The sequence below is a fragment of the Bradyrhizobium sp. UFLA01-814 genome (assembly GCF_046718885.1).
GTDB classification, from domain to species: domain Bacteria; phylum Pseudomonadota; class Alphaproteobacteria; order Rhizobiales; family Xanthobacteraceae; genus Bradyrhizobium; species Bradyrhizobium elkanii.
Genome location: NZ_JAQOSR010000026.1, coordinates 1 through 57,671 on the forward strand (window position 1 = coordinate 1; position 57,671 = coordinate 57,671).

53 protein-coding genes (1 of these 53 running past the window's edge) are annotated in these 57,671 nt (G+C 63.4%); 27 read left to right on the top strand and 26 right to left on the bottom strand.

What is annotated here, in order from left to right; all coding sequences use genetic code 11:
• From PMN64_RS10690 to PMN64_RS10710, 5 genes are all read left to right on the top strand, one after another.
• The coding region (locus PMN64_RS10690) for an Ig-like domain-containing protein (protein WP_411780653.1) at positions 1-1,803 on the top strand (1,803 nt) is incomplete at its 5' end.
• Between the two features lie 220 nt (positions 1,804-2,023).
• Positions 2,024-3,736, top strand: coding sequence for a type I secretion system permease/ATPase (locus PMN64_RS10695; protein WP_411780654.1), 1,713 nt, complete (start codon positions 2,024-2,026; stop codon positions 3,734-3,736).
• A gap of 8 nt (positions 3,737-3,744) precedes the next feature.
• A complete protein-coding gene (locus PMN64_RS10700) occupies positions 3,745-5,115 on the top strand; it encodes an HlyD family type I secretion periplasmic adaptor subunit (RefSeq protein ID WP_411780655.1) in 1,371 nt (456 codons plus the stop codon).
• A gap of 133 nt (positions 5,116-5,248) precedes the next feature.
• On the top strand, positions 5,249-5,437 hold the full coding sequence (locus PMN64_RS10705) for a hypothetical protein (RefSeq protein WP_411780656.1): 189 nt from the start codon (positions 5,249-5,251) through the stop codon (positions 5,435-5,437).
• 1,038 nt (positions 5,438-6,475) lie between these two features.
• Positions 6,476-6,733 carry a hypothetical protein gene (locus tag PMN64_RS10710; RefSeq protein ID WP_411780657.1) on the top strand — a complete coding sequence of 86 codons (258 nt, stop codon included), beginning with the start codon at positions 6,476-6,478 and terminating at the stop codon, positions 6,731-6,733.
• Positions 6,734-7,087: 354 nt separating this feature from the next.
• On the opposite strand, the gene PMN64_RS10715 is transcribed toward PMN64_RS10710, so the two are convergent.
• On the bottom strand, positions 7,088-8,662 hold the full coding sequence (locus PMN64_RS10715) for a hypothetical protein (RefSeq protein WP_411780658.1): 1,575 nt from the start codon (positions 8,660-8,662) through the stop codon (positions 7,088-7,090).
• Positions 8,663-9,019: 357 nt separating this feature from the next.
• On the opposite strand from PMN64_RS10715, the gene PMN64_RS10720 reads away from it, so the two are divergent.
• The 16 genes from PMN64_RS10720 to PMN64_RS10795 all read left to right on the top strand — a co-directional run bounded on the left by PMN64_RS10720 (position 9,020) and on the right by PMN64_RS10795 (position 22,411).
• Positions 9,020-9,538, top strand: a complete 519-nt coding sequence (locus PMN64_RS10720; RefSeq protein WP_411780659.1) for a hypothetical protein — start codon at positions 9,020-9,022, stop codon at positions 9,536-9,538.
• Positions 9,539-9,806: 268 nt separating this feature from the next.
• Positions 9,807-10,022, top strand: coding sequence for a hypothetical protein (locus tag PMN64_RS10725; RefSeq protein ID WP_411780660.1), 216 nt, complete (start codon positions 9,807-9,809; stop codon positions 10,020-10,022).
• Positions 10,023-10,113: 91 nt separating this feature from the next.
• The gene (locus PMN64_RS10730) at positions 10,114-10,329 is read left to right on the top strand and encodes a Flp family type IVb pilin (protein WP_411780661.1); all 216 of its coding nucleotides are present in this window, start codon (positions 10,114-10,116) and stop codon (positions 10,327-10,329) included.
• Between the two features lie 72 nt (positions 10,330-10,401).
• The gene (locus tag PMN64_RS10735; protein WP_411780662.1) at positions 10,402-10,908 is read left to right on the top strand and encodes a prepilin peptidase; all 507 of its coding nucleotides are present in this window, start codon (positions 10,402-10,404) and stop codon (positions 10,906-10,908) included.
• Between the two features lies 1 nt (position 10,909).
• A complete protein-coding gene (cpaB, locus tag PMN64_RS10740; RefSeq protein ID WP_411780663.1) occupies positions 10,910-11,881 on the top strand; it encodes a Flp pilus assembly protein CpaB in 972 nt (323 codons plus the stop codon).
• 170 nt (positions 11,882-12,051) lie between these two features.
• Complete coding sequence (locus PMN64_RS10745; RefSeq protein ID WP_259239313.1) at positions 12,052-13,083, top strand: CpaE family protein; 1,032 nt, start codon at positions 12,052-12,054, stop codon at positions 13,081-13,083.
• The gene (locus PMN64_RS10750; protein WP_028345089.1) at positions 13,080-14,525 is read left to right on the top strand and encodes a CpaF family protein; all 1,446 of its coding nucleotides are present in this window, start codon (positions 13,080-13,082) and stop codon (positions 14,523-14,525) included. Before PMN64_RS10745 ends, PMN64_RS10750 begins: the two co-directional genes overlap by 4 nt.
• Positions 14,525-15,451 (top strand): type II secretion system F family protein, encoded by a 927-nt coding sequence (locus tag PMN64_RS10755; protein WP_411780664.1) that lies wholly within the window; start codon positions 14,525-14,527, stop codon positions 15,449-15,451. Before PMN64_RS10750 ends, PMN64_RS10755 begins: the two co-directional genes overlap by 1 nt.
• The gene (locus PMN64_RS10760; RefSeq protein WP_411780665.1) at positions 15,448-16,353 is read left to right on the top strand and encodes a type II secretion system F family protein; all 906 of its coding nucleotides are present in this window, start codon (positions 15,448-15,450) and stop codon (positions 16,351-16,353) included. Before PMN64_RS10755 ends, PMN64_RS10760 begins: the two co-directional genes overlap by 4 nt.
• Before the next feature lie 18 nt (positions 16,354-16,371).
• The gene (locus tag PMN64_RS10765) at positions 16,372-17,007 is read left to right on the top strand and encodes a methyltransferase family protein (RefSeq protein WP_411780666.1); all 636 of its coding nucleotides are present in this window, start codon (positions 16,372-16,374) and stop codon (positions 17,005-17,007) included.
• 27 nt (positions 17,008-17,034) lie between these two features.
• Entirely contained in the window at positions 17,035-17,487 is a 453-nt protein-coding gene (locus PMN64_RS10770; RefSeq protein ID WP_411780667.1) for a hypothetical protein, read from the top strand.
• Between the two features lie 8 nt (positions 17,488-17,495).
• Entirely contained in the window at positions 17,496-18,815 is a 1,320-nt protein-coding gene (locus PMN64_RS10775; RefSeq protein ID WP_411780668.1) for a pilus assembly protein TadG-related protein, read from the top strand.
• Complete coding sequence (locus PMN64_RS10780; protein ID WP_411780669.1) at positions 18,758-19,222, top strand: TadE/TadG family type IV pilus assembly protein; 465 nt, start codon at positions 18,758-18,760, stop codon at positions 19,220-19,222. Before PMN64_RS10775 ends, PMN64_RS10780 begins: the two co-directional genes overlap by 58 nt.
• 393 nt (positions 19,223-19,615) lie before the next feature.
• Positions 19,616-21,289 (top strand): type II and III secretion system protein family protein, encoded by a 1,674-nt coding sequence (locus PMN64_RS10785; RefSeq protein WP_411780670.1) that lies wholly within the window; start codon positions 19,616-19,618, stop codon positions 21,287-21,289.
• A 12-nt stretch (positions 21,290-21,301) separates the two neighbouring features.
• On the top strand, positions 21,302-21,703 hold the full coding sequence (locus PMN64_RS10790; protein ID WP_411780671.1) for a hypothetical protein: 402 nt from the start codon (positions 21,302-21,304) through the stop codon (positions 21,701-21,703).
• A 129-nt stretch (positions 21,704-21,832) separates the two neighbouring features.
• Entirely contained in the window at positions 21,833-22,411 is a 579-nt protein-coding gene (locus PMN64_RS10795; RefSeq protein WP_411780672.1) for a tetratricopeptide repeat protein, read from the top strand.
• Positions 22,412-22,566: 155 nt separating this feature from the next.
• On the opposite strand, the gene PMN64_RS10800 is transcribed toward PMN64_RS10795, so the two are convergent.
• Positions 22,567-23,604, bottom strand: coding sequence for a hypothetical protein (locus PMN64_RS10800; RefSeq protein WP_411780673.1), 1,038 nt, complete (start codon positions 23,602-23,604; stop codon positions 22,567-22,569).
• Positions 23,605-23,931: 327 nt separating this feature from the next.
• A complete protein-coding gene (locus tag PMN64_RS10805) occupies positions 23,932-24,363 on the bottom strand; it encodes a hypothetical protein (RefSeq protein WP_411780674.1) in 432 nt (143 codons plus the stop codon).
• 257 nt (positions 24,364-24,620) lie between these two features.
• On the opposite strand from PMN64_RS10805, the gene dinB reads away from it, so the two are divergent.
• Complete coding sequence (gene dinB, locus PMN64_RS10810; protein WP_411780675.1) at positions 24,621-25,868, top strand: DNA polymerase IV; 1,248 nt, start codon at positions 24,621-24,623, stop codon at positions 25,866-25,868.
• A gap of 114 nt (positions 25,869-25,982) precedes the next feature.
• Positions 25,983-26,192 carry a hypothetical protein gene (locus PMN64_RS10815; RefSeq protein WP_028345078.1) on the top strand — a complete coding sequence of 70 codons (210 nt, stop codon included), beginning with the start codon at positions 25,983-25,985 and terminating at the stop codon, positions 26,190-26,192.
• 81 nt (positions 26,193-26,273) lie between these two features.
• Here PMN64_RS10815 and pyk read toward each other — a convergent pair whose 3' ends face one another.
• From pyk to PMN64_RS10845, 6 genes are all read right to left on the bottom strand, one after another.
• Positions 26,274-27,689: a pyruvate kinase gene (gene pyk / locus PMN64_RS10820; RefSeq protein ID WP_411780676.1), complete on the bottom strand. Its 1,416-nt coding sequence runs from the start codon at positions 27,687-27,689 to the stop codon at positions 26,274-26,276.
• A gap of 3 nt (positions 27,690-27,692) precedes the next feature.
• Positions 27,693-29,000 (bottom strand): glycerate kinase, encoded by a 1,308-nt coding sequence (locus PMN64_RS10825; RefSeq protein WP_028345076.1) that lies wholly within the window; start codon positions 28,998-29,000, stop codon positions 27,693-27,695.
• 30 nt (positions 29,001-29,030) lie between these two features.
• Positions 29,031-30,389, bottom strand: coding sequence for an oxalate/formate MFS antiporter (gene oxlT / locus PMN64_RS10830; protein ID WP_028345075.1), 1,359 nt, complete (start codon positions 30,387-30,389; stop codon positions 29,031-29,033).
• Positions 30,390-30,450: 61 nt separating this feature from the next.
• The gene (locus PMN64_RS10835; RefSeq protein WP_028345074.1) at positions 30,451-31,233 is read right to left on the bottom strand and encodes a fumarylacetoacetate hydrolase family protein; all 783 of its coding nucleotides are present in this window, start codon (positions 31,231-31,233) and stop codon (positions 30,451-30,453) included.
• Positions 31,234-31,238: 5 nt separating this feature from the next.
• Positions 31,239-32,258, bottom strand: coding sequence for a 2-dehydropantoate 2-reductase (locus PMN64_RS10840; RefSeq protein WP_411780677.1), 1,020 nt, complete (start codon positions 32,256-32,258; stop codon positions 31,239-31,241).
• An 86-nt stretch (positions 32,259-32,344) separates the two neighbouring features.
• Complete coding sequence (locus PMN64_RS10845; protein WP_411780678.1) at positions 32,345-32,758, bottom strand: CBS domain-containing protein; 414 nt, start codon at positions 32,756-32,758, stop codon at positions 32,345-32,347.
• Between the two features lie 237 nt (positions 32,759-32,995).
• On the opposite strand from PMN64_RS10845, the gene PMN64_RS10850 reads away from it, so the two are divergent.
• From PMN64_RS10850 to PMN64_RS10865, 4 genes are all read left to right on the top strand, one after another.
• The gene (locus PMN64_RS10850) at positions 32,996-33,844 is read left to right on the top strand and encodes an IclR family transcriptional regulator (RefSeq protein ID WP_411780699.1); all 849 of its coding nucleotides are present in this window, start codon (positions 32,996-32,998) and stop codon (positions 33,842-33,844) included.
• A gap of 181 nt (positions 33,845-34,025) precedes the next feature.
• The gene (gcl, locus tag PMN64_RS10855; RefSeq protein ID WP_411780679.1) at positions 34,026-35,813 is read left to right on the top strand and encodes a glyoxylate carboligase; all 1,788 of its coding nucleotides are present in this window, start codon (positions 34,026-34,028) and stop codon (positions 35,811-35,813) included.
• 36 nt (positions 35,814-35,849) lie between these two features.
• Positions 35,850-36,635, top strand: coding sequence for a hydroxypyruvate isomerase (hyi, locus tag PMN64_RS10860; RefSeq protein WP_411780680.1), 786 nt, complete (start codon positions 35,850-35,852; stop codon positions 36,633-36,635).
• Positions 36,636-36,759: 124 nt separating this feature from the next.
• Positions 36,760-37,647 (top strand): 2-hydroxy-3-oxopropionate reductase, encoded by an 888-nt coding sequence (locus tag PMN64_RS10865; RefSeq protein WP_411780681.1) that lies wholly within the window; start codon positions 36,760-36,762, stop codon positions 37,645-37,647.
• A gap of 145 nt (positions 37,648-37,792) precedes the next feature.
• Here the strand turns inward: PMN64_RS10865 and PMN64_RS10870 are convergent, their stop codons facing one another.
• The 17 genes from PMN64_RS10870 to PMN64_RS10950 form a co-directional block, all read right to left on the bottom strand.
• Positions 37,793-40,153 (bottom strand): xanthine dehydrogenase family protein molybdopterin-binding subunit, encoded by a 2,361-nt coding sequence (locus tag PMN64_RS10870; protein WP_411780682.1) that lies wholly within the window; start codon positions 40,151-40,153, stop codon positions 37,793-37,795.
• Positions 40,154-40,168: 15 nt separating this feature from the next.
• Positions 40,169-40,627: a (2Fe-2S)-binding protein gene (locus tag PMN64_RS10875; RefSeq protein ID WP_411780683.1), complete on the bottom strand. Its 459-nt coding sequence runs from the start codon at positions 40,625-40,627 to the stop codon at positions 40,169-40,171.
• A gap of 16 nt (positions 40,628-40,643) precedes the next feature.
• Complete coding sequence (locus tag PMN64_RS10880; RefSeq protein ID WP_411780684.1) at positions 40,644-41,537, bottom strand: FAD binding domain-containing protein; 894 nt, start codon at positions 41,535-41,537, stop codon at positions 40,644-40,646.
• Positions 41,534-42,547 carry an ABC transporter permease gene (locus PMN64_RS10885; RefSeq protein WP_411780685.1) on the bottom strand — a complete coding sequence of 338 codons (1,014 nt, stop codon included), beginning with the start codon at positions 42,545-42,547 and terminating at the stop codon, positions 41,534-41,536. The genes PMN64_RS10880 and PMN64_RS10885 overlap by 4 nt, the downstream gene beginning before the upstream one ends.
• The gene (locus PMN64_RS10890) at positions 42,540-43,556 is read right to left on the bottom strand and encodes an ABC transporter permease (protein WP_411780686.1); all 1,017 of its coding nucleotides are present in this window, start codon (positions 43,554-43,556) and stop codon (positions 42,540-42,542) included. The genes PMN64_RS10885 and PMN64_RS10890 overlap by 8 nt, the downstream gene beginning before the upstream one ends.
• Positions 43,553-45,091, bottom strand: coding sequence for a sugar ABC transporter ATP-binding protein (locus PMN64_RS10895; protein WP_411780687.1), 1,539 nt, complete (start codon positions 45,089-45,091; stop codon positions 43,553-43,555). Before PMN64_RS10895 ends, PMN64_RS10890 begins: the two co-directional genes overlap by 4 nt.
• A 72-nt stretch (positions 45,092-45,163) precedes the next feature.
• The gene (gene torT / locus PMN64_RS10900; protein WP_411780688.1) at positions 45,164-46,264 is read right to left on the bottom strand and encodes a TMAO reductase system periplasmic protein TorT; all 1,101 of its coding nucleotides are present in this window, start codon (positions 46,262-46,264) and stop codon (positions 45,164-45,166) included.
• A gap of 102 nt (positions 46,265-46,366) precedes the next feature.
• Positions 46,367-48,328 (bottom strand): hydantoinase B/oxoprolinase family protein, encoded by a 1,962-nt coding sequence (locus tag PMN64_RS10905; RefSeq protein WP_411780689.1) that lies wholly within the window; start codon positions 48,326-48,328, stop codon positions 46,367-46,369.
• Between the two features lie 3 nt (positions 48,329-48,331).
• The gene (locus PMN64_RS10910; protein WP_411780690.1) at positions 48,332-50,359 is read right to left on the bottom strand and encodes a hydantoinase/oxoprolinase family protein; all 2,028 of its coding nucleotides are present in this window, start codon (positions 50,357-50,359) and stop codon (positions 48,332-48,334) included.
• A gap of 166 nt (positions 50,360-50,525) precedes the next feature.
• Entirely contained in the window at positions 50,526-51,485 is a 960-nt protein-coding gene (locus PMN64_RS10915) for a helix-turn-helix domain-containing protein (protein ID WP_411780691.1), read from the bottom strand.
• A 105-nt stretch (positions 51,486-51,590) separates the two neighbouring features.
• Positions 51,591-52,556 (bottom strand): LysR family transcriptional regulator, encoded by a 966-nt coding sequence (locus PMN64_RS10920; RefSeq protein WP_304499635.1) that lies wholly within the window; start codon positions 52,554-52,556, stop codon positions 51,591-51,593.
• 217 nt (positions 52,557-52,773) lie between these two features.
• Positions 52,774-53,751: a biotin-dependent carboxyltransferase family protein gene (locus PMN64_RS10925; RefSeq protein WP_411780692.1), complete on the bottom strand. Its 978-nt coding sequence runs from the start codon at positions 53,749-53,751 to the stop codon at positions 52,774-52,776.
• Complete coding sequence (locus tag PMN64_RS10930; RefSeq protein ID WP_411780693.1) at positions 53,741-54,616, bottom strand: 5-oxoprolinase subunit B family protein; 876 nt, start codon at positions 54,614-54,616, stop codon at positions 53,741-53,743. Before PMN64_RS10930 ends, PMN64_RS10925 begins: the two co-directional genes overlap by 11 nt.
• A 42-nt stretch (positions 54,617-54,658) precedes the next feature.
• Positions 54,659-56,059, bottom strand: a complete 1,401-nt coding sequence (locus PMN64_RS10935; RefSeq protein WP_411780694.1) for an acetyl-CoA carboxylase biotin carboxylase subunit — start codon at positions 56,057-56,059, stop codon at positions 54,659-54,661.
• A 16-nt stretch (positions 56,060-56,075) separates the two neighbouring features.
• Complete coding sequence (locus PMN64_RS10940; protein WP_018270951.1) at positions 56,076-56,318, bottom strand: acetyl-CoA carboxylase; 243 nt, start codon at positions 56,316-56,318, stop codon at positions 56,076-56,078.
• Between the two features lie 38 nt (positions 56,319-56,356).
• Positions 56,357-57,085: a 5-oxoprolinase subunit PxpA gene (gene pxpA, locus PMN64_RS10945; protein ID WP_028345053.1), complete on the bottom strand. Its 729-nt coding sequence runs from the start codon at positions 57,083-57,085 to the stop codon at positions 56,357-56,359.
• 89 nt (positions 57,086-57,174) lie between these two features.
• Positions 57,175-57,671: the end of an ABC transporter substrate-binding protein gene (locus tag PMN64_RS10950; RefSeq protein ID WP_028345052.1), read on the bottom strand. Its footprint extends 691 nt past the window's final position; the window shows 497 of its 1,188 coding nt (coding positions 692-1,188); the start codon falls outside the window, past its right edge; it ends in the stop codon at positions 57,175-57,177.

Genomic DNA, 57,671 nt, shown 5'->3' on the forward strand with positions numbered 1-57,671 from the left:
GGCACCTATCAATACCGTGCCCAGGTGACGGATGCGGCGGGCAACAGCTCGACCAGCAACGTGGTCACGGTTGTGGTAGATACCACGGCGCCAACGGTAACGGTGTCAAACCCCGGCACAGTGCCTAGCGGTCAGTCCGCGACTATTACATTCACATTCAGCGAGGCAGTGAGCGGCTTTAGCGCTTCCGACGTGACGTCAAATGGGACGATGACTGCGAGCAGCTTCACTCAGGTAAACGCAACTACATGGACGGAGACATTCACCCATGGCAGCGCACAAAACAACCAAGTGAGCGTTACGGCTGGTAGCTACACAGACCTTGCAGGTAACACGGGCTCTGGTGGCACTAGTGGTAACATTCCAAAGTCACCCGCGGGCGTCGCTGGAGAGCCGATCAATCTGGGGCTGGATGCTGCGCCGGATCACATCGTCGGTGCCATAAGCGTGACGGTCGCCGGGGTTCCGACGAATTGGACTTTGAGCGGAGGCACGAATAATGCCGACGGCTCCTGGACTATACAGGTCGACGATCCGTCGACACTGACGATCACGACGCCTGCTTCTTATACGGGAGCAAAGGTTCTCAATATTGCTGAGACATGGACCAATACCGACGGCAGCACCGGCAGTCTATTTGTTGCGGACAATGTTGAGGCTTATGCGGTAGGCAGCCCCATTTTCGCTTGGTCTGGCAACGACCACCTGACCGGCTCGAGCGGCCATGACACGTTCGTGTTCTCGCAGCCGATCGGCGATGACGTCGTGCATAACTTCGAGGTGTCATCGGACGTGATCGACCTGATCAGCTACGGCTGGCAGAGCTTCGCGGACGTCCAGGCCCACACCGCCGACGACGCCAACGGCAATGCCGTGGTCACGCTTGCTGATGGCCAGACGATCACATTGGACGGCGTGCATGCGGCGGACCTGACCGCGGCGAACTTTGAGTTCGACGTGACGCCGACAACCGAAAATCCAGGCCAGATGACCATCGGCGACGGCGCGATGCTGCCGCTCTCCGGGATCATCCACAACACCGGCGAGATCGACCTGCAGGCCTCCGGCGACGACACGCTGCTGCAACTGATCCAGACTGGCATCACGCTCAACGGCGGCGGTCATGTGACCCTATCCGACGATGACCACAACATCATCGCCGGCACCGTCTCGAACGTCACGCTCGACAACGTCGACAACGTGATCTCCGGCGCCGGCCAAATCGGGCAGGGTAGCCTGACCTTGAGCAACGAGGGCACCATCGACGCCACCGGCACCCATGCCCTGGTGATCGACACCGGCGCCAACGTGATCGCCAATGCCGGCACGCTGGAGGCGACCGGTTCGGGTGGGCTGGTGCTCGCCAGCGCGGTGGCCAACAGCGGCCTGATCTGGGCCAACGGCGGCACGGTCACAGCAGAGGGAGAGGTGACCGGCAATGGCAACGCTTTGATCAGCGGGGCCGGCACCATCGAGTTCGGGTCAGCCTCGGTGGCGGGCGTCACCTTCGACACGACCGCCGCTGGCCACCTGATCCTGGATGATGCGTTCCACTTCTCCGGCACGGTGAGCGGCCTCGACGGCAACGACGACATCGACATCAAGGGGATCAGCTTCGGTGTCGGCACCACGTTGAGCTTCACGGAGAACCAGGCGGGGACCGGCGGCACTCTGACGGTGTCGGATGGCGCTCACGCGGCGAACATCGTCCTGCTCGGTCAATACGATCCCAACGGGTTTGCCGAGAAAGCCGACGCAACAAATGGCACGCTGATCACCTATGACCCGCACCACATCGCCTGAGGGGCGTGAACTTCACCGGGGGGAAAGACCGATTGGGGGGGGAGAAGCCAAACCCCGTAAGTTTACCCTCCCGCCGTTTTTGCGCCGGCAGTGGCTTTGGCTCAGCCGCCGGCTATGCTAGTTAGGACAGATTGGAATGATTGATTTACCTGGACCTTTTGGCTGCCAACTGTTGGCTGCCGCTCATCATTTTTAGGGGATGGCTCCGGCCAGGTTCCGCGTGAGTACCCTTCGTAAAAGAGCGGACGAATTCCGGCAGGCGCTGCAAGCCTGCCAGGGCTATTTTGTGACTGCAGCCATATTCAGCCTGGCCATCAACCTGCTCTATCTGGCCGGCCCGCTGTACATGCTGCAGGTCTACGACCGCGTGATCTCGAGCGCCAGCCAGATCACGCTGCTGATGTTGACGCTGGCACTGTTGCTGGCATTCATGGCGCTCGCGGGTCTCGATGCGGTACGCGCTCGCGTGCTGACACGCACCAGCATCCGCCTCGATCGGGAGATCGCGCCGCGGGTGATGACCGCCATCATTGACCATTCGACAAGGATCGGCGGAGCCCGCAGCCAGCTGCTGCGCGATTTTGACACGTTCCGTCAGTTCATCACCGGATCGGGAATTCATGCGATCTTCGATCTGCCATGGGCGCCGATCTATATCGCCGTGATTTTCGCTCTGCACCCGCTGCTGGGGGCATTTGCGCTGGGGTGCTCGATCATCCTGGTGCTGATGGCCCTCCTCAATGAATGGATCGTCAAGCCTCCGCTCTCCGAATCCGGCGAGGCGGCAAATCGAAATTATGGTTTCACCGAGATGAGCCTGCGCAATACCGAAGTGGTCCGCGCCATGGGGATGACCGCAGGCCTTTTGAAGCGCTGGAGCAGGGACCGCGACCGGATGATCGAGCGCCAGGTCGCAGCGAGCGATCGCGCGGCCACGATGCAGAGCATGATCCGGTTCCTGCGGCTTTCGATGCAATCCTTGATCCTTGGCCTTGGCGCCTATCTCGTGATCGAGCGGCTCACCACGGCCGGTGCGATGTTCGCCGCCAGCATCCTGCTTGGCCGTGCGTTGCAACCGATCGAACAGATTGTCGGATCATGGCGCGGTCTCGTCTCGGCCCGGGGGTCATTCTTGCGGGTGCGCGAGCTGTTGGCGGCGAATCCGCAGCGTCAATCCGAACTGACGCTGCCGCGACCCGAAGGCCATCTTTCTGTCGAAGCGCTATCCTTTGCCGCGCCTGGCACATCGAAGCCTATTCTGCGGGGGGTTACATTCCAGATAGCCGCGGGGGAAGTACTTGGGATTATCGGCCCGTCAGGTGCCGGGAAATCCACGCTGGCGCGCCATATCGTGGGCGTTCAGGCGCCATCCGCAGGTGCCGTTCGGCTCGACGGCTCGGACGTTTCGACCTGGATTAGGTCGTCGCTCGGCCAGCATCTTGGTTATCTGCCGCAGGATATCGAGCTGTTTGCCGACAGCATCGCCGCCAATATCTGTCGGTTCGATCGGAAAGAGGACAGGGATATCATTTCTGCGGCGCAGACGGCCGGTGTGCATGACATGATTCTGCGGCTGCCAGACGGTTATGACACTCAAGTCGGGGAGGGTGGCGCGATCCTGTCCGGAGGCATTCGCCAGCGGATCGCGCTTGCGCGCGCGGCTTACGGCAACCCGAGCCTCGTTGTGCTCGATGAGCCAAGTTCGAATCTCGACTCCGAAGGCGACGCCGCGTTGGCCGACTGCATTACCGAATTGAAGAAGCGTGGAACAACCGTGGTGATCATTTCGCATCGGCCTGCCACCATCGGCGTGGTCGACAAGATATTGGTGTTGCGCGAGGGCGTGGCCGAGATGTTCGGGCCACGCAGCGAAATCCTGTCGCGCCTGACGCGGCCTGTGCCGGTACCGGCAGTTCGGGGAGCGGCTGGCTAGGAGAGATCATGGCGTTACTTGATGTTGCAAATCTGTCGATGCGCCCTGGAGCCGCACCGCGCGGCACAAAGCGCACGAACAAAGATGACGCGCCGAACGATTCCATTCGCAATGTCGCCATCGCGGGGTGGGTGATCATCGCCGTCTTCTTCGGCGGCATCGGCACCTGGGCGGTGACCGCGCCGCTCAACGGGGCGGTGGTCGCCAACGCCGTGGTGAAGGTCGATGGCAACCGCAAGAGCCTCCAGCACCTCGATGGCGGTATCGTCAAGGAATTGCACGTCAGGGAGGGCGATAGGGTGCGCGCGAGCGATCTGCTGATCGTCCTCGATGAGACTCAGGCGCGCGCCGAACATGAGGTGCTGACGCAGCAATATGCCGTGCTGCGCGCAACGGAAGTCCGGCTGCTGACCGAGCTTGACCATGGCACCCAGCTTGTCATGCCGCCAGATCTGAAAGCGCGCTCTGACGATCCCTATTTCAAGAGCGTCTGGAACGGGCAGCTCAGTCAGTTCGACACCCGCCGGGCGTCGCTCGAAGGCCAACGAAGCGTCGTTCGCGAGAAGATCAATCAGCTGGGATCCCAGATCGTCGGCTCGGAAGCGCAAGTAAAATCGTTCACCAATCAGATCGATTCAGTGCGCAAGGAGGCGAGGGACGTCGCTCCGCTCGTCGAGCGAGGGCTGATCGCCCGTCCGCGTATCCTGCAACTGGAGCGGACGGCGTATGGTCTCGAAGGCCAGATCGCCGATGCAAACGCCAGCATTGCCAAGGCGCGCCAGGCGATCGCGGAGCAAGAGCAGCAGATCGCCCAGTTCGACAACGACCGGATGACCGATGTCACAAAGGACTTGCGCGACACGCAAGCCAAGCTCCTGGAGGTCATCCCGAAAGCGATGAACGCCAAGGCCGTGCTGGGCCGGATGGAAATTCGCGCCCCCTATACCGGCCGCGTGGTCGGCCTCAACGTGTTTTCAGTGGGAGGCGTCATCCAGCGCGGCGACAAGATTCTGGACATCGTGCCCGATGAGGATTCGCTCACCATCGAAGCCCAAGTGGCCGTCGAGGATATCAGCGATGTGCACCCGAACACGCGCGCTGAGGTGCATCTGACCGCCTACAAACAGCGGATCGTTCCGATCATCCATGGCGACGTCATCCTGGTCTCGGCTGACCGTCTGACGGATCCGAAGACCAACAATCCCTACTATACGGCCTTCGTTCGGATCGACCAGGCCGAACTGGCGACCATGCCCAACATTCGTCTTTATCCGGGAATGCCGGCAACGGTGATGATCCCGACGGTTCAGCGAACCGCGTTTGATTACATCGTGGGACCGCTCGTGATGTCGTTCAACAGTTCGTTCCGGCAGAAGTGAAGCTTGGACACATCTTTCGAAATCCGTCCTGGTTCACTGGCGCTCACAGTGATGTTTTGAAATCGCTGTTGCGCCCGTGCCACCCACGATGCCCTGCGCAGGTCTATGCTGCTCGCCGCAACAGGGCGCTCTCATGTATGATGTATATTTGAGTGGTAAGAACGATCTGCTGGTTATCCGACGCGGACTTCCCATCCCTTCGAACCTGGGCGGAAATTGGCGCAAAAAGAAGCGCACCGTGCAATCGGTGAGCGAAAAAATCCGGGAGGACGTCGAAAAGCGTGGCTACCACCGGCGCAGGCTGGGCGGTCAGATTCGATGAGACAGGTAAGTTGAAGAGGACGTTCTACACCGCACCCGCCTTAATTAAGGCTCTGGTTACCGTTTTCGGCCAGCATGCCCTATTGTAGGTAGGTCGCGAGCAGCGACCGCCAAGTTTCGATCCAACGTCAAGCTCTGACAGCCCGGTTGGCGGTCTCTTTCGTAGGGGAGGCCCATTATGATCAAGGGCTTCGCGATAGCCATATTAGTGGTGCTCGGAGCATCGCAAGTAGATCAGTATCTCACGCATGGTCGGTACACCGACGCGACGCTGGCCATGCTGAGGCAGATGAGGCACTCATTTGGCATTTGAGACTTTGAGACGGTAGGCGCGCGCCAACACGCGATTTTCGCGCGATGCCCGACCGCGCTATAGCCCGCGCATGAAGCCTTAAGCGCTCTCTCTCGGCGCTTCTGCTGCACCCAATGTCCAATGCCAGGCATCATGGTGGGGCCACGGAAGTCAGCGCGGGTGATCCCTGAGTTGGCGTAAAGGTCTAGCCCAGGGATGAATGCGCGCACGGGAACACGCTCTCCAGCGATGAAGGTTCGAAGTCAATCTCCTGCGCGCGGTCCCGATTAGGGGGGCCGCGAAAGCCCATCCGACCTACCATGCTGTGCGCGCGCGACGGCCGCAGGCCAAACTTGTCCGCCACAGCGGCCGTTCTCGGGCCGCGGAAGGATAGTTCTGGTCAAACCCCGTATTTTTGCGGGGTCAATGTTAGCTCCTGTGCCGCCACAGCAGATCACCGCTTATGCGAGTGGACGCCCGGTGACTGCGGTCGTGCCAGAGCTCTTTCAGCCTCGGTTAGAGGACATGTTACCAACGCCATTTCCACCTGGCCCTGAGAAGCGGGAGGGAAATTTTCCCGCAAGCCGGCGGTGGAGGGCGAGCGGAGGGTTTTACGGGCTACAGCCGTCTGTCCAGACGCCCATTAACGCTCTTGCGCACCCAAGGGTAGGGCAGCTTGTCCGGTGCCGCTTTCATCGCTCTAATGGAGCGATTGCAGAACCTGAGTAATTTTCCTGAGTATTTCCGATGAAGGCCATAGAACAGATCATCGCTGGATACGTTTCGCTGAAGGATCGCCGGGCGCTTGAAGAGATCAGGGACCATCGCGAACGGCTATTGAATGAAACACGGATGCGCAGCGTGGCCGGCTTCAGCCCCTCAACCTTGATCGATATCCTGCGGGAAGAGATCGAGCTTATCGAAGCGGCACTGTCTGGATTTGAGAGCGCTTCGGAGTTGCCAGATGGACAATCGCTAAGACCTCGAAACGGTGAGGTTGATTAGGGCATTCTCAAAAATCGAAGATCCCGACGAGCGGAAGCGGATCCTTCGGTTTGTCGAATCCGCGGCGTCCGACGATGAGTCCAAGGACCGGAAAAATCCGCAAGACGGCCGCCCTCGGATGTGGATTCCGATCCAGAAGCTTCATTCGCAGCTCATCGATGAAAAGCGCAGGAGGCCCGGCAGGCGCGAGCAAGCCGTCGCTTTCGATCGCGCAGTGGCGACAATCTAACCCGGAGAGCTGCGGCCGGCTCGGAGGGGACTCTGCAAACTGCTTTTGAGACAGCGCGAATCCGCCAAGGTTCTCTTAGAACCGAGCGGTCGGATCTGGATCACCGTCGTCGTCGTCATACCAGACTAACGCAACGCGACAAATCGATCCCTGGCCTGCTGGATGCCACCGGCAAGCGCCTTTGCGTATAGCTCGCGCGCCTTCGTCACATCGCCGCGTGTTCCGTAGGTCTTCCACGTGGAAAGAATGAGGGGATCATAGGTCTCCGCAAGCATAAAGCTTGCCTGTGCGCTACCCGTCCCCACAGCGTGTTCGAGCACGATCCGAGCTGCACCGATATCCCCCTGGACGAGCAGAGCGCTGGCGCGCGCCAGCAACCTGACAACTTCCGGATCGCCTTGCGTCTCAGCAATCGTTGGCTGCTCTGTCGCAGCCGTCTTCGCGACTTGCATCAGCGCGGGCTCGTGGCCCGGTGCCGGCACCTCGGCCGTGTCGCGCTCCTTCTTCAGCGACTGTCGCAGCTCCGCCGTCGCGCCCTCGGCGGCCTTCTTCACCTGCAACGCTCCGCTACCGGCCTTGCTTGATAGCACCAGCTGGGTCTCCAGCTCCCCCCGTACCCTCGCAAGCTCGCCAGTCAGCGCCTCGGCCCTGTCGTGCTCCATCTTCAAAGACTGTCGCAGCTCCGCCGTGACGCTCTCGGCGGCCTTCTTCGCCCGGGTCGCCTCGTCACTAGCCTTGCTTGACAGCGCCAGCTGGGTCTCGAGATCCCGCCGCGTCTTCGCGAGCTCGCCCGTCAATGCCTCGGCCCTGTCTTGCTCCGTTTTCAAAGATTGTCGCAACTTGGCCGTCGCCTTCTCGGCGGCCTGATTGCGCTGCGCCGCCTGGTCGAGCGCCTTGTTTGCCTGCTCTGCCCGCATCTCGCTGATCTGCTGCGCGCTCGCCAGTTCATTTGCCAGGGCCTCTGCGCGGCGCCGCTCCTTTTCAGAAGACTGTTGTTCTTCCGGCTGCATTGCGTCCGCACCTTGCTTGCGCTGCGCGGTATCACGCGGTGTCTCTGATATCGTCCGGTCAGCTTGCTGATGAAATGCCGGATCCCGAGCCGATGAATTGGCTTTTTCTAGATCTCTTGGGATCTGGATCCCTTGCTTGACGGCCTTCACGCCAGCTGTGTCAGGTCTGATGTTATCCGGCTCACCAATGTATCGCGTCACATGGGCGACGAGCTCAGCGTGGAAATACCAGCCGATGAGCGACGCCCCGACCATCACCGCGGCGATCGAGGAGATGGCGCGCCGCGCGGTCGATCCGCGCTCCTGTTTGCTCTGCGCGGCCCGCGCTTCAACCAGGACGCCAGTGACCGGGTCCGCGTTCGTAACCAGCCGAGTTAATTCCGTCACCCTCGCACGTTCGGCCAGGCCCGAGGGGAAACAAAAGGAACGGGGCCCTGGCGACGCCGGGTGGGCGATTGATCCAGTTTCCTTTGGCGGAATAAACTCATCTTGCAGAATAAATTCATCACCTTCGTCTGGAAGATGCATTGTTTGCCAATGCGTCGGCGTGATCTCGCTTGGCTCGCCATTTTTCTTAACCCACCCACGCCCCTCAGCCGACCATTGAGCAGATTCGAAGCGTCCGCTTACGTCATCCTCAAGAATGACGAATGTTCCATCCTTTGGAGCGGTGTCGATCACGCGGCGCATGCAAAAGACGCCTATTCGATGCGGTTATCCAACTTTTTTAAAAGGACTTCGCCAATGCACAGATTCTACTCCACCCCACCAAAGGCCTCAAGAAATAGTCATTTAGGTTTTTGGCGGTAGTCCGGCCGCGCACGGCGGCGGGCACCTACCAGGTGCGCGCGTCATTGCCGCAGGCCGAACTTGTCTGCCACAGCAGCCGTTTTCAGGCGGCTGAAGGAGTCAAATCCGTATTTTTGCGGGTCAACGTTAACTCCCGTGCCAAAGCAGACCACGCGCTTATGCGCGTGGACGCCCAGTGACTGCGCCAGAGCTCTTTCGGCCTCGGTTATCGCCGCGTCCGTTGAGGGGAGCCAACTGTTGTCACTGCTGGCGCTGGTGCTAACCAGACAGGTTAATCCATCTGCAATTTGGCGATCCGAATACCAGCGTAGCGCCGGCTCCGACCTCTCGAACAACCGCGTGAAGCGCCGGTCAGAAGTCCCACCAATCGCGCGCATGGTCAAAAACCAGGCGGCCCGTTGGATCCGCACCTCGTGGCCAAAGGCGCGCGCCATCGCGCAGGCGGTGGAGCGGGCGTCCTGCGTTACTAAGGCGACGGAGCTGGTGCGCCCGCTGCTGCCGTTTCCCGAATTGCTCGATCGGGAAAACGCCCTGCGCAAGGCGTTGGCAGGGCAGGTCCAGGCAAGGACCATGTCTCTGCTCGAGCGAAACGTGCAGGTCCAGAAGCTTCATTCGCAGCTGCTCGAGGAAGAACGCAGCAGGCTATCGGGCTCGCCCGCGGACGCGAGCATGCCGCCGCTGGCGGTCACGCAGTGGCGGCAATCCAATGGGGAGAGTTGCGGCCGGCTCGGAGGGGATTCCGGGACCTGCTACTGAGAGTCCGACGCTGTCACCGTATTCGCACGGAGTAGCGAAGTTGAAGTGCCGCGAAATGTCGAAAGTCCTTCAATTTAAGGGGTTTCGTGCGTCGTCGTCGGAGCGCCTTGCCGAGGAGAAGGTGCGCGCCGCTACGCCAGTAGGGTTAATAAACGATTACCAATCGACAGGTTTCTCGCAACGGATTATAAGAAAATCCTAGTTGGCACCGGATTTTGCCCCCCGCCAACATATTGCGTAAATTTACTCGTAAAAGGGATATTTTCCTATGTTGAAACTCTACATCCAGACCACCGAAGCCTTCAAGCGCCTGCGTACGGATGCGGACGGCGTTGTGTCGTTCGAGTACGTGATCGTCGCCGCTTGCATCGTCGCCGCCGTCTCTGCTGCCTTCGGTACGGGTACCGCCAGCGGCATCGGCTCGGTTCTGAACGCCTCGATCACCACGATCGCGAGCAAGGTCGCCACCGCAGTCTCCGCTTAACTCCGGATGTTGAGTGCTGTTGGCAGATTCTTGCTGTCAACAGCGGTCAACCGGATTGCGATGTGCGCGAGCCTTAAGGAGGCTTTCTCCTATGTTGCAGTCATACATCAAGATCACAGAAGGATTGAAGCGTCTGCGCACGGACAAGGACGGCGTTGTGTCGTTCGAGTACGTGATCGTCGCCGCCTGCATCGTCGCCGCCGTTTCCGCGGCGTTCGGTACGGGTACTGCGAGCGGCATCGGTAGTGTTCTGACCACCGCGCTCACTTCGATCGGCACCGCGGTTGCCAACGCGGTTAGCGCTTAAGTCCAGAGGGACGGCGCTCCGGAGGGGGGCATTATTTTGTGCCCCCCGCCATTTTTCTAAGGCGATTATTTCATGAATTGGATTGCGTCCACGACCTTGTGTCTGGAAATCGCGTTGTTGTTGTATGTCGCAACGATCGATATCGCGACACGGTTGATCCGAAACGAAATTTGTCTGGCGCTGGCGTTCCTTGGGATCGTCGGCCAATTGGCCAGTCCGATGCAGATCGGCCAGTCGCTGATCGTTGCCGCAATCCTGTTCCTGGTGCTCTTCGTGATCTATCTGCGCGGAGCGATCGGCGGCGGCGACGTCAAGCTGCTGGTTGCCCTGGCGATCGGTCTGCCGCTGACCGGCGTGATTGAACTGTTGACGGCAACTGCACTGGCCGGTGGCGTTCTGGCCGCGGTGCATCTGATGATGCGCCGTCTGCCACAACCGAAGCTGGCGCCCGCCGGATCATCGCTGATGCGCCGGGTCTACGCGGTCGAGCGCTGGCGCCATTTGCGACATGCACCGCTGCCCTACGGGGTCGCCATCGCATGCGGCGGTATCTGGGCCATTTTGAGCAAAGGAATTTGACATGTCGTCCGCTCTCCGTGTCTCGATCATCATGGTGCTGCTGCTTGCGGCTACGGCGCTTGGAATGATCGCCTACAGCATGAACCGACCCGCAGACCCGGTCGTTGCGCAGGCAGTCGAAGAGAAGCCTGCGCCTGTGCCTGCGGCCGCGACGGTCGGCTTCTTTGTCGCGACACGCCCGCTTTCGAAGGGAACGCTGGCGCGGGAGGAAGACTTCGCGGTGCGCCAGACGGCACCGAACCGTGTCCCCGCGGGCGCGATCCTCGAAACGCCTGACTCCAAGGCCGGGCTGCCCGGTTCGCTGGTTCGCAAGTTCGTCGACGCCGGCAGCGCCATTACACTGGACGACATCCTGCGTCCGAAGGATCGCGGCTTCCTTGCCAGCGTCCTCGCGCCGGACAGCCGCGCCATCAGCATCAAGGTCGACGAGGAGACCGGTGTGTCCGGTCTGATCAGGCCGGGCGACAATGTCGACGTGGTGCTGACCCAGGTGTTCGAGAAGGCCGCTCCGGTGAAGCGTGCCGTCAGCGAAACCGTTCTGTCCAACGTGCGCGTGATCGCGATCGACCAGGAGATTGCGCAAGGCGGGCGTCCGATCACCAATGCCGTCCCGGGCAAGACGGCGCAGACCGTGTCCTTGGAGCTCAAGCCGGATCAGGTCAAGAAGGTGGCCGTCGCAAAGCAGCTCGGAACGCTGTCGCTCGTCATCCGCGCTGCGGCCGAGCAGTGGGACAAGGCCGACACAAGCGTAACGTCCAGCTGCGATGTATCGCCGGAGCTGGCGCGCCAGAGTGCAGTTGCCGGCCAGAGCACGATGGTCGCGATCTATACCGGCAGCGAGGTCAAGCAATACTCGGTCAGGAAGCAGGATTTGGACGACGACGCCCGCGCGGGCTGCGAGGTGCCGTCCGAGCTCGATCGTCAGACCACAGCGGCAGCGAGTGACGTCGGCAAGGCACCGGAGAAACGTTGATGAGTGCGAACATGGCAGTGGTGGAACAACCCGATGAGACGACGTCTCTTGTCGCGCGCAACCGCATCGTCTGCTTCGTCAACGACGAGCTGAGCGCGGCGGCCCTTCGCAAGGGTCTCGACGGCAGCAACCTGGTGATCCGGCGCGGCACCATCCGTCATGCGACACGCATGCTCGAGACCGACACCGATCTGTACGCGCTGGTGACCGACATCAGCGGGATCGATGATCCCTTCACCGAACTGGAACGCCTCGCCAGTGTCTGTCCGCCCGATGTGAAGGTGGCCCTGATTGGAGACAACAGGGAGATCGTCTTCTACCGCGAGCTGATGGAGATCGGCCTTACTGAATACCTGCCGACGCCGATCACCAGGGATATGGTGCTCGACCAGCTGCGTCCCAAGCTGATCGGCGACGCCGCGCCGGCCCAGAATGACCGCGGCGGGCACGTGGTGTCGATCTGTGGCGCGCAGGGCGGCGCCGGCGCGACCAGCGTCGCGATCAACCTCGCGCTGCAACTGGCTGAAACCACCAAGGCGAAGGTGGCGCTGCTCGACCTGCATCTGCAGGGCGGCGAGACCGCGGTGATGCTGGGCGTTCGCCCTGGACCCGGCCTCCGCATCGCTCTTGAAAACCCGATGCGGGCCGACACGCTGTTTCTCGAGCGGGCGGCGATCGAGGTGAATGATCGGGTTTGCCTGATTTCCGGCGACGAGGAGCTCGATGCGAAGCTCGACATCACCGAAGCTGGCGTGCGGCACGTGCTGGGCCTGCTCCGTCAGCGGTTCAACTACGTCGTTGTCGATGTGCCGGTGCCGTTCCCGGCATCGATCTATCCGGTCATTCAGATGTCCCGTCATGTGCTGGTGCTGTTGGAGGCCGAAGTAACCGGCCTGCGCAATGCCCACGCGCTGCGCAACGCCGTCACCAACATCGCGGGCAAGGATCGCGTGTTTACCCTGCTCAACCGTGCCGACCGCGCCGGCGGTCTGCCGAGGGCGACGATCGTCAAGGCGCTGGGCGCTGAGCCGGACATGATCATCCCGGATCTCGGCAAGGGAATGACCCAGGCGGTCAATCTCGGCGTTCCGGCTCTCAAGCACGTATCCGGGCTGCGGCGTCACCTCGCTCCGATCGTACGGGAAATCACCGGCGTTGGTGCCAAGAAAAAGGCCGGGTGGAAGAGGTGGCTCGGGCTATGAAAAAGTTCGGCAGGCGCGCAGACGAAATGCCAGTGCGGATGCCCGCAGCGGTGCCGGACGCCCCGGCGGCGGCACCAAGCGCGCGGCCGGTGCCGCCGCCGTTGCCGCCGGCGGAGCCGAGCGTGGCGTCACCGGCGTCCAGCCTGTTTGCATCGGCGCCGAAGCATGAAGAACCTGCGACCCACCATCCGGTGATGTCGGCATCCCTGCGCGAACGGGTCATCGAGCAGATCGAGCCGTCGGTGGCCGCGACCGTTCCCCGCGACGTCCTGCGGCGGCAGATCGAGGAAATCATCCACGGCATCGCCAACCAGGAGCGGCTGGAGCTGTCGGGCCGCGAGCAGCTCTTCCTGGCGGAGGAGATCGCGGACGACATGACCGGCTACGGGCCGCTGCGTCCGCTTCTGCTCGATGAGACGATCAACGACATCATGATCAACGGGCCGAGCAACGTCTATGTCGAGCGGGCCGGCAAGCTGGAGCGGGTTGCGGTCCGGTTTCGCGACAATGACCATATCGCCTCCGTCGCACAGAAAATCGCTTCGCAGGTCGGCCGGCGGGTGGATGAATCCAGCCCGATGGTCGACTGCCGTCTGCCGGACGGCAGCCGCGTCAACATCATCCTGCCGCCGCTGGCGATTCATAGCCCCTGCATCTCGATCCGAAAATTTCCGAACCGGCGTCTCAACATCGCCGGGATGATCGAAAACGGCTCGATGACCGCCGCGCTCGGACAGCTGCTGGAGATCGCCTCCCGCTGCCGGCTCAATGTCCTGGTCTCCGGAGGCACCGGTTCCGGCAAGACGACGCTGCTGAACGCCTTGAGTCAGTTCATCGACCATAGCGAGCGCATCGTCACGATCGAGGACGCGGCGGAGCTGCAGCTTCAGCAGCCGCACGTGATCAGCCTGGAGACCCGTCCGGCCAGCCTCGAGGGCACCGGCCAGGTGACGCAGCGCGACCTTCTGTGGAACGCACTTCGTATGCGTCCGGACCGCATCGTCGTCGGTGAGGTGCGCGGCGCCGAGGCGTTCGACATGCTGCAGGCGATGAACACCGGCCATGATGGATCGATCTCCACCGTGCACGCCAACAGCACCCGCGATGCTCTGACCCGCGTGGAGAACATGGTGCAGATGGGGCAGGTCAATCTGCCATCGCGCGCGATTCGCTCTCAGATCGTCGCCGCCCTGGATCTGATCGTGCAAGTCGAGCGCATGCGCGACGGCCAGCGCCGCATCGTGCAGATCAGCGAGGTGATCGGCCTCGAAGGCGAGGTGATCACCACCAACGACATCGCGTTGTTCGAGTACAAGGACGAGGATGTCCAGGGGCGGATATCCGGCACGTACCGCTCCACCAATGCGGTTCCGAAGTTCAAGAGCCGCCTCGTCTATTACGGGCTCGATCGGGCCTGGGCAGAAGCGATGAGGCACATCTGATGTCGACGCCCTTGATCATCGTTCTGGTGCTTCTGTTGTGTGCTGGGGCAAACACGCTTTGGCTCGACGCACGACAGCGACGAATGGAGCGCCAGCTTGAGATCGCTCTGCCGACGGCTGAAGCAGCAGCCTTGGTGTCCATCCGTCGCGCAGCCAAGACGTCGCGTTGGCGTGCGCTCCAGCGGTTCGCCAATTATCGCCCTGATATGGTGTACGTCGTACGGCCGGTCTATGTGCTGCTTGCAGGGGGAATGGCAGCGGCAGGAATTCTCTACGTCAATGGATTCCTGAGGTTCCCTGGCTCCTATGGAGCCATTGCGGCTGTCGGCGTCGCCATCCTGGTCGTGCGCGGTCTGTTCGGATGGCAGCAACAACGCTTTGCAAATCAGCTCTTCCAGCAGCTTCCCGATGCGGTCCAGCTGGTGACGAGCACTGTCCGGTCCGGACTGCCCGTCCACGAAGCATTTCGCACCATCGCCCGCGAGATGCCACAACCGACATCCGGGCAATTTGCCATCGTCTGTAGCGAACTGAACCTGGGCCGGTCGCCCGAGGAAGCCGTCGAGGAGATCTATCAGCGAACGCAGGTGTCGGAATATGCGATGTTTGCGGTAACCCTCGCGGTGCAATTGAAGACCGGCGGCAGCCTGGCCGAGACGCTGCAGACGTTGGGCGAGACCGTGAGTCAGCGGGTTGCGCTGGCGGCCCGTGCGAAGGCTTTGGCGGGAGAGGTCATCTTTTCATCGCGTGCGCTTACCTGTGCGCCGGTCGTGATCGGCGGGCTGCTTTATCTGATCAATCCGCAGTCGGTCGATCTGCTGTTGTTCGATCCGCAAGGAAACGTGCTTCTCGCTTATGCGGCGTGCTCGGTCCTGATCGGGCATTTCGTGATCCGTTGGATGGTCAGAAGGGAAACCACCCTATGACGGCTGTTCTCGGTTTTGCCACGCTTGCCGTCGCACTCGCGGCCGCGACCTTCCTGCTGGTCATTCGCGAGATACATCTCCGCACCTTGGACACGCGGGTCTCGAATGCCGTGCTGGGCATCTCCGATCGATCGAATTCGAGGGATCTGATCGGCTGGCTTTCATCGGTCGGCATGCGCTACAGGCGCTACTACGCCCAGGAGAATCTCGACCAGCTGAGGATGGTTCTTCAGTCGGCAGGGTTCAATCACTATCGAACCCTGCCGATCTGGATCGGCTTCAAGACGGTCAGCACATTTGCGTTGCCGTTCGCGGCTTTCTCTATTTCGCAGATTCTTGGGCGGCCGTTCACCGACGTGATGATCTTCACGCTGCTTGGCCTGGCGTTTGGAATCATGATCCCGCGCCTGATCTTGCTGGTCGTGAAGCGACGCTTCGATGCCGCGATCCGGCTCGGCACGCCCGACACCATCGATCTGCTTGTGGTTTGCAGCGAGGCCGGCATGGGCCTGGAGAGCGCGATCGAGCGTGTCGCAGAGGAGATGCGGGAGACCAATCCCGCCATCACCCACGTGCTGCGCGGTCTTCTCGATGATCTCCGGATCCTGCCGAACCGTGCCGACGCCTTCGAGAAGCTCGCTTCCACGTCGGAAGGTCTTCGTCGTTTCGGCACCATGGTCAGCCAGAGCCTGCAATATGGCACGCCGCTCAGTCAGGCGCTACGCAGCATCGCAGTCGACCTGCGCCGGGAACGCATCACCAAGCTCGAGGAGCGGGCGCACAAATTGGGCGCCAAGCTGACCGTTCCGATGGTGCTGTTCCTGCTTCCTGCGATGTTCGTCATTCTGGGCGGAAGCCCGTTCCTTCATTTGATCCGTACATTCTCCAACCTCGGCAATTGAGCCATGAGCGCAGCTGCAATGAGTCTTTCGACGAACCTGGCCTACGATCGGGCGACCCGATTCCTGGGCAGCGCATGGTTCCTTCTGTTGGGACTTGCCGTGACGACCAACCTCGCGAAGACGGGGGTGCCTTGGCCGTCGCTCGTCTCGAATTTCCTTGTCGCGGTGTTTTACCTGATGCTGGCGCTGCTGATCCTGATCCGCGGGCCCGCAAAGGCGCAGGCCGAAGGCCTGCTGCCGAGGGTTGCCGCGTTCGTCGGCACATACTGGCCATGGACGATCACGTTTTTCGAGAAGACCGAGGGCGCATTGCCGAACCTGTTGTCCGCGGTTTTCGTGCTGACCGGCATGATCATGATCCTCGTGACCGTTCGTCATCTCGGACGATCGTTCAGCCTGGTGCCGCAGGCGCGTTCGGTGGTGCAAACCGGGCCGTACCGGTGGATCAAGCATCCGCTCTATCTGTCGGAAGAGATCGTGTTCCTTGGCGTCGTGCTGCAGCATCTGAGCTGGATGACCGTGGGCCTGCTGATTCTGCACATCTGCATCCAGGTCTGGCGAATTCACTACGAGGAGGACGTGCTTCGGCGCACGCTTCCTGAATACTCCAGCTACGAAGCTTCGCGCTGGAGATTGGTTCCCTATGTCTGGTGAGCGGCCATGCAGAGCTGGAAAAGCCGTGTGAGCGGCAAGCGTTCCCTGATCGCGGATCGACGCGGCGCCGTCGCGTTCGAGATGCTGTTCGTTTTCGCTTTCCTGTTCCTGGTTATTCTGCTGCCGCTTGCCGATCTTGCGCTGGCGGGCTTCCAATACATCCAGGCGCTCGCGGCGCTGCGCGGGTTCGGACAGTCCATCCAGTACTCCCCGCCGGGCGACGTCACGAACGCGTCCAGCTGGGCGGCGGCCGCGCTCGCCAAGTCCGATTCCCGTTATCCGATTCCCAGCATCCAGCTGATCTGCGGCGAGAGCAATGCGGTCTGCGACTCGACAAATTCTGATGCTTCGCAGCCGAAGTACTACGTGTATTCAACGACGATCACGCTGGCGCCGATGGTGTTGAGGTCGGCGATTTGCACCAGCACCAATAGCAATCCTTGTTCGTTCACGCTGACCTATTCGGAACGGTTTCAATGAGGTGGTCCATGCGTAACATGCTTCATTGCCGTCGCGGCTCAGCCGCGTTCGCAACCGTGATTGCGTTGATCCCGTTGATCGGAATGATGGCGCTCGGCGGTGAGGCCGGATCCTGGTATGTCACCCAGCAACGCGCCCAGGGTGCGGCTGATGCGGCGGCCTACGCCGGTGCCTTGCGGCTCGCGTGCGACAGCGCTCCGCAGCCGGGCACGAGCTGCAACACCACCCAGACATATGATTACCGCGGCAAGCAGGCGGCGGCCCAGAATACGTTCTGCAATTCCGGCGACACGGCCTATCCCGGCTCCAGATGTGTGGCGACCAGCGGCGTCACGCGGACAGTCCAGGTCGCCTCGCTGACGTCGTGGAACGGGGTAGCGGGGACTTACGTTCAGGCCACCATCAGCCAGCAGCAGCCGGGATATTTGGCTCAGGTGCTGGGCTTGTCGACGGTCACTATCGCCGCAACGGCAGTTGCGCGAATTGATAGCTTGGCGAAACCTCCGTGCGTGCTGGCTCTGAAGGATCCGGTCACCTTTCAGGGTAGCCCCACCGTGTCGTCGGCGACGTGCGGTATTTCGTCGGACAGCAGCGCGTCGAACGCGATCGGCTTCGTCGGCAATTCCGGCATCCAGGTAAATGCGCCGAGCTACACGGTCGGCGGCTGCTCCCAGACGGGGGGAAGCCAATGCACGGGCGTGCTGACTTACCAGCAACCGATCCCCGATCCATTAAGTGCCGTGAACACGGCGCTGACCGCGTTGAAGACGTCTGATTTTCCGAGTGGTTCGTGCAGCGGCTCGACAGCCGTTTCGTATGAGACAGGTGCCTGTTACAACAAGGGCAGTCCCACGCTCCCGTCCGCGCTGAGCGGCACCTATTACATTACCGGAAACGTCAAGATCAACGGCAGTCCGACCATTACAGGAACTGCTACCCTGATCTTCTTCGGAGGCGGATCGCTCACGATCACCGGCAGCCCAACGATCCAGATTACGGCGGTGAAGTCGCCGGCAGGCCCATCGGTCTTGTCATCGACGGTGAAGGCGCTGATGACTGACCTTCTCATCTATGACAATGAGGCCTATTCGAAGCAGGGCGTCAACATCTCTGGCAGTTCCAGCAGCTACTTCAATGGCACGGTTTACGTACCAAATACGCCTGTCACTTACGGAGGCAACAGCTCGTCGAGTGCCCCGGCTACCGGTTGTTACCAGGTCATAGCCTACGCGGTGAATTTCCAAGGCAATACGACCCTGGACAACAGTAAGTGTACGTCGGATGGGGCAGCAAAGCCCAACGTTCAAAGCGTGCGCTTGGTGCAGTGATGAAAAGGCTCGATCAGCGCGGGGTGGCGGCTCTCGAGTTCTGTCTCATCGCCGTGCCCTTGTTCACCCTGATCTTCGCTATCTTTGATTTCGGACGATACGCGATCACGATGCAATCGTTGCGCCTGCTTGCGGATGCCGGCGCCCGGGCGAACATGATCAGCTGCTACACGCCCGCTGTGCTGGCGGCCAATTCACCATCCACTTGCACCGGTGACTATCTAACGCTTGCACAGAAGCAGGCCGTTGCTCCCTTCCTGTACGGCGCCAGTCTCACGCCGACGGTGACCACGACGGCGGGCGCCTCGGCGCTGACGGTGACGGCGTCGGTGTCTTTCTCGATGATCATGCCGATCTGGGGCACGTCCCTCAACTCGCCGAGCGTGTCGACCACAATTCCGTTCTGAGGAGAGTCCGATTCGGCGAGGCTGATCGGTGGCGCCGGCTTGGGCGGCCGCCAGGCCGGCTCGGCCCGTGGGCGGGCCGAGAAATAGCTCAACCGGACCACGGAAGTGGTGCGCGCTGGCAACATCGGGGAGTTTTCTCCGGGGTTGCCGCGGCCGGGCGGACCTCTTTCCTTGCAATCGAGGCGCGGGGCAGGGGATGATCCCAGAGCCGCCATTAGCGGCCTTGCGACCCGGGTGAGTGCCCGGTGCGCCGGGAATCGGAATTTTGCGAGTAACGATTTGTAGTCGGACAGACTGTAAGCTCTACGGCGTGGTGGACGAACGGGAGTGATCGGGACGCCGAGGTCGTAGGTTTACGGGGATCGTCGCGGAGATGCGGCGAAGGGGATTGGCATGATGGGAAGTCGCGTTTCGGTCGATGCGGGACTTGGGCTGGTTGCCTTGAGCGCGATGGCGTTTGGCGCTGCGATCGCCCTGTTCCATTTCACCGATCCTGCTGTCGCCGCGGACCGGCGGGCGCCGTCGTCCAGCGGCGTGTTCGTCAGCGAGATGAGCGACGTCCAGCGCGTCAAGGTCACGATCAACAAGTCGCGCACCTTCAGGGTCGATACGGCGTTCTCGTCGATCGTCGCGGGCTCGCCCGATATCGCCGACGTGAAGTCGCTGAGCGACCATCTCATCTACGTCCAGGGCAGGAAGACCGGCACCACCAACGTCATCCTGTTCGACAGTTCGATGAAGCAGATCGGCATCCTCGATGTCGAGGTGACGCTCGATATCGGCAATTTGCAGCAGAACATCCAGTCAGGCACCGGCACACGCGGCATTCGCGTGTCCTCCTCCGAAGGGCAGGTTGTGCTGAGCGGAATGGCCGCCGATGCCGTCGCCGCCGAGCGGGCGATGACGATTGCCCAGGGCAGCGTTCCCAAGGACGCCATCGTGGTCAATGCCATGAGCGTTGCGGCGCCGCAGCAGGTCATGCTCGAGGTGCGCTTCCTTGAGGTCAGCCGCGAGGCGGGACGCGATCTCGGTGTGAACCTTTATGCGGCGAACGCCAACGGTACTAATGTTGGCAATACCGGCCTCGGCGGATTTACCGGTATAGGTCGAGTGCCGATCGGCGGCGTCACTCACACCAATCCAACGGGCAATATCAACCGAATTGATCCCAACATTGCCGTAGGGTCGACGCCCACTGGCAGCCTTCCGGTGCTTCAGACGGTGGGATCGCTTATTGGTTCCGCCGGCGGCGTGGCTGCGCCCCCGTTCGGAAGCTTGTTGACGAGCATTCTTCGAACCAGCAACGGCAGTTCAGTAGACCTTCTGATTACCGCACTGGAAACCAAAGGGCTGGCCCGCCGGCTAGCGGAGCCGAATTTGACCACGCTTTCGGGCGATGCCGCGCGATTCCTGGCAGGAGGCGAGATCCCGGTGCCGGTCGCCTCGTCGCCGGTCCCGGGCGCACTGCCAACCGTGAGCATCGACTACAAGAAGTTCGGCGTCGAACTGGCCTTCGTGCCAACCGTGCTGTCGCGCGGAGTGATTAATCTCCGCGTCGAGCCCTCGGTCAGCGAGCTCGATTTTACCAACGCGGTGAGCATCGCCGGAACGACGATCCCGGCGCTGACCCGCCGTGACGCACGCACCACGGTCGAGTTGCGCGACGGCCAGAGCTTTGCCATCGCCGGCCTCTTGCAGACCCGCAACCGGCAGGACGTCTCGCAACTGCCCTGGATCGGCTCGGTACCTGTGATCGGAACCCTGTTCAGCAGCAAGTCGTACCAGCAGCAGGAGACCGACCTCGTCATCATCGTGACGCCGCGCCTGGTCGCGCCGGCGGCACCCGGTCAGCAGCTGGCATCGCCGCTCGATTCCCGCCTGCCGGCCAATGACGTCGACTTCTTCCTCAATGGCCAGATGGAAGTGCGCAAGCGTTACGACGACTACGTCAATTCCGGCGGCGACGTGAAGGGACCCTATGGTCACATCATCGCGCCAAACGCTGTTGTTCCGGCTCCGCCACCGGCTGTCAGTGCGAACCAGCCGGTCGTGAAGACCTTGAACTAGGGGAGGCGAGAGATGACCATCCGATATCTGGCTTTGCTCGCACCCTTCCTGCTCGGCGGCTGCTACGGCCTTTACGGACATGACGAGATGGACCGCTACGTGCAGCGTTCCGACACCATCACGATGAGCGCCGGCAACGCCAAAGAGGTCAACGCCGTTACGCACACGATCCATCCGTGGCCGGCCTATGTCGGCGATCGCAGGATCGCGTATGACGCGCGGCGTACAAACGGTGCCGTGCAGCGCTATGGCACCACGACCCGGCCGGTGGATCAGTTGCCTGATATACCCGAACCGACCAAGGCGATGGGCCAGCCGCCGCCCGTCACCACCATTCAGAACGTCAACACGACCGGATTGGGCGCAGGGACCGGAGGATCGGTGGCCGTCGGGGTCGGAGGCGGCGGCAGGTAATGTCCTTTTGGCGTCGGCCAAGTGCCGGGGCGGGGATTCGGAAGGGAAGTGCGACGTTAGGTTTCGGCGGACCTCGGTATTTCGGTCGTGCCGTCTGTTTTCGTAGGTAGTTTTGCGATGGATCTTCGAATGGTGCGGGGGATGCGCTGGACTTGGGGAACGGGGCGAGGATTGCATCGCCTCGCGCCGGCGTTGATCTGTTGCGGCTTGGCGACCGGCCTTGGGGCCTGTGACTACACGACGCGGGAAGCTGCGATCGTCGCGCCCGTGGATCCGCCGGGCGGTGACCCCGTGCAGGAGCCGACCGACGTCAAATACTATCCCTCCGACGAACCGGTGCGGATGGGACTCGAGCACTACAACCGCGGCAATTACGGAATCTCGCAGCGCTATTTCAAGGAGGCGGTCGAGAAGGCGCCGAAGGACGTGACGGCCTGGGTCGGCCTCGCGGCGAGCTATGACAAGTTGCGCCGCTTCGATCTTGCCGATCAGGCCTATGCGCAGGCGATCCGGCTTGGCGGCGAGACCGTCCAGATCCTCAACGATCAGGGCTACTCCCTCATGCTGCGCGGCAATCTGAGCGGCGCGCGGCGGAAGTTCGAGAAGGCGTATTCGCTCGATCCGGGCAACCCTGTCATCGCCAACAACCTCGAGCTTCTCAACGGCAGCCGGAAGTTCATCGAGCGTCCGCCGAATAATCAGCCGTAGGTTGACAGCGGTTCATGAGCCTCTGCACGATTTTAGAGGTATGATAATACCCAATTTTTCCCGACGCGTCGAGTTGCCGGGTCCGCCGGCTCCTTTGCATGGGGTTGTTTTCGATATTTTGGCAGCTCGCTCCTGCGACTTGACCTCGCCACGATCTAGTTCGGCATCAGCACGGCATCGACGCGGCGGCTGTTTCGTGTGCTGATGATGATGGCACCGTTGCGGGTCGCAAATCTCGCGCCGACAAGGCGCGGCAGCTTTTCCGTGAGCGATGAAGGCAGCGGAATCATTCCGCCGGTGATGGGATCGCCGACATTGATCGGCGCGACAGCTGCGCCGGCCGAAGGCGCTGCCTTGATGTACTCCCTTATCAACTGAATCTCTTCACGCGAGAGGCTGAGCGCGGCCTGCTCGCCTGCGCTGTCAGTCAGCTTCTTTTCCGCCTCGGCCTTGTTTTGCGCATCTTCCTGCTGGGCGGCATCGCGTTTTGCGACTTCGACCTGTTCGAGTCTGGCGAGGCGTTCCCTCAGCGGCGCGATTTCCCGCCGCAACGCGGCAATGTCCGACTTCAGCGAAGAGAGCTGACCAAGCGCGATCGCGGCGGCAACGCAAGCGACGACCGAGATCAGGCTGAGGCACGCCACCGCCAGCCCCGTCAATCCGCCTCGACGATCGGCACGACGATCCGGGACATCCTCCGCGGATCGCCGTCGCCGCGCGGCGGCGAATTTGGGCATGGTCGTGCCGAGCAAGCTGACCAGACCGGATAGCCGCGAAGCCGTTCGGTTCGTCGCTTGAAACGAGCCGAATGCAGGCGCAGGGATGATCGGAGAGTCCCCCGAGGGGATGTCGGGAGCAGTGGTCGAACGGCCCTCGCCGGATGGCTGGCGGTCGTCGCGGTCCTCGCGCGTCATGCCGGGGAGCTCGAGATCAACGTTGTCGGGACGGTCGATCGCGGTGTCCGCACCTGGATGGCGCGTGTCGGCTGCAACAGCGTCCAATTGTTCCGTTTCCTGTGGATCGAGTCTTTGCTCGATGCGGGCGGTTTCAAGCGAGCGCCACAGCGAGAGTCCCGAATCGGTGATCTGCAGGCCCGCATCGTTGATCGATGCCCATCCCGATTGGAAGACGTCGGCGTCGCCAAGCTCGGACGGCCGCTTCGACTGCGCGGCTTCATCGCCGGCCGCGATCATGCGCTTGACCTCGCGGCTGACCTCGTCGATCGCGATCCGCTCCCCGGGCCTTGCGGCCAGCACACTCAGGATCGCCAGATTGAACCTCATGCGGCGCCTCGCGATGCCCCATCAACCGGCCGTGCGGTCGTTCCTCTCCCGTCAGGCGACGTGCAAGCCTCAGCGGGGTCGAAGCGGATCAATCATGCCGGCATGGACGTCGGTCAGTCAGGGAGTCGAGCAAGTGTACCGGCTCCCCAAGGGGCAAACAATCCGGCACCAGACCTACGACAGATGGATAAGTCGGCCCGCAAACGCGACGCGTCGGGATCACGTTCGCTGCGCGCCTCAGAGAAACTCGCGAAGCCTGGAGAGCTCGATCACATGCTCGGGTGACAGCACGTCGGGGACGAGGGGAGGCTGCGACTTGGTCCGGATCTCGTAAAGATGTCGCGTCTTCTCGGGCTTGCCCATGAAATCTCGAATGCATTGGTCGAGCGTTCCGTTGACGACCATATAGGGCGCGCGATCCTCTCGCCTCGAGTTGTTGAGCGAAGGCCATTTGTAAAGGTGGGCCGCAGCTTGGAAGTCCACCTGATGAGATTGGTCGGTCATTGCAAAATATCTAGCCGAAAAAGCCCTGCGCGGCAAAGTCAGCCAGCTGATGGGTGAGCTGGTGCGGCAATACGCGCAAGCTGCGTGCGGTCGTCCATCGCAGAAGCCGCCGTCATGCATCTCGAACGATCCGCTGACGTGCGTCGCGTCAATGCCTCGCAGCAACTCCCACTTCGATCTCCCGCGGGCCGAGACCGGGGGCGATGTGGCGAAGGCGGCTGAAGGAAGTGCCGGCAGACCCCCTCGCGCGGCAAGCGCGCGCGGTGGCAACTCGCGTTGACGCCTAGCGTCGTTTGCGGCGCCAGCGGCCGCGGCGACGTGCTGGATTGACTCGATTCCAGAATGTTCCTATTTTGTTCTATTGTCAATTTCCACGTCCGGAGACGGGCGGCTTCGGTCAGGTCAGGGATGAACGGGTCGAGATGGCAGCCGCAGCCACCATCCTTCATGCGGACCTCGACGCATTCTACGCATCGGTCGAGCAACTGCTCGAGCCGTCGCTGCGCGGCAAGCCGATCGCAGTCGGGGGCGGGGTTGTGCTTGCGGCGTCCTATGAGGCCAAGGCCTTCGGGGTGCATGGCGGCATGTCGGGGCGGGAAGCCCGCCAACTGTGCCCGCAACTTGTTTTCGTCGGCGGCCATTTCAGCGACTACCAGCGGCTGGGTGACGCGGCCATCGAGGTGATCGGCGATTTCACGCCGCTGGTCGAGCGAATTTCGATCGACGAGGCGTTTGCGGATGTTGCCGGCTGCACGCACCTGTTCGGAACGCCTGCCGAGATAGCCGCGTCGATCCGGTGGCGCGTGCGCACCGAGCTCGGCCTTCCGATCTCGGTCGGCGTCGCCCGCACCAAGCATCTGGCGAAGATCGCCTCGCAGGTCGCAAAGCCCGACGGACTTGTCGTCGTTGATCCCACCGCCGAGCTAAGCTTTCTTCACGAACTGCCGGTTGAGTTGATGTGGGGGGTAGGGCCGGTCACCAGGACCCGGTTGGACGCGATCGGCGTTGCGACGATCGGTCAGCTCGCCAAACTGTCGGAACGGTCGCTGATGCACTTGCTCGGTCCGGCAGCGGGCGAGAAACTCGCCGCGCTGGCCTGGAATCGCGATCCGCGACAGCTCAAGCCACACCGGCGCGCGCGATCGGCAGGAGCACAATCGGCACTCGGCCGAAAGCCTGCGATCGAGCAAGTCATCCGGCCAACGTTGCTCCATCTCGCCGACCGCGTCGCCACGCGGCTTCGGGCGAAGTCACGGCCTGGACGAACCGTGACGGTGCGCGTCCGCTTCGCCGACCTGAAGTCGGTGACGCGCTCGATGACGCTCGATGCGCCGGTGTGCACGACCATCGTCCTGGCCCGGCTCGCCGAGAATCTGGTGCGCGCTGCCCTTGCCGACCATCCCGGCGAGAAGGTCATCTCGCTGTTGGCGATCTCGGTGTCGCATCTCGAGGAGCATTGGGATCTTGCGCTGGAGCTTCCACTCGGACTGGCGGATGAAGCGCTTCGCCCTGGAAGCCCGACAGGGATGGCCCGCTGGGCGGCGGACCGTGCGATCGACAAGATCCGCGAGCGCTTTGGCTGGGAGGCGATCGGATATGGTTCAGCCGCGCTGGAGGTGGTTCATTCGGTGCCCGATGCGTTTCGCAAGCTTGCCGAGAGAGAGCTCTAGCGCTCGCTGGTTCACGTACCTGTCACTGCATTAAGAAAAGGCAATTTGGAATCGCGCGCTTGTGAGTGGCGACCCCGCACCGCCGGCTTATTTTGAGCCTGCGGAGGGACAGCCATGAAGCACAGCGCCGAACTGATCCAGACGATGCGCGATGCGTTGGATGCGGTCATGACAAGCGTGCCGGCGGATCAATCCGTGTTCGGTCTCAAGGCCGCTGTTGCGGAATGCATCCTGCGAGCCGCAGCTCACGGCCAGACATCGTTCGACGGGCTCGTGACCTCAGCATCCGATCAGCTTCAGTCGATCATCTCGATGCTGACCTAGGCGATCGGGAGGCGTGCGACCATCGCTCGCACCATGCCGCGCGGAGCGCTGATGATGCAATCGCTCGGGCCGACGGTTCTCTCAGGGCAGCGATACGACCCGTAGATTGTTGGTCGTTCCCGCTTGTCCAAAGGGAATGCCGGCAACAACGACCAGCAGATCGCGGCTCGATGCAAACTGCTCTGCATGCGCGAATGCAGTTGCGCGCTCGACCATCTCCTCATGGCTCTGAACGTCGCCGGAAAGCACGCTGTGAGCGCCCCAAAGCAGGCACAGGCGACGCGACACTTCGCGGCTTGGGGTGATGGCGAGGATCGGGCGGCTCGGCCGCTTGCGCGCGACGCGTGCGGCCGTGGTGCCGCTCGAGGTGTAGGCCACGATGGCCGCGGCGTGAACGACGGAGGCGAGATCGGCCGCTGCCGTCGCCACGGCATGCGGTGGCGTCTGCTCTTCGCCGGGCTGGGTCGCCTCGACGATCGAGCGGTACATCTTGTGTTGCTCGGTGCTGCGGATGATGCGGTCCATCATCTCGACCGCCTCGCGCGGATATCGGCCTGTCGCGGACTCGGCCGACAGCATCACTGCGTCTGCGCCGTCATAGATGGCGGTCGCAACGTCGGAGACTTCCGCACGCGTCGGCGTAGGGGCGGCGACCATGGAGTCGAGCATTTGCGTGGCGACGATCACGGGCTTCACCGCGAGACGGCAGGCCCGCACCAGCTCCTTCTGGCGCCCCGGCACGTCCTCATGCGGGATTTCGACGCCGAGATCTCCCCGCGCAACCATGATGGCGTCGCACAACTGGATGATATCGTCGATCCGTTCGAGCGCTGCCGGCTTCTCGATCTTGGCCATCAGACCGGCGCGGTCCCCGATGAGGCCTCTCGCCTCGATGATGTCCGAGGGCTTCTGCACGAACGACAGCGCAACCCAATCCACGCCAAGTTTCAGGCCGAACTCCAGATCGAGGCGATCCTTCGCGGTCAGCGGTGAAAGATCGAGGACCGTCCCCGGCAGATTGACGCCCTTGTGATTCGAGATCGTGCCGCCGACGATCACCTTGGCTTCGATGAAATCGTCACCGAGCCCGGTAACGCGAACGCGGACCCTGCCGTCGTCGATCAGAAGGTCATGGCCAGGGGCAACGGCGGCAAAGATCTCCCGATGCGGGAGGGGAATTCCGGTTCGGTCGCCTTCCGATCCGGACAAAACGAACCGAATGGTCTCTCCGGCCACTGCGGCGATCTTTCCATCGCGCAAGGTGCCGACGCGGATCTTCGGACCCTGGAGGTCCATCAGGATGCCGATCGGTCGGCCGACTTCCTGTTCCAGCTTTCGGATCGCCGCGTGAATGCGTGCGTGGTCGCTCTGCGTTCCGTGACTGAAGTTCAGGCGGAATGTATCGACGCCCGCCAGCAGCAGCGCCTCGAGCATCTCGGGGGAACTGCTGGCGGGACCGACGGTTGCGACGATCTTGGCGCGTCGATGACGGCGCATGGGTCACCTCATTGCTGGCTTGATTCCCGGCTTGCCGGCTGCAATCAGCACGGCGCGGATATCGTTGACATTGGTAAGCGTTGGCCCGGTGCGTACGAGGTCTCCAAGGCGGTCGAAGAACGTATAGCTGTCATGGGCAGCCAGGTACGCCCGTGCGTCAAGCAGATTCGCGGCGGCGCGCCGCAGCGTATCCGGACCGATCAAAGCGCCAGCCGCATCTTCCGTTCCATCAATTCCATCGCTGTCGCCCGCAATGGCCCAGATATCGGACGCGCCGGACAGGGCGACGGCAAGCCCCAGCAGGAATTCGGTGTTGCGGCCGCCACGTCCCGCCGGCCCGCGCCCGATCGTAACCGTCGTTTCTCCTCCGGACAGCAGCACCGTGGGGGCGGGGCCTGGCTGCGCGCGCCTCGCGACTGATAGGGCGATGCCGGCCATCACGGTTCCGAGTTCCCGTGCCTCGCCCTCGATCGCGTCGCCAAGGATGATCGGCGTCAGGCCTTCGTCTCTGGCGGCGCTGGCCGCAGCGTCAAGCGCATGGAATGGAGCGGCAAGGATGCGGACATCGGCATCGATCTCGCCGGGTTTGGGCGTCTCGTCCGCCCGTTCAAGCACAAGCCGCGCCGCTTCCGGCAGGTCGATGGCAAACCGGCCAACGATCTCCAGCGCATCGGCTTTTGTGCTGCTGTCCGGCAGCGAGGGACCGGAGGCAATCGCGGCGGGATCGTCGCCGGGAATGTCTGAGATCACAAGGGTCGTGACGCGGGCGGGACGGGCAGCCAGCGCCAGCCGCCCGCCCTTGATCGCAGACAGATGTTTGCGGACAACGTTCATCTCGGCAATTGTCGCGCCGCTTGCAAGGAGTGCCCGATTGACCGCCTGCTTGTCGGCGAGAGTCATCGGAGATGCCGGAAGGGTCATCAGCGCCGAGCCACCGCCGGACATCAGCGCGATGACGAGATCGTCTGCTGAAAGCCCCTCGACGGCGCGCAGCATGCGAAGGGCAGCGGCCTTGCTCGTGTCATCCGGCACGGGGTGAGACGCTTCGAGCACTTCGATGCGGCCGGTTGGAACCGAATGGCCGTGGCGCGTGACGACGACACCCGAAAGATCGACGTCAGGCCATGCCGCGTCGAGGCCCGCCGCCATGGCCGCCGACGCCTTACCCGCGCCGACGACGATGCATCTGCCCTTCGGCTTTGCCGGCAGGGCGCTGGCGATCGTGATCCTCGGATCGGCGCTCGCGATGGCGGCGCCGAAGATTCGCCGCAGGGCGGTCCGAGCTCGCACATCCGTCCATTTGTCGCTCAATCGTTTGCGCTCCGGCCGATAAGTCTCTTGTTATGGCGCCTTCTCGAGACGGTCGTAAGACACGGGTGCCTCCAGTCGACCGCCTTCACCGGGAAAGACCTTCGCGCGAGCGGTTGCGGCGCTTGCCGTCGCTTCACTGCCGAGAATGAACGCGCGCCGCATCGGCTTGATCAGGAACAACGCGGTGAGGGCAGCGGTAGCATTGAGTGCAACCGCGACGATGAACACGGCCTGCCAGCCGAGCTGGGAAGAGATGATGCTCGCAAGCGGCACGAGCAGCGCTGCCGTGCCCTTCGCCGTGTAGAGCATGCCGTTGTTGGTGGTTGCGTATTTGGCGCCGAACGTGTCGCCCGCCGTCGCGGGAAACAGGCTGTAGATTTCGCCGAAGACGCCGAAATAGATCGCCGTGGCCAGCACGAAGACAACCGGAATGTGACCGTAGCTGGACAGCGTCAGCAACATCAGCGCCGCAGTCGCGAACGCGATAAACATCGTGTGCTCGCGGCCGATATTGTCGGAGACCCAGCCAAAGAGCGGACGGCCGAAACCATCGAAGACGCGATCGAGCGAGATGGCAAACGTCAGCGCCGCCATCTGGAAGCCCGCCAGGGTGACCGGCGTGTCCGCGATCTTGAAGTCATGGGCGATCGGCCCGATTTGCGCGGCGGTCATCAACCCGCCCGAAGCCACCATGACGAACACCAGGTACATGACCCAGAAGATCGGGGTGCGCAACACCTGGGGCGGGGTGTAGTCGATCGCGCTCTGCGGCAGATTGAGCCGCTTCTTCCTGGGCGCCTCGACGCCATCCGGCGGGCGGACGAACCAGGCCAGCAGGATGACGATGAGGCCTTGCCCGATCCCGAAGGTCAGGAAGGTGCTCTGGTAGCCGCTGGCGGCGATCATGTTGGCGATCGGTACGACGGTGAGGGCCGCACCGGCGCCAAACCCGGCGGCGGTTGCCCCTGCAGCCAGGCCGCGCCGGTCCGGAAACCATTTCAGCGCATTGCCGACGCAAGTGCCGTAGACGGCGCCGGCGCCAATGCCCGCGACGATTGCTGCCGCATAAAGCGTGACGAGAGATGAGGCGTATGAGTTCATGACCCAGGCCAACCCGATCATCAGCCCGCCGAACGTGATGACGATGCGGGGGCCGTATTTATCCACGAACCAGGCCTCCACCGGCACGAGCCATGTCTCCGTCATCACGAAAATCGTGAAGGCGAGCTGGATGGCTGGACGACCCCAGTGAAACTTCGCGTCGATCGGATCAACGAACAGTGTCCACCCATATTGCAGGTTGGCGATCATCGCCATGCAGACAATTCCGATCGCCAGCTGCAGCCAACGGAAGCCGCCGGCCGATGATGCCGGATTCGTGGAGATCATGTACGCTCCTAAGATCACTGTCGTTTGGGCCGGCTGCGTCGGGTGATCGTCCCGCCGCCGCCTACTGACGGAATTCGTTGGTCAACTCGCCGATTCCGTCGATCGCGACGGTGACCGTGTTGACAGGCTCCTTCATCACCCCGACGCCAATCGATGTCCCGCAGCAGATCAGGTCGCCCGGCAACAGCGTCATGTCGTGCGAGATCTTGCTGACCAGCGTCTGTGCGCTGAAGATCATGTCCGCGATCGGGTAGTTCTGGCGCTCGACGCCGTTCAGGATGGTGCGCACCACAAGGCGTGCGGGGTCGAGGCCTGAGGCAATGACGGGACCGAAGGGGCCATATCCGTCGAAGCCCTTGGCCCGTGCCCATTGCGGAAAGGTCGGGTCGCGATTGAGGATGTCCGCGGCGGTGACGTCGTTGGTGCAGGTGTAACCGAAGATGAAGGCGTCGGCCTGCTCGGGCGCGACCGCCGTGCAGCTCCTGCCGATGACGATGCCAAGCTCGCCTTCGTAGGTCGTCTTGCCGTCGTAGCCCACCGGGCGCCTGATGACGGCGCCGGGTGCGGTGACGCTGGTTGGCGCTTTCAACAGGTACAGCGGTTCGGCAGGTTCAGGCGATTTCAGCTTCTCCGCAAGTGCGTGAAAATTGTTCCAGAGCGCGATGATCTTGCTCGGTTGCGTCGGGGCGAGCAGCTCGACATTGTCCGGCGCCAGCGTTTGTCCCGTCGGTCGCGTGTCGCCGAACATGTCCCCTTCGTGCACGGAGATGCCGGCTGGGGTGAGTTGCCCGAAGCCGATTTCGGCATGGTGGCGGAAGCGGACCCAGCGCGTAACATTGGCCATCGGGATCACGCCACCGCCAGCGTTTCTGCTGCTGCGGCGCCGGCCGCTCCGTCATAGAGGCCGGCCAGCCTGGTGCGCTGCGCGACCAGGGCCAGCACCGCATCGAGGGCGGGCGTCGCGATTCCTGTCATCCGGCCCATCTCCTGCACCACGGTGATCAGCGGATCGATCTCGACCGGACGTCCACGTTCGAGATCCTGCAGCATCGAGGTCTTGTGCGCGCCGACCTTGCGCGCACCTTCGATGCGGCGTTCGACATCGACCCGAAACTTGACGCCGAGGCTTTCCGCGATCGCCTGGGCCTCCAGCATGATCGCCCGGGACAGCGCGCGCGTGCCGGGATTGCTGCAGATCACGTCGAGCGTCGCGTGGGTGAGGGCGCTGATCGGGTTGAAACAGACGTTGCCCCACAGCTTGAGCCAGATCTCGTCACGGATACGGTCGAGAACGGGTGCTTTCATGCCCGCGGCCACGAACAGCTCGGAAAGTTTCTGGACGTCGGATGTGATCTCGCCGGAGGGCTCGCCCAGCGGAAAGTTGTTGCCGTAGACGTGGCGGATCACGCCGGGCGCCTCGATTTCGGTGGCGGGGTACACCACGCAGCCGATTGCACGTTCGGGGCCTAGCTCGTTCCACTGCCGACCGCCGGGATCGATGCTCTCGAGCGTCGATCCCTCGTGCCGTCCACCGTGCTTGTGGAAATACCAATAGGGAATGCCGTTGACGGCGGTGACGATGCGGGTCCGATCGCCCAGCAGCGGCCGCATCGGCTCGATGACGCCGGTGATCGAATGCGCCTTGAGGCAAATGATGACATAATCCTGCTCGCCGAGTTCGGCGGGGTTATCGGTACAACGAGGATGCACGACGCGCTCCTCGTCGCCCATCAGGAGCTTCAGGCCGTTCTGCCGCATCGCGGCGAGATGCGCGCCCCGCGCGACCAGGCTGACATCGGCACCAGCGCGCATCAATTCGACACCGAGATAGCCGCCGATTGCGCCGGCGCCGTAGATGCAGATTCTCATGAGATCCTCGCAAGCAGAATGGGGACACAGCAGGAGCCGGAGCGGGCTCGAACCGAGTAGCGTGGCAATGGCCTTGGGTAACTCCGTCAGGCCGCGCAGGCGGCTTCCTCGTAAGCAAGGGTGATGTCCCGCATGCTCACGACGCCGACGAGCCGGCCGTTGTCGATGACGGGGATATGTCGGATCCCGTGACGGGCCATGAGGCGCTCGACATCCGTGAGCGCATCTTGCGAATTGCAGGACACCAGCGGCCGCGGCGAGATGAACTGCGCGACTTTCATGGCAAGACCATTGGTGCCGCGCTCGGCGATCACAGCGACGACGTCGCGCTCGCTGAACATTCCGATCACTGCGGCGTCCTTGCTGCGCGAGGCGTTCCTGACCACGAGGGCGCCGACATTGCTCGCGTACATCAGGTTCGCCGCAATGCTCACGGTTTCGTTCGAGCCGATCGTCACCACGTGCGCATTGTTGGCGCGAAGGATGTCCCCGACGTACATGGCATCGTCCTCCCGGTTGCTTGATTAGGTCGCTGTGAAACGATCGTGGTATACATTATCCCAGAAGTCAAACAAAAGAATCGAGCCATTTTCTAAGAAGAATGGCAAAAATACTGACCTATTCGCGAGGATGTCGCCTTGACTCCCGGGCTTTTTGGTATGCCATATGCCAATTCTGGCGCTCGTTCTCGACGAGCAATTTCGTTCTGAACTGCAACCGGTTAGGGGCAAGTCGTGATGAAAAGAGAGCCGATCCGGCGCAAGCCGTCCGATCCCGATCTTCGCGCGCAGCCGGAGCCGGACGCGCGCGACGGCGGTGTTCAGTCCGTTGATCGCGCCATGCAAATCCTGGAGACACTTGCAGAGGATGATGAAGGCTATCGGCTGACCGATCTGGCGATCCGCACCGGCCTGTCGCCCTCGACCGTACATCGCCTGCTGACCACGCTCGAGAACCGCAGGTTCGTTCAATTCGACCGCGACGAATCCAAATGGCACATCGGCGCGCAAAGCTTTGTGGTCGGCTCGACCTTTGTGCGCCGGCGGAATTTTGCCGCGCAGGCGCTGCCTTATCTGCGCAAGCTGCGCGACCAGACCCGGGAAACGGCCAATCTTGCCGTGGTCGATGATGAATCCATCATCGTCGTGTCCCGCATTGAAAGCCGTGAGATCATGCGCTCGCTGACCAAGGTCGGCGGACGCGTCGCGATGATCGCCTCGGGAGTGGGCAAGGCGGTGCTGGCTACCTATTCCGATGCAGACGTCAACGCGATCATTCGCCGTCAGGGCATGCCGCGGCTGACTGAAAAGTCGATCGTGCGGCCCGGCGAGTTGTTCAAGGAATTGGAGAACGTGCGGCGTCAGGGTTATGCGGTGGATGATGAAGAGGCGCGCCTCGGCCTGCGCTGCGTGGCCGCGGTCGTCTTCAACGATTGCAACGAGCCATATGCCGCGATCTCGGTATCGGGCATGGCGGACAGGCTGACGAACGAACGCTTGCCGGAGATCGGTACGATCGTGCACCAGATCGCAGCCGAACTCACGGCCGAACTTCGCGGGAACCGCACGCAGCAAGCGCAGGCGTAGGGCGGGCTGCAATTTCGTTCGCAACAATTTCCATTTCTACGCTGACGCTAATCGATTGAAGAGGCGCAAGAAATCGCGAGCGTTGCCACAGCGCGGAAATTCCAATCGATTGCGTTGAGATCGATGCTCGCGGGCCTGATGATCCTGCTCAGGCCAACTCATAGCGAAGCGGGATCATCACATGAAGATGCGAGCGGTGGATGCAGCGGTCCGCATACTGGAACGCGAGGGGATCACTTGCGCTTTTGGCGTTCCCGGCGCGGCGATCAATCCGCTTTACTCTGCACTGAAGCGCAACGGCTCGATCAGTCATATTCTGGCGCGGCACGTCGAAGGCGCCTCGCATATGGCGGAAGGCTACACCAGAGCGAAGGCGGGCAATATCGGCGTTTGCATCGGCACATCGGGCCCCGCCGGAACCGACATGATCACCGGGCTCTATTCGGCGATCGCGGATTCGATTCCGATCCTCTGCATCACCGGTCAGGCGCCGCGGGCGCGGCTCTACAAGGAAGATTTCCAGGCCGTCGACATCGAGTCGATCGCAAAGCCGGTGACGAAATGGGCCGTGACCGTGCGCGAGCCGGCGCTGGTGCCGCGCGTGTTCAGCCAGGCTTTCCATATCATGCGGTCGGGGCGGCCGGGACCGGTGCTGATCGATCTTCCGCTCGATGTGCAATTGGCCGAGATCGAGTTCGACGACGAGACCTATTCACCGCTGCCGGTCTACAAGCCGACGGCGACGCGCAAGCAGATCGAGAAGGCGCTCGAGATGCTGAACGCCGCGGAGCGGCCGCTGATCGTGGCCGGCGGCGGCGTGATCAACGCCGATGCTTCCGAGCTGCTGGTCGCCTTCGCCGAAGCGGTCAACGTTCCCGTGGTCCCGACGCTGATGGCGTGGGGCGCCATTCCTGACGATCACGCGCTGATGGCAGGCATGGTCGGCTTGCAGACCAGCCATCGCTATGCCAACGCCACGATGCTCGAATCCGACTTCGTGCTCGGCATCGGAAATCGCTGGGCCAACCGCCATACCGGTTCGATCGAGACCTACACGAAGGGTCGCAAATTCGTCCACGTCGACATCGAGCCGACGCAGATCGGACGGGTCTTCAATCCGGACCTCGGCATCGTCTCGGACGCCAAGGCCGCGCTGGAAATGTTCGTGAGCGTCGCCAGGGAGTGGCGGAAGTCCGGGAGGCTGCGCGATCGGCAGGCCTGGCCCGCCGCCTGCCGCGACCGCAAGCGTTCGATGCTGCGCAAGAGCCACTTCGATAACATCCCGATCAAGCCGCAGCGCGTGTACGAGGAAATGAACAAGGCCTTCGGCCGCGACACCTGCTACGTGACCGTGATTGGATTGTCGCAGATCGCCGGCGCCCAGTTCCTCAACGTCTACAATCCACGCAACTGGATCAACGCTGGCCAAGCCGGCCCTCTCGGCTGGACGCTGCCGGCCGCGCTCGGTGTGCGCGCCGCCGATCCCGATCGCGACATTGTCGCGCTGTCGGGCGATTACGACTTCCAGTTCCTGATCGAGGAGCTCGCCGTCGGGGCGCAATTCAAACTGCCCTACATCCACGTCGTCGTGAACAATTCATATCTCGGGCTGATCCGGCAGGCTCAGCGCGGCTTCGACATGGACTATCACGTCCAGCTCTCGTTCGAGAACATCAACGCGCCCGAGATCGGCGCTTACGGCGTCGACCATGTGGCCGTCGCGGAGGGTTTGGGCTGCAAGGCGATCCGGGTCACCGATCCGAACGACGCGCAGGCGGCGTTCGCGACCGCACGCGAGCTGATGGCGAAGCATCGCGTGCCCGTGGTGGTGGAGTTCATTCTCGAGCGGGTGACCAATATCGCCATGGGAACGGAGATCGACAACATCGTCGAATTCGAGGAGGTGCTGGATCTCCCGCTCGATGACGTGCCGAGCGCGTCACGATCCGGCACGCTGTTGCCGGCCTGACGACATCTTTCAGCGCTTCAAGCGGAGATATTACCCGTGCCTCAATTTGCCGCCAATCTCACCATGCTCTTCAACGAGTTGCCGTTCCTCGATCGGTTCGCGGCCGCCAAGGCCGCCGGCTTCAACGCAGTCGAGTATCTTTTTCCTTATGACTTCGAAAAGGGCGCGTTGCGGGAGGAGTTGGCGCGCTGTGGGCTGACCCAGGTGCTGCACAATCTTCCGGCTGGCAATTGGGCCGCCGGCGAGCGGGGCATCGCGATCCTGCGCAATCGGGTCGATGAATTTCGCGACGGCGTGATGCGCGCAATCGACTACGCAAAGGCGTTGGATTGCCGGCAGCTGAACTGCCTGGTGGGCATCGCTCCAGCCGATACGGATAGGGCAGAACTGCAGGACGTCCTCGTGTCCAACCTGCGCTTCGCTGCCGGCGCGCTTGGCCAGCACGGCATCAAGCTCCTGATCGAACCGATCAACACGCTAGATATTCCCGGCTTCTTCCTGAACCGTACGGAACAGGCGGCGCAGCTCATTTCCGAGGTGGGCTCATCCAATCTGTTCATCCAGTACGACATCTATCACATGCAGATCATGGAGGGTGATATCGCGCGGACCCTGCAGAAGCATCTCGGCCGGATCGCGCATGTCCAGCTCGCCGACAATCCGGGGCGTTATGAGCCGGGAACCGGCGAGATCAACTACTCCTATCTGTTCAAGCATCTCGACAGCATCGGGTATCGGGGCTGGATCGGATGCGAATACAAGCCGCGGACGACCACGCTCGAGAGCCTCGGCTGGCACGCCGCGCAGACTTTCGTGACCTAGAACTTTCTTCGTTCCGATTGAATCGGGACGGAGCTCTGGAATTTTGTTTTGACGCGTTTTCTTCACGCGAGCCGAGAGTCGCTCGCCGGAAAACGCCTTCATCCGCCTGACAGGAGCAACGACAATGAAGGACATCGGATTCATCGGACTTGGCACCATGGGACGTCCGATGGCGGGCCACCTCCTGGCTGCAGGCTATCGCCTGTTCCTGCACGACGTCGTACCGCTTGCGCCTGAGCTGATTGCAGCCGGCGGCATCGCTTGCGAGTCCGCCAAGCAGGTGGCGCAGGAAGCGGACGCCGTGATCATCATGGTGCCGGACACTCCGCATGTCGAAGCCGTGCTGTTCGGTCAAGGCGGCGTCGCGGAGGGCATCTCCAAAGGCATGATCGTGACGGATATGAGCTCGATCTCTCCGCTGGCGACGAAGGAGTTTGCACGCAAGATCGATGCGCTCGGGGCCGACTATCTCGACGCGCCGGTGTCCGGCGGCGAAGTTGGCGCAAAGGCGGCCAGCCTGACCATCATGGTTGGCGGGCGGGAGCGGGCGTTCAACGCCATGAAGCCCCTGTTTGAAACGGTGGGGAAGAATGTCACGCATGTCGGCGGCAACGGCGACGGCCAGACCACCAAGGTTGCGAACCAGATCATCGTGGCGCTGACCATCGAGGCGGTGAGCGAGGCGTTGCTGTTCGCCTCAAAGGCGGGGGCCGACCCCGCGCTGGTGCGCCAGGCGTTGATGGGTGGCTTCGCGTCGTCGCGAATCCTCGAAGTGCACGGCGATCGCATGCTGAAGCGCAATTTCGATCCGGGATTCCGCATCGAGCTGCATCAGAAGGATCTCAACCTCGCGCTGGAAGGTGCGCGCGCGCTTGGCTTGTCGCTGCCAGGCACTGCCGCAGCCCAGCAGCTGTTCAACGCCTGTACTGCCCTCGGCGGCAAAAGCTGGGACCATTCCGCTATTCTGAGAGCGCTGGAAGTCATGGCAGGCCACGAGGTCGCCGCTGCCTGAGCTTTATGCAAGGAATGGACGAAAATATCGCGGGCTCAGTCGGTGCGGGGGAGGCGGTAGCGCTTACCCGCCACGGATCAGGCGCCTTGCGCGCCAAGTCGGTCGCTCAGCGTTCGGATCGTTTGCTGAGCATTTTCTGGTGTCCCTAGCGCGCCCCGTGAGGACGAACAAGGTTGTCCGCCCACACCTCGGCAATGTGAGACAGTGCCAGACCCGGCTTGCGCTCGAGCAGAAGTTCGAGCACGCGCGGCGGCGTCAGGGGTAATTTCTGCACCCGCTTTCCTGTCGCGTTGGCAACGGCGCAGGCGACGGCGGCGCCAACATTGAGGATCGGCACCTCGCCGGCGCCCTTGGTGCCGAGCGGCCCCATCGACGGCGCGCCCTCATAGAGGCTGATCTCCACCGGTACGACGTCGAGCGCAAGCGGTACGCGGTAGGTCTCAAAGCCGCTTTGACTGACGCGGCCATTGCTGCCGATCGTCACCTCCTCGTGCAGGGCGTAGCCCAGACCCTGCACCACGCCACCCTGGATTTGGCCGTGGATTGCGCGTGGATTCAGCGCACGGCCGACGTCCTGGACCACGCGATAGCTTAGCACCTCGACATGCCCGGTCTCCGGATCGACGGCGACCTCGCAGTCGTGGACGGCGAAGACGGGGATGTCGATCGCGTCGATGAAATGACCGGCAACGCAACCGGGCATCGCCGGCACCCCGGCGCCGGTGAAGGCGCCGGTCCCGGCGACCGGTCCGCCCAGCGCTTGAGCCCGGGTCGCGACCTCAGCGACGGTGCGGCCGGAGCCCGGTGCGCCCGCGATCTCGATCCGACCATCGCGCATGACGAGATCGCCGGGCGCGGCCTCGATCATCTCGGAGGCGATCCTCAAAAGCTTCGTGCGGACCTCCTGTGCCGCCGACAGGCTGGCGGCGCCGAGCGAGACGGTGGTGCGGCCGCCACCGACGCCGACATCATAACCGGCTGCATCGGTATCGGCGGCGCGGACGATCACTTGCTCGGGCGCGATGCCGAGCGTGCTGGCAACGATCTGCGGCAGGCTCTGCATCATCGAGCCGGATCCGATCTCGACACCCGACGTGACCAGGGTCGCCGTGCCGTCGGCATTCATGTTCACCGTCGCGGCCGACGGGCCGACGAAGACGAACCAGGTGCCGACGGTGGTCGCACGTCCAAGGAGCTTGCCGTCGGTGCGCGCCGGCAGCGGCGCTGCGGCGTCGCGCAACGTATCCATCCGGTCGAGCATCGGGCCGAGCACATCTCCCTCGAATACCTGGCCAGTGGCGCCGAGATCCTTGTCGCCGAGGACATTGCGGCGCCGGAAGAGAAGTGGATCCATTCCGATCCGCGCTGCGATCTCGTCGGTGTGCCGCTCGAGCGCAAAGGTGTTGTAGACGCCGTTGCAGCAGCGGAACGCCCCGTTCGGCGCCGTGTTGGTATAGACCGCGCGCGAGACCATGCGCACGCTGCCAAGCCTGTAGTTTCCGCCGAGCGTGTGTGCGGTCATGGTGGTCAGGAAGATCTGTTCGCCGCCATAGGCGCCGCAGTCCATCAGCACGACCGCCTCGCAGCCCACGATTTCTCCCTCGCGCGTCACCGCCGAGCGGATACGGATATCGGCGTTCTCGCGGAACAGGCAGGTCAGCATCTCGTCCTCGCGGGAATTGACGAGGCGAACCGGCCGGCCGCTAGCGCGGGCGAGGAGGGCAGCGAAGGGCTCAACCGCCAGATCGAACTTGAGACCGAAGCCGCCGCCGACCGGCGGCACAGTGACGCGTACCTGCGACGCCGGCACGCCCAACACGCGCGCGGTTGCATTGCGGATGCTCCAGGGAACCTGCGTCGACGTCTCGATATGGAAGCGCCCGTCCTCATAGCTTGCGACGACCGCGCGCGGCTCGAAGGCCACGTGGTTCTGCCGGCCGACGCGATAGAGACTTTCGACGATCTCGACGTCAGGCCGCGCAAAGGCGGCGTCGACGTCGCCGCGAACGACGGTCGCCTCCCAGGCGACATTGCCGGCACGCGCGCCGCCTTCGAACAGCACCTCATAGCTGCGCCAGTCCGGATGGACCAGCCGCGCATCTGGTGCCAGCGCCTGCGCCATAGTCAGCACTGCGGGGAGTTGCTCGATCTCCACGTCGATCGCCGCGAGCGCAGCCTGCGCCTGCGCCAACGTGACGGCTGCGACCGCGGCAAGCGGTTCGCCGTCGTAGCGAATGATATCGCGGGCGAACAGCGGGTGATCGGCGATGCCGATTCCGATCATGCCAGGCGCATCCGATGCCGTCACGATCGCACGTACCCCCGGCATGCGGGCAGCCCTCGACGTGTCGAGACGAATGATACGGCCCGAGGGCACGCCGGCACGCAGCACCGCGGCGTGCAGCATGCCCGGCAGATATCGATCGATGGTGTAGCGCGTGCGGCCACGCAGCTTGTCGGCGGCGTCCCGCCGGCGCAAATCCATCGTCGCGGAAACGTCGGACATGTTTGCGCCTCCCGATTATGCTTTGGCCAAGGCGAGCAGCGTCGCCTCGACGATGCGTTCGTATCCCGTGCAGCGGCAGATGTTCCCGGTCAGTGCCGCCCGGATATCGTCACGGGTGGCGTCAGGCCGGGTCGTCAAGAGATGCGTCAGGCTCACCACCATGCCGGGAAAGCACATGCCGCATTGGACCGCATCGCTGGCCTCGAGGGCCGCCTGGATGCGGTTCAGTTCGCCGTGAGGCGCGAGGCCTTCGACGGTGCGGATCTCGCGGCCATCGGCCAGCGCGGCGGGCAACAGGCACGATGGCGTCGGCTCGCCGTCGACCAGCACCATGCAGGCGCCGCAAAAGCCTTCGCGACAGACCGGTTTCGCGCCGGTCAGATGCATCTCCTCGCGCAGGATGTCGATCAGCGGCGTGGCTGGATCGGTCGCGGAGGAAAGATGATCGCCGTTCACGGTCAAGTTGAATCCCATGTCGATCCCCACCAGTTCAGGAGCCAAGCGCTGCGATCGCAGCGCGGCGGACGAGACCGGGTAGCACGCTAACCCGATACCAGGCCGGGGCATCAACGCCGTCGCGGCCGACGAACTCGTCCGCCAACGCGGCCGCGGTCTGCGCGGCCTCCGCCGCATCGAGCGGACGTCCGATGAGCGCTGCCTCGAGCCGCTCCCAGCGGCGCGCCACCGGCTCGACTGAACCGACCGCGACGCGCGCCGCCTGGATACGGCCCGCTGCATCGATGCTGACCGACAGGCTGACGATGGCGACCGGGTAGTCACCCGATTTGCGCAGCGGCAGGCGGGCATGGGCGCTTCTGCGCGCCGCCCGCGGCAAGATGATCCGCGTCACCAGATGACCGGGAAGAAGGGACGATCGGATCTTCAGGAAATGCGCCAGGCCGATGCGCTCGCGGCTGTCGCGTGCGGACATTTCGACTTGGGCATCGAGGCAGAGCAGCGCCGGCACGCAATCTGCTGCGGCGAATTCCGACGTCGCGAGGTTGCCGCCGATCGTCGCCATCGCGCGGATCGCGGGATTGGCGGAGCGGCCGGCGGCGTCGACCAGGACCGCGAATTCCGGAAGATCGGCCAGGGCCGCCGCGAGTGCCGCATGCGTAACCGCCGCGCCGATCTCGATTGCGTCGCTGTCGATACGGACCGTGGTCAGCTCGGCGATCTTGCCGATCGCGACATAGTGTGGCTTCAACCGTTCGTGGCGGATCGGCGACCGCATGATCCATGTGCCGCCCGCAAAGGCGGCGCCGGCCGCGCCGAATTCGCTCAGTGCGTCGAGTGCGGAAGCGAGCGAGGGCGCGACGTAGATCGACGCAGGTGCCTCGTGCGTCTCGCCAGCGACGCTCTGCATGGGAGAACCCGTCGTCATTGGCGCCGCTCCAGTCGCAGGCGATCGAGCAGAACGCCGACGATGACGATCGCGCCGAGCACGACCATCTGGACGTATCCGTCGATCCGGGTGAGGTTCATGCCGTTCGACAAAATGGTGATGAACAGGGCGCCGAGCACTGCGGTGCCGACCCCACCGCGACCGCCCGCCAGGCTTGTTCCGCCGACCACGGCGCCGGCAATCGCCTGCAGTGAAAGCGCTCCGCCGAGGTTCGGCTCGCCCGATCCGGTCCGCGCCGTCATCATAATCGCGCCGAGTGCCGCAAGCCCGGAGCACAGCACATAGGTCGCGATCAGGGTGCGCTTGACCGGCAGGCCGGCGACCGCCGCTGCGCGCGGGTTGGTGCCGATGAGGTAAAGCGAACGGCCGAACACCGTCCGCGTCAGGGTCCAATGGAGCACGGCGCCGACGCCGACCGTGATCGCGATGGCCGCCGGGATACCGAAGACGCTGCCGCCGTAGAATATCTGCGAGAACGGCGCCGGCACGCCTTGCACGGGCCGTCCGGACGACAGCGTGGTCGCAACTCCGATCGCGATATTGTAGCTGCCGAGCGTTGCGACGAAGGGGTTGACCCCGAGCAGCGCAATAACCACGCCGTTGAAGAGGCCGCACGCGGTGCCGAGCAGGAAACCGGCAGCGAGCCCGGCGAGCAGCACGACGCCTGTACCATGGCCCGACGCCGTGGCGCCGGCCATCGCCAGCGCGGTGCCGACGCTCACCATCGATACGGTCGGGCCGAGTGCGAGGTCGAAGCCGCGCGTCAGGATCACCACGGTCTGGGCCATCGCGAACAGGGCCAGATAGCTGGTCTGCTGCGCGATGTTGAGCAGGTTGGCCGGCGACAACACGCCGCGGTCGACCGCCGCGAAGCCGAGCAACAGGGCCACCAATGCGACCGGCAGCACGGCGCTCCAGAGCCATCGACCCGGCGCCAATTTCGGGCGATCCGCGTTCTTGGTGGCGACGGACAATTCGAGGTCAGACACGAGCCTTGCTCCGTCGGCTGAGTTCGTCTAGCGCCACGGCCGCGACCATGATGACGCCGAGGAAGACCGGCTGCAGCCGGGAGTCGACATGCAAGAGGTTGAGCGCATTGCCCAGGATGGTCAGGAACAGGGCGCTGATGGCGACGATTTCGATGCGCCCGCCGCCGCCGCGCAAGCTGACGCCGCCGATCACGGCGGCTGCGATCGATTGCAGCATCATCCGGTCGCCGCCGAAGCTGGCCTGGCCGGAGCCGACCTGCGCGGTCAGCAGGATGCCGGTCAGTGCCGCGAGCATGCTCGAGACAACGTAGGTGCCGACGACGTGGCGCTGGATCGATACGCCCGACACGATGGCCGCATCGACATTGCCGCCGATTGCGTAGACGTAACGGCCGAACAGCGTGCGCCGCTGCGCAAACACCATCACGATGATGATGACCAGCGCGACGTGGACCGCGGTCGGCAGGCCGAGCGCCTGGGCGCGCCCAAAGCCCTTCACGAAGATGTCGGGCATGCCGTAAACCGGGATTCCGTTGGTGATCATCAGACCGACGCCCGCAGTCGCCGACATCGTGCCCAGGGTCACCACGAAGCCGGATACCTTGAGCTTCGCCACGCAGAATCCGTTGACGAGCCCGACCACGGCCCCGGAGCCGAGTCCGGCCGCTATCCCACTGGCAATGATGAGGGCGTTATTGCCGGGAAACGCGGTGGCTGCGGCGGCCATGGTCTTGGCGGTGACGACGCTCGCAAGCGCCACGACGGCGCCGACCGAAAGATCGAAGCCGCCCGCGATGATGACCAGCGCCTGACCGCAGGCGACGATCGCGAGCAGCGACGCGTTGCGCAGGATGTTGAGGATGTTGATGATGCCGTAGAACTGCGGATCGACCGCCGACATGCCGGCAACGAGCAGGACCAGCAGGGCCGGCAGGAACCCGACACGGCCTGCGATCGATCGCAGACCGATCGCGCCTTGCGGGTTTGCGGTGACCAGCGCGGTGTTCACGCGACCTCCGCGGCGAGATGGTCGCGGAAGAAGCTCGACAGCACGTTCTGCTCGGTCTTCTCGGCGCCCTTCAGCTCGGCGGCGATGCGGCCGTGATGCATGACGTAGAGCCGGTTCGACAGCGCCAGAACCTCCGGCAATTCCGACGAGACCACGATCACGGCGGCGCCGGCCTCGACCAGGCGCTTCATGAACTGGTAGACCTCGAGCTTGGCGCCGACGTCGATCCCGACGCTCGGCTCGTCGAACAGGAATACGGTCAGCTCACGCGTGAGCGCGCGTGCCAGCATCACTTTTTGACGGTTGCCGCCGGACAGCGCGCCGACGCTCCGTTCGATGTTCGGCGGCCTCAGCTGCAACCGCTCCATGATGTCCGCGATCGTGGCGCGTTCCGCGGCCTGCCGCAGCATGCCGAAGCGCGCGAACGCGGGCAGGTCGAGCACCGTCATCGATGCGTTCTCGCGGATCGGGCGGGATAGCGCGAGCCCTTCAGCAACTCGGTTGGCAGGAAAATATGCGATGCCGCGCTTGAGGCTTTGCCTGGGGGTCGGGAATTCGTAAGGCAAACCGTCGATCCGGATCACGCCTGATGCCGCGGGCTCGATGCCGTAGACCGCGCGGATCAGCTCCGATTTGCCGCAGCCGACGAGACCTGCGATGCCGGTGATCTCGCCGGCGCGGGCATGGAAATTCACCTCCTGAACACTGCCGTCCGCGAGCGTCAGGTTTTCGATGTCCACCATCATTTTGTCAGGCCGGTGGGCAATGGCCGGGAACAGCAGGTCGATCCTGCGGCCGGTCATCAGTTCCACCAGCTCGCCGTCGGTCGAGCCGGCGGCGTCGAGGGTCTGGATGTGGCGTCCGTCGCGTAGCACCGTCACACGGTCGGCAAGGGCGCGGATTTCGCGCATGCGATGCGAGACATAGATCAGCCCGACATTCTGGCTCTTCAGGCGCGCGATCAGCTCGAACAGCCGTCCGGTCTCGCGCTCGGTCAACGAGGCGGTCGGTTCGTCAAGGATCAAAAGGCGCACGCGGCCGAGCAGGGCCTTGGCGATTTCGGCCATCTGCTGGTGCGCGCGGGAAAGGTCGTCGATCCGTTGCGCCGGATCGAGATCGAAGCCGAGCTCATCGATCAGCGCCCTGGCGCGCTTGCGCATCTCGCGTGAGCGCAGCACGCCGCCATGCGTGACCTCGCGGCCAAGGAACAGGTTCTCTTCCACCGTGAGGCTCGGGATAAGCGAGAACTCCTGAAAGACCGGGCTGATGCCGATCGCGCGGGCCCGCTGCGGTGTGAGATGATGGATCTCCTCGTCGCCAAAATGGAACGTGCCTTCGTCCGGCGGAAACGTTCCCGAGACGACATTGATCAGGGTCGATTTGCCGGCGCCGTTCTCGCCGAACAGGACGTGAAGCTCGCCGGCACGAACGTCGAGGTCGACCCGGTCGAGCGCGCGAACGCCGGTGAAGCGCTTCGATATCCCCCGCAATCGAAGCAGAGGCTCGGCAGGCTTCGGGGCGATCTCGACATCCATCCGCGTCTCCGTTGGGCCGTGAGCAGGACGGGTGGGAGCAGGTGCTCCTACCCGGCACCATTCGCGAGCGGCTTACTTGGCCTTGACCGAATAGACCGGTGTCCAGCTCGCCGGCGCCAGCACGAGGTCCATCTGCAATTTCGGTACCGTGGTCTTGTCGATGACCGCGGCGATCGGCTGGACAAGGCTCATGACCGGCTTCTTCTCGATGAGACGCACCGCCTGATCGATCGCAACGGCGCCTTCGCCGACCGGATACTGGGTTGCGAAGGCGAGGATGTCGCCGCGGTTGAGCGCATCGAGCATGGCCTGGTTTTCGTAAGACGATACGATCTTCAGGTCGCTTCGGCCGGCCTCGGCAACGGCGCCGATGGCGGCTTCAGCGGTGGGGGCGGTGCCCCAGATCACGTTCATGGCGGGATAGGCCTGCAACGCGTCCTGAATGAGCTGAAGCTGCACGGCGACGCCGGAGTCGCCGAATTTCTCGGCCAGAATCTTGGCGTTCGGGTTCTTGGCAACGGCCTTCTTGAAGCCTTCGTTGAACGACTCCGCCCAGCCAGAGCCGGCCGGACCGGGGAACGTCACGATGTTGAGCTTGTCGCCAGGCTTGGATTGCGCCAGCAGGCCGGCGCCGGTGACTTCGCCCATGGCGACGAAGTCGACGTAGTTGGCCGCGGGCAGCGCGTTCGGCGGCAGCGGGTTGGTGACGCCGACGACCGGCACGCCCTTGGCCTTGGCTTCCTCGAACTTCTTGCTGAGGCCTGCGCCGGAGATGGCGCCGACGATGATGGCGTCCGGTCCGCTCGCCATGCAGTCATCGAATTGCGACAGCTGTTTCGGCAGGTTCTCGTAACCTCCGGCCTCGTAGAGGTTCATGTTGACGTTCATCGCCTCGGCCTGTTTGACGATGCCATAGGCAACGGCGACCCAGAAACTGTCCTTCATGTGCGGAAACAGCACACAGAGCCTGTAGGGCTTCTCGGCCTTCGGCAGCGGCGTGTACTCGGCCGGCTTCGGTGTGCCAGACGACGCGTCGTAGACCTTCATCGGAAACCACGGCGTCTCGGCCGCGGCCGGCGCGACCGCGGCGGCAAGGGTGAGGCCTGCGGCAAGGCCGAGCGCGCGGCGGATCGGCCAAACTCGATTGGTGGAAAGGCACGTCGTACTCGTCATAGCACAATCCTCATGGCTCGAATGAAAGTGGAGGGGCGATGTCGGATCCAGTTTTTCGTGAACGCTCTGTGCCGCCGGCGGCGGCGCGGCCGGCGATGGCAATCAACCCGCTTTCCACATTGCGACCGAGCGCCGCTCAAACGCTTCGCGGAACTGGCGCGTGGATTCGGGAAGCAAGGCGCCGGTGCCCCAATCGAGGATCACCGCGTGCTGGCGGATCGCGTCGAGCGCGTCGACTGCCCCGCTGCGATAGCGTTGCGCCACCAGCTCCGGATCGAGCCGGACATTGGCAACGCGCTCGGAGCGGATCTTCGCGCGGAGCGCCTCGGTCGCGACCTTGTCGACCTCGTAGTTGCAGAGCTCGGCGTCGATGGTGTGCACCACGACGCCATAGTCCTTGGCGGCGCGCTCGACCGAGACATAGTCGTCCTTGATATCCTCGACGACGAGGTTCGGATCGCGCTCCAGCGGATCGCCAAACCCGCCGCCGCCGGCGGTCGGACGCGAGAAAGTGTCGCCTTCGCCGATCGGGACGTCCGAGAAGATCGAGCCGAGCCGCTCCTCGGACGTGCTGCCGGCGCGCTTCAGGGTCAGGCCGTGCGGCATCGACGGCAGGCCGCCCTCGATGCCCCACACGATCGCACGCTCGCGGTCGCAGATATAGGAGATCACGGTTTTCTCGGCCTGAAGCATCCGCGACGTCTTCACCACGCCGGCGCCGCCGCGCCACTTGCCGGGGCCGGGAGAGTCCTTGAGGATCTCGCATTCCGTCGTCAGGATCGGGTTGGCGCGCTCCTGGCCTTCGACCGGCTGCGACATCAGGCCGGTGCCGAAGCAGGCGGTCGTGACATTGCTGCCATCCTTGCCGTTGCGCCCGCCCCAGCCGCCGGGCAGCCAGTCATAGAACATGAAGATCGGCTTGTCGGAGCTGCGGGCATCGAGCCCGCCGGTGAGCAGATATTCGAGATTGAACGCGCAAGCGAGCGCGCGCTCCGGCATCAGCTTCGACCACATTTCGTAGATCGAGTTCATAATCTTCTCGAACGGCATCAGAAAGCCGGTGACCGCGATCGGCCATTTGGCGTCGACGATCGAGCCTTCGGGGGCGATGATCTCGAAGCAACGGTAGAAACCGGAATTGAGCGGCAGGTCGGGGAAGAATGTCTTCATGCCGGCGGCGACGGCGGAAAAGGTCGCGCCGAACGCCGAATTGTAGATCGAGCCGATGGTCGGATGGCTGCCGGTGAAGTCGTAGATCGCGCGGTCGCCCTTGATTGTCATCTTGATGCGGATCGGGATCATGCCTTCGCCGCCGGCTGGATCGCGGTCGATGAAATCGACCGTCTCCCATTCGCCGTCAGGAAGCGCTGCGATGCGTTGGCGTGCCGAGCGTTCGACATAATCCTGCACGGCGGCAAGCCCGGTCTCGACGGTATCACGGCCATATTTGCCGACCAGGCGCAGGATCTCGCGTTCGCAGACGGCCGTCGCTTCGGCCTGTGCCTGGATATCGCCGATGATCGAGGCCGGATCGCGCGTATTCGAGGCGATCAGATGCGCGACGTCCTTGCGCAGGCCGTTCTTGTCGAACAGCCGGACCGGCGTGATGCGCAGGCCCTCGCGGAACATCTCGCGGGCGGCGACGTCGAACGATCCCGGCACGCTGCCGCCGACGTCGGACCAATGTCCGTTGGACTGGCTGAAGGCGATGATCTTGCCGTCGGCGAAGATCGGACGGATCAGGCGGACGTCCGAGAAATGCGTGCCGCCGGCATAGGGATCGTTGATGGCGAAGACGTCGCCCTCATGCATGTCGCCTTCGAAATGGCGCATGACATCCTTGCAGGTGAAATGCAGCGTGCCGACGTGGACGGCGATATCCTGGTTGCCCTGCGCCGCGCATTCGCCGTTGGCGTCATGCAGCGCGCTCGAGAAATCGCGATTGTAGATGACAAAGGAGTAGCAGGTCCTCAAGACCTGCTCGCCCATCTGGTCGACGCTGGTGATGAAGGAGTTCTTCAGAACCTCGAAGGTCACGGGGTCGAGCGGGAGAGCTCCGGCCATGGTTCACTCCTTCACGCGGATGATGATGTTGAGATATTTGTCGACCTCGGCGCTGGCGCCGGGCGGAACGACGGTAGTGGCATCGACCTGCTCGATGATCGCGGGGCCTTGAAAAGAGAAGCCGCAGGGCAGGTCGTCGCGCCGATAGACGGGTGTATCGAGCCCGCTGCCCTCGAACCAGACCCTGCGGCGGCTGACCGGCTCGGGGCTAGCGCCGGTCGGCTCGTGGACGGCAAACTCGGCCTTGGGCACCACCCCCACTGCCTTCAGATTGAGACGGAAGAAGCTGACCGGTGCGCTGTCGCGGCGGAAATTGTATTCGCGCTGATGCTCGGCATGGAAGCTCTGCACCAGATCGGCGATCGCGCCGATCGGCCGCGGCGCGTTGACGGCAAGCGAACGCCACTGGCCGCGATACATCATGTCGATCGAGCGCTGCAGCACGATGTCCTGCTGCGCGACGCCCTCATGGGTCAACCGCGCGAGCGCGGCTTTCTCGAGCTCGGCGAACTGCGCCTCGATCTCGGTGGCGTCGGCCTCGGCGGCGTCGACCATGCAGCTTTGCGAAAAATCGTGCTGCATGTCGACGAGCAGGCAACCAAGCGCCGAGGTCACGCCGGGATTGGGCGGTACGATCACGACGGGAATCGCCAGCTCACGTGCGACGTCGACCCCATGCAGGGCACCGGCGCCGCCGAACGCCACCAGCGCAAAATCGCGTGGATCGTAGCCGCGACTGATCGAGATCAGCCGCACCGCATCCGACATGTTGGCATTGGCGACCTTGACGATTGCATCTGCGGCTTCATGGAGGCCGAGGCCGAACGGCTTGGCAACGCCGCCCTCGACCGCTTGCCGCGCCAGCTCGGGATCGAGCTTGACCTTGCCACCGGCGAGATCGGTGCCAAGCCGGCCGAGCGTCACATTGGCATCGGTGTTGGTCGGTTGCGTATTGCCGTTGCCATAGCAGGCCGGTCCCGGATAGGCGCCGGCCGATTGCGGGCCGTTGCGCAGCGAGCCGGCCGGATCGGTCCAGGCCAGCGAGCCGCCGCCGGCACCGATGGTGAGCACCTCGATCGATGCGAAGCGGATCGGATAGCCGAACTCGATGTGCCAGTCCTTGGTGATCCGCGACTGGCCCTCATAGGCCAGCGACACGTCGGTCGATGTGCCGCCCATGTCGAGGCCGATCGAATTGGGGAAACCGCAAAGACCGGCGATATGGCGGCTGGCGATGGCGCCGGCGGCGATGCCGGAGCCGGCAAGGCGCGCCGCAAAATCCTTCACGCTCGCCGGCGTCATCACGCCGCCGCCGGTGTGCAGCAGCAGAAGATCGCGGGTGTAGCCCTCGTCTGCGAGGCGCTCGCCGAGCCGGCTGGTGTAGTTGACGACGACCGGGCTCACCACGGCATTGGCAACCGTCGTCGAGAATCGCTCGTGCTCGAAGATTTCGGGAAGCACCTGCGAGGAGATCGAGACCGGAATGTCGGGCATCTCGGCCAGCAGAATATCGCGCATCGCGCGCTCATTGGCGCCGTTGAGATAGGCGTTCATGAAGCACACCGCGACTGCGGCGACGCCGCGACGCTTGAGGATGCGTGCGACGCTGCGCGCAGCTTCGACGTCGAGCGGCTCGATCACCGTGCCGGCAGCATCGACGCGTTCGGGCACGGTGAGGCGGTCGCGCCGTGGCACATAGGGCCGCACCACGTCCTTGTAGGTGTCCCAGAGGTCCTCCTTGTTGGCGCGCCGGATCTCGATGACGTCGCGGAACCCCTTGGTCGTGACCACCGCGGTGCGCGGCAGGCGGCGCGTGATCAGCGCATTGGTGGCAATCGTGGTGCCGTGCGAGAACAACGCAACCTTCGACAGGTCGATGCCGGCCTTGGATACGCCGCCCATGATCCCTTCGATCGGGTCGCGCGTTGAGGAGGTCTTCTCGATGCGCACGAGACCGGTCGTCTCGTCCATGATGCAGATGTCGGTGAAGGTGCCTCCGACGTCGACGGCCACACGAAGGTTCTGCGCCATGCCTCTTCCTTTCGAACGAGCGTTTCGCCGATCTTAGGCAGAGCGGCGGCTTCGGTTCTTGACGCTGAGCGCAGGAAGATTTGTGCGAGAGAGCGAACCGTGCCGGTGCCCATACATGCCCAGACCGGCGGCGGTGTGCCTAAGAATCGATCAGCAGGGCCAGTCTTCAGGAGTTGGCTGTGCGCGACATGGCGCGCGCCTCGCTCGGGGTGCATCCGAACCGGCCGCGATAGTTGCGGCTGAACTGCGCCTGGTCGGCAAAGCCCCATTGATAGGCGATTTCCGAAATGCTCTTGCGGCAGTTCGCATCGCGCAGCAGAGCGTCGCACATTGAAAGGCGCTGGTTGCGGATATAGGCGCAGACGGTCAGACCTTCGCCCTCGAAAATCTGGTGCAAATAGCGCAGCGAGATGCCGCAGCCGTCGGCAATCATCTGCGGTGTGAGCCGCATATCGTCGAGGCGGGCACGGATGAACTGCTCGCAACGCAGCAAATGGCCGTTGCGCACGGAGGACGAGTGACCGGTCAACACACGGTCGTCGGATTCAATGGCCATCGCAAGCAGCTCGATCAGGTGCTTGCCCATCATCGTGCGCGCCGTCTCGTCCATTTCCTCGATCCGTTCACCGGAGAGGCGCAGCGTGTCGACGAACAGCGCGCCGACGCTGCGGCTGGCGTCGAATTGCAGCGTCGCGAGGCGCTCGGGCCGGGAAATGCGGGCGCGCAGCACTGCGCTCGGGATCTTCAGACACCACAGCGCCGTCGGATCCTGATGGCTGAACTCGTAGGGTAGGTGGCTGCGTTCGATCAGGAACGCGCCGGGGCGGCAATGCACCACCTTGCCGTCCTGCTCGAAACGGATTTCGGCGAGCTCGGGCACCGTGATCAGGAAGGATTCCTCCCGCTCGCTCAGGAGATGCCGCTCATGCCGCTTGTACAGCAGGCCGTTGGCAATGTTGCGGGACACCGAGACAGGGCCCATCGACCAGGCGCCGAGGCGCGCATTGAAGTCGCGCGTGCTCGGGAAGCGCAGGTCGAGCGAGTAATAGGTCTTCGAGACGACCTCCTGCCAGTACTGGCGGCGGGTCTGCGACGGAATGTCGTTGGTTGTGTACGTGACTTGCATGTCTCACTCCCGCCGCCGGCTGTGCCTCCGGTCGTCGTGTCCCCGAACAAAGTTTGGCGAGGACAGCCGGACGGCGTCAAGTCGAATAAAACGGAAACTGATATTCTAGATTTCGATGGCCTCCTCGGCCTGGTGCCGGTGATCGACGCTGACGGGGGGCCGGGCCGGCCCGACGCCGGCAACCGCAAAGCGCATGAAATCGCGGAAAGCCATCGCAGCCTCCGATGGCTTGGTGTCGCGACGCCAGGCAAGACCGATGTCCATGCTGGGCACCTCGTCCTCGATGACGCGGGTCTCGATCCGCTGCCCCTCCAGCGACCAGGGCCGGTAGATCAGGTCGGACAGAATGGCGATCCCCATGCCGCCGGCGACCATGGAGCGGACGGCTTCGACCGAGGAGGTGCGGAACACCGTCTTCGGTTCGAGTGAGGCGTTGTTCCAATAGCGCATCGAAGTGTGCTTGGCCTCGTCGACCGTGAGCATGACGTAGGGATAGGTCGCGACGTCAGCGAGGTGGACCCGCTCGGCACGGGTCAGAGGATGCTCGGGCGCAAGCCACAGCCGGCGCGGCGATCGCAGCAAGGTCTCGCTGGTAAGCATCGCGTTGTCGCGCAGGTTCGAGACCAGCATCACCGCGAGGTCGAGCGCACCATCGACGAGTGCGCGTTCGAGCACGTCGCGCGGCGCCTCGAACAGCTCGATCGTGATTCCGGGGAAACTCGCCTTGAAGCGCATCTGATGACGCGGCAGGAAGTAGCCCGACACGGTGTAAGTGACGCCGACGCGGATCGTCCCGAACAGGGGGCCGGCGGACATCTGCGTGTCGCGCACAGCCTCGGCGACGGCGGCGAGGATATGACGGCCCTGGGAGAGGAAGCGGCTGCCCTCCATGGTGACCGTTACGCCGTTCGGCGCGCGCTCCAGCAAGCGGGCGCAGACGGTGGCCTCGAGCTGCTGGATCGCCGCGGTGACCGCAGATTGCGAGACGTTGAGATCGATGGCCGCCTGGCTGATCCGCCCGGTCTCGGCGGCGGCGACGAAGTAGCGGATCTGTTTCAGAGAAACGGACATCGCGGTTGTTCCGATGTTTGCATAACTCATGAGCAGTGTTTCTCAGCCCCAATGTGTCCGCTGCAACTCTCGTGCCGCCCGACGGACGGCACGCCGTGGCACCGACCTCAGATGTGCGAGCGCGCAACCGACAGCCACAGGTTTAGACGTGACCATGCGCGATCGCGTCAGCGCCGGCGGCCGAGGTCCGTTGGCAGATGCGGCGAGCTCCTGGCGTTTACGCCATGGCGTTGCGAAGCTTGCCCAGCAGCTCGGTCCGGCTCTTGCGTGCCGCAAGCGCCTGATCCATATCGACCTTGACGAACTTCACCGGCGTGTTGGGCTGAAGCTGACCGATCAGATCCATATCAGCGGCGATCACGGTGCCGACCATGAAGTAACCGCCGCCGGATACGGCGTCGCGATGCAGCACGATCGGCTCGGTGCCGCCGGGAACCTGGATCGAGCCGTAGGGATAGCAGGCATCGGTGATGTTGGATGGATCGGAGCCGGCGCCGAACGGCGGTTCGCGCGGAACGAATTCGAGCGGCTTGCCGCCCTTGAAGCGGTAGCCGATCCGGTCGGCTTCCGGCGCGACCTTCCAGGTGTCGGAGAAGAACCCGCTGCCGGCAGCTTCGGTGATGCGGTGCCAATAGAGGCCGGGCATGGCGCGCAGCTCTGTCGGCATTCCCGCCGGTTGTCCGCGCAAATCGTTGGCGACGGTGCGGCCGTCCTTGACCGTCGCGCTGGCATGGCCGACCGGCAATTCGTCGCCGGCCTCGAGCTTGCGGCCCTTGAAGCCGCCGAGCGCGCCGAGTGCGTAGGTCGATCGCGAGCCGAGCACCACGGGCACATCGATGCCACCGGCGACCGCGATGTAGCCCCGTGCGCCTCGCTTGAGGAAGTCGAAGGAGAGAATCTGGCCGCGCTTCACCTTGAAGCTGGTCCAGGTCTCGCGCGGGTCGCCGTCGAGTTTCGGCGGCAGCTCCGCGCCGGTGACGGCCACCGTGGCGTCCTCGGTGAATTCGAGCTCGGGCCCCATGAACACCGCTTCAAGCACCGCAGCGCCTGCATCATTGCCGACGAGCAGATTTGCGGCGACCAGCGCGTGACGGTCCATGCCGCCGGAGAGCGGGATGCCGATGTGATAATAGCCGGGACGTCCGAGGTCCTGGACGGTGGTCGCAAGACCCGGCTTCAAAACCCTAACGGCCATGGAGAACTCCATCGAGCTTGCTGTTGTAGCCATCAATGTCGCGGTTGAACTCGGTCAGCGAGAACGAGACGTCGCGGATCACGGGCGCAAATCGGCCGGCGTCGACGTCGGCGACCGCAGAGTCATAGGCTGCCCGGTCGATCGGTTTCCATTTCACGATGTCGCCCGGTTTGAACAGGCACATGAAGTCGCGCAAATAGCTGATAGTCTGGTTGGGATCATAGATCGGCATCGGCGTGATGCCGAACATCTGGTAACCGCCGGCGCCGCGCACCGAATAAATGCAGCTGAAACAGCCGCCATGCCCGACGGTGAGCTTCGGCGTATCCGTGCGCGGGCGCAGATATTTCGGGGCCTGAAGCTGCCGCTTGCGCTCGACCATCTGGTAGAGGAAGGGCAGGCCGGCGACGAAGCCGACCATCGAGACGAACCAGGGCGCGCTGGAATGCGCCTTGATGAAGGCATCGACGCTGTCGAGGCCGTTGATCCGCGCGGCGTATTCGAGGTCGGTGCCATCAGGATCCTGGTGACGCTCGCGGAAGCGCATCAAGGTCTCATGGGTCCAGGGATCGTCGTAGAGCACGGGAATCTCGATGATCCGCGTCTTGATCACCGGTTCCGATTTCTCGGATGCGGAATCCAGCCGCTTCAGCTCGGCGAGCAGATCGTCCGGCTTGATCTGATCCGGATCGAACTTGACCTGATAGGACGCGTTCGCCGGGCAGATCTCGGTGACGCCCTTGATCCTGGCATCGCGCACCGCATTGGTGATGAACAGGCTCTTGAAAAAGGCCTCGAGCGACATCGCTTCGCCGACCTCGGCGAAAATGTGCTCATCGCCGCCGAAGGAAAATCGAGTTTGCATGCTAGCGGCCTCCTGTTGCTGACGGGGCGGATTTTCTCGCCATCATGAGGCGACCTTCGCGGCTGATGGCGGCTGATCGGTGGCAAGGGCGGTGGCATGGGACTCAAGCCATGGTTCGAGCCATGCCGTATGGAAGCGTCCAGCCTGGACGTCGGCGTCGCGCGCCAGCGCCTGGTGCAGGGGCTTGGTCGTGAAAATGCCTTCGACGCTGAGCTCGGCAAGCGCGCGCTCGAGTTTCTTCATGGCGCTCGGCCGGTCCTTGTCGTGCACGATCAGCTTGCCGAGCAGGCTGTCGTAGAAGGGAGGCACCGTGTAGCCCTGATAGAGCATGCTGTCGAAGCGAACGCCGTCGCCGACGGGCACGCTGAGCGCGCTCACCGTGCCCGGGTTCGGCAGGAAGTTTCTGGCGGGATCCTCGGCGTTGATACGGACCTCGATCGAATGGCCGCTGACGCGCATCTCGTTCTGGCTGATGCGCAAGCGTTCGCCGCCGGCGATCTGGATCATCTCGCGGACGAGGTCGATGCCCGTGATCATTTCCGTGACCGGATGCTCGACCTGGATGCGGGTGTTCATCTCCAGGAAGTAGAATTCGCCGGTGGCGTCGTCGTAGAGATATTCGAGCGTCCCGGCGCCGCGATAATTGACCGCTTTGGCGAGTGCCACGGCCGAGGTGCAGAGTCTCTCCCGCACGGCCTGGGTGAGCGAGGGCGAGGGGGCTTCTTCCCAGACCTTCTGGCGGCGGCGCTGCAACGAGCATTCGCGCTCGAAGCAATGGATCACGTCGTGTCCGTCGCCGAGCACCTGCACCTCGATATGCCGCGCGCCTTCGATCAGCTTTTCGACGTAAAGCCCGCCGTCGCCAAAGGCCGCGAGCGCCTCGGCCTGTGCCTGCGGCATCAGATGCTGAAACTCCTCTGGCGACCGCGCAATGCGGATGCCGCGTCCGCCACCTCCGGCGGCGGCCTTGATCATCACGGGGAAGCCGGTTTTCTCGACCAGCGCGAAGGCCGCCTCCGCCGACTCCAGCCGCCCCTGGCTGCCGGGGACGGTAGGCACGCCGGCCGCGGCGGCGGCCTCGCGTGCCGCGACCTTGTCGCCCATCAGCCGGATCGATTGCGCGGTTGGGCCGACAAAGATCAATCCCGCCGCTTCGACAGCGGCGGCGAACTCGGCGTTCTCGGCCAGGAAGCCGTAGCCGGGATGGATGGCGTCGGCGCCGGTGCTCCGCGCCGCGGCGAGGATGGCCGCCTGGTTGAGATAGGATTTCGACGCCTGCGGCGGACCGATATCGACCGCTTCGTCGGCGAGCCTGACTGCAAGCGAGTCCTGGTCGGCCTTGCTGTAGACCTGCACGGTTGCAATGCCGAGATCGCGCGCTGCGCGGATGATGCGCACCGCGATCTCGCCGCGATTGGCTATGAGGAGCTTCTTGATCGCCATGGCTGGTCGGAGAGCCCTAAACGTCGATTTCGGCGATCGGCTGGCCGGCCATCACGGCATCTTCATTCTCGGCCAGGAAGCGGACGATCTTGCCTGCGATGCCAGCTTTCACCTCGTTGAACGATTTCATCACCTCGATAAGCCCGATCGTGTCGCTCTCGGCGACGGCGTCGCCGTCGTTCTTGTAGACCGGCTTGTCGGGCGCGGGCTTGCGATAAAAGATGCCTGGGAGCGGCGAGAAGATCTGCTGCGTTGCCATTGTTTCCTCGTGTTGTATTGGTTCGTTGCCGCGTCGGTTCAGCGCGCGGTGAGATAGGGGCGCACCGCCTCGCGGACGGCCTCGGCGATGGCGACGGCGTTCGGCGTGTCGGAGTGGATGCAGATCGAATCGGAGCCGACCACGATGTCGTTTCCGGCCACCGTGCGCGTCTTGCCTTCATTGACCGCCCTTGCGCATCGGGTGGCGGCGTCGGCTGGATCCTTCGCCTCGTGCTCGCGGGTGATGATCAGGCTGCCGTCGGCATTGTAGTCGAGGTCGGCATAGTATTCGGCGACGAAGGCATGACCGCGCCGCTCGTAGACCTTCTGGTGCAGCGTTCCCTTCATGCCGAGCAGCGGTACCTTGTAGACGTCAGCGGCATCAGCCACGGCTTCGGCGATCTCCTCGTTGCGCGATGCCATGCCGTAAAGTGCGCCGTGCGGCTTGATGTGATTGAGCGCCATGCCTTCGGCATCCAGGAAGGCCTTGAGTGCGCCGATCTGATAGAGCAGGCAATTGGCCAGCTCCTCGCGGTCGATCTTCATCTCCCGGCGACCAAATCCCTGCAGATCGGGCAGCGACGGGTGCGCCCCGACCTTGACGCCAAATTGCTTGGCGAGTTGCACGGTCTTGCGCATGTGATTGAAGTCGGAGGCATGAAAGCCGCAGGCGACGTTCGCGACGTCGATATGAGGCATCAATGCCTTGTCGTCGCCCATCTTGTAGAGACCGTAGGCCTCGCCCATGTCGCAGTTGATCACGACCATCTCCTGATTTCCTTCCAACTGGCTTTGCATATGACCGGCGAAGGCCGCCCAGGGTATGACTGGCGCACCCAGGGCGGCGCATTGCCGGGTTACTTGGACACCAGATAGTCGAGCGGGATCTTTTCCGAGATCGTCCACTGGTCGATCACCTGAGGCTTGCCGGCCTCGGTATCGACGATCAGATAACGACCCTGGTTCTGGTGGTGGATGTCCTTGGTGAAGGTGCGCGGCCCGAACAGCGTGGACTCGTTGTTCATCTTCTCGAGCTCGGCCACGACGGCTGCCGCATCGGTCGATTTGGCGCGTTCGACCGCCTTGGCCCAGACGTCGATCAGGACGTAGCCCGGATAGACGTACTGGCTGGAGGGGTCACCGCCGGTGACCTCCTTGTACTTCTTGTTGAACTCGTTGACCTTCGGGTTCGGATCGTCGCCATAGACCGAGCCCTGCACCGGGACGTAAAAGTTCGAGAGGTCAGGAACGGCGTTCATCCAGTAGCTGCCGTCGACACCCGACCCGTTGAGGATCATCGACTTGATGCCGGCGGCACGGATCTGCTTGATGGCGGAGACAGCGCCCGGCATCA

Excerpts from the sequence above, each read along its gene's own strand:
- PMN64_RS10745 (WP_259239313.1), top strand. The coding sequence starts at position 12,052 with ATGCTCGAGACCGACACCGATCTGTACGCGCTGGTGACCGACATCAGC.
- oxlT (WP_028345075.1), bottom strand. The coding sequence starts at position 30,389 with ATGATCTCCACGAATCCGGCATCATCGGCCGGCGGCTTCCGTTGGCTG.
- dinB (WP_411780675.1), top strand. The coding sequence starts at position 24,621 with ATGGCAGCCGCAGCCACCATCCTTCATGCGGACCTCGACGCATTCTAC.
- PMN64_RS10750 (WP_028345089.1), top strand. The coding sequence starts at position 13,080 with ATGAAAAAGTTCGGCAGGCGCGCAGACGAAATGCCAGTGCGGATGCCC.
- PMN64_RS10725 (WP_411780660.1), top strand. The coding sequence starts at position 9,807 with ATGTTGAAACTCTACATCCAGACCACCGAAGCCTTCAAGCGCCTGCGT.
- PMN64_RS10760 (WP_411780665.1), top strand. The coding sequence starts at position 15,448 with ATGACGGCTGTTCTCGGTTTTGCCACGCTTGCCGTCGCACTCGCGGCC.
- PMN64_RS10935 (WP_411780694.1), bottom strand. The coding sequence starts at position 56,059 with ATGGCGATCAAGAAGCTCCTCATAGCCAATCGCGGCGAGATCGCGGTG.
- PMN64_RS10845 (WP_411780678.1), bottom strand. The coding sequence starts at position 32,758 with ATGTACGTCGGGGACATCCTTCGCGCCAACAATGCGCACGTGGTGACG.
- PMN64_RS10870 (WP_411780682.1), bottom strand. The coding sequence starts at position 40,153 with ATGTCCGACGTTTCCGCGACGATGGATTTGCGCCGGCGGGACGCCGCC.
- pxpA (WP_028345053.1), bottom strand. The coding sequence starts at position 57,085 with ATGGTCGTGATCAACTGCGACATGGGCGAGGCCTACGGTCTCTACAAG.
- PMN64_RS10730 (WP_411780661.1), top strand. The coding sequence starts at position 10,114 with ATGTTGCAGTCATACATCAAGATCACAGAAGGATTGAAGCGTCTGCGC.
- PMN64_RS10910 (WP_411780690.1), bottom strand. The coding sequence starts at position 50,359 with ATGGCGCAGAACCTTCGTGTGGCCGTCGACGTCGGAGGCACCTTCACC.
- PMN64_RS10735 (WP_411780662.1), top strand. The coding sequence starts at position 10,402 with ATGAATTGGATTGCGTCCACGACCTTGTGTCTGGAAATCGCGTTGTTG.
- cpaB (WP_411780663.1), top strand. The coding sequence starts at position 10,910 with ATGTCGTCCGCTCTCCGTGTCTCGATCATCATGGTGCTGCTGCTTGCG.
- PMN64_RS10835 (WP_028345074.1), bottom strand. The coding sequence starts at position 31,233 with ATGGCCAATGTTACGCGCTGGGTCCGCTTCCGCCACCATGCCGAAATC.
- PMN64_RS10775 (WP_411780668.1), top strand. The coding sequence starts at position 17,496 with ATGCGTAACATGCTTCATTGCCGTCGCGGCTCAGCCGCGTTCGCAACC.
- PMN64_RS10940 (WP_018270951.1), bottom strand. The coding sequence starts at position 56,318 with ATGGCAACGCAGCAGATCTTCTCGCCGCTCCCAGGCATCTTTTATCGC.
- PMN64_RS10865 (WP_411780681.1), top strand. The coding sequence starts at position 36,760 with ATGAAGGACATCGGATTCATCGGACTTGGCACCATGGGACGTCCGATG.
- gcl (WP_411780679.1), top strand. The coding sequence starts at position 34,026 with ATGAAGATGCGAGCGGTGGATGCAGCGGTCCGCATACTGGAACGCGAG.
- PMN64_RS10710 (WP_411780657.1), top strand. The coding sequence starts at position 6,476 with ATGAAGGCCATAGAACAGATCATCGCTGGATACGTTTCGCTGAAGGAT.
- PMN64_RS10875 (WP_411780683.1), bottom strand. The coding sequence starts at position 40,627 with ATGGGATTCAACTTGACCGTGAACGGCGATCATCTTTCCTCCGCGACC.
- PMN64_RS10705 (WP_411780656.1), top strand. The coding sequence starts at position 5,249 with ATGTATGATGTATATTTGAGTGGTAAGAACGATCTGCTGGTTATCCGA.
- PMN64_RS10880 (WP_411780684.1), bottom strand. The coding sequence starts at position 41,537 with ATGACGACGGGTTCTCCCATGCAGAGCGTCGCTGGCGAGACGCACGAG.
- PMN64_RS10905 (WP_411780689.1), bottom strand. The coding sequence starts at position 48,328 with ATGGCCGGAGCTCTCCCGCTCGACCCCGTGACCTTCGAGGTTCTGAAG.
- PMN64_RS10700 (WP_411780655.1), top strand. The coding sequence starts at position 3,745 with ATGGCGTTACTTGATGTTGCAAATCTGTCGATGCGCCCTGGAGCCGCA.
- PMN64_RS10850 (WP_411780699.1), top strand. The coding sequence starts at position 32,996 with ATGAAAAGAGAGCCGATCCGGCGCAAGCCGTCCGATCCCGATCTTCGC.
- PMN64_RS10895 (WP_411780687.1), bottom strand. The coding sequence starts at position 45,091 with ATGGATGTCGAGATCGCCCCGAAGCCTGCCGAGCCTCTGCTTCGATTG.
- PMN64_RS10840 (WP_411780677.1), bottom strand. The coding sequence starts at position 32,258 with ATGAGAATCTGCATCTACGGCGCCGGCGCAATCGGCGGCTATCTCGGT.
- PMN64_RS10920 (WP_304499635.1), bottom strand. The coding sequence starts at position 52,556 with ATGTCCGTTTCTCTGAAACAGATCCGCTACTTCGTCGCCGCCGCCGAG.
- PMN64_RS10925 (WP_411780692.1), bottom strand. The coding sequence starts at position 53,751 with ATGGCCGTTAGGGTTTTGAAGCCGGGTCTTGCGACCACCGTCCAGGAC.
- PMN64_RS10800 (WP_411780673.1), bottom strand. The coding sequence starts at position 23,604 with ATGATCGCGGCCGGCGATGAAGCCGCGCAGTCGAAGCGGCCGTCCGAG.
- PMN64_RS10930 (WP_411780693.1), bottom strand. The coding sequence starts at position 54,616 with ATGCAAACTCGATTTTCCTTCGGCGGCGATGAGCACATTTTCGCCGAG.
- PMN64_RS10795 (WP_411780672.1), top strand. The coding sequence starts at position 21,833 with ATGGTGCGGGGGATGCGCTGGACTTGGGGAACGGGGCGAGGATTGCAT.
- PMN64_RS10785 (WP_411780670.1), top strand. The coding sequence starts at position 19,616 with ATGATGGGAAGTCGCGTTTCGGTCGATGCGGGACTTGGGCTGGTTGCC.
- PMN64_RS10755 (WP_411780664.1), top strand. The coding sequence starts at position 14,525 with ATGTCGACGCCCTTGATCATCGTTCTGGTGCTTCTGTTGTGTGCTGGG.
- PMN64_RS10715 (WP_411780658.1), bottom strand. The coding sequence starts at position 8,662 with ATGCGCCGCGTGATCGACACCGCTCCAAAGGATGGAACATTCGTCATT.
- pyk (WP_411780676.1), bottom strand. The coding sequence starts at position 27,689 with ATGCGCCGTCATCGACGCGCCAAGATCGTCGCAACCGTCGGTCCCGCC.
- PMN64_RS10915 (WP_411780691.1), bottom strand. The coding sequence starts at position 51,485 with ATGCAAGTCACGTACACAACCAACGACATTCCGTCGCAGACCCGCCGC.
- PMN64_RS10790 (WP_411780671.1), top strand. The coding sequence starts at position 21,302 with ATGACCATCCGATATCTGGCTTTGCTCGCACCCTTCCTGCTCGGCGGC.
- PMN64_RS10765 (WP_411780666.1), top strand. The coding sequence starts at position 16,372 with ATGAGTCTTTCGACGAACCTGGCCTACGATCGGGCGACCCGATTCCTG.
- PMN64_RS10815 (WP_028345078.1), top strand. The coding sequence starts at position 25,983 with ATGAAGCACAGCGCCGAACTGATCCAGACGATGCGCGATGCGTTGGAT.
- torT (WP_411780688.1), bottom strand. The coding sequence starts at position 46,264 with ATGACGAGTACGACGTGCCTTTCCACCAATCGAGTTTGGCCGATCCGC.